48 protein-coding genes, 2 pseudogenes and 1 riboswitch are annotated in these 57,671 nt (G+C 39.9%); of the genes and pseudogenes, 11 read left to right on the forward strand and 39 right to left on the reverse strand.

Going from position 1 to position 57,671, the window contains the following annotated elements; all coding sequences use genetic code 11:
• Positions 1-52 precede the first annotated feature (52 nt).
• From M5121_RS03590 to M5121_RS03640, 11 genes are all read right to left on the reverse strand, one after another.
• Positions 53-4,384 (reverse strand): DEAD/DEAH box helicase, encoded by a 4,332-nt coding sequence (locus M5121_RS03590; protein WP_249570375.1) that lies wholly within the window; start codon positions 4,382-4,384, stop codon positions 53-55.
• A 256-nt stretch (positions 4,385-4,640) separates the two neighbouring features.
• Entirely contained in the window at positions 4,641-4,820 is a 180-nt protein-coding gene (locus M5121_RS03595; RefSeq protein WP_107908890.1) for a hypothetical protein, read from the reverse strand.
• 66 nt (positions 4,821-4,886) lie between these two features.
• Positions 4,887-5,261, reverse strand: a complete 375-nt coding sequence (locus M5121_RS03600) for an antitoxin Xre-like helix-turn-helix domain-containing protein (protein ID WP_017396149.1) — start codon at positions 5,259-5,261, stop codon at positions 4,887-4,889.
• Entirely contained in the window at positions 5,236-5,394 is a 159-nt protein-coding gene (locus M5121_RS03605) for a hypothetical protein (protein ID WP_017396150.1), read from the reverse strand. The genes M5121_RS03600 and M5121_RS03605 overlap by 26 nt, the downstream gene beginning before the upstream one ends.
• Before the next feature lie 135 nt (positions 5,395-5,529).
• Positions 5,530-5,946 (reverse strand): hypothetical protein, encoded by a 417-nt coding sequence (locus M5121_RS03610; protein ID WP_168397430.1) that lies wholly within the window; start codon positions 5,944-5,946, stop codon positions 5,530-5,532.
• A gap of 1 nt (position 5,947) precedes the next feature.
• On the reverse strand, positions 5,948-8,074 hold the full coding sequence (locus M5121_RS03615) for an integrase (RefSeq protein ID WP_249570376.1): 2,127 nt from the start codon (positions 8,072-8,074) through the stop codon (positions 5,948-5,950).
• Positions 8,067-9,623, reverse strand: a complete 1,557-nt coding sequence (locus M5121_RS03620; protein ID WP_249570377.1) for a site-specific integrase — start codon at positions 9,621-9,623, stop codon at positions 8,067-8,069. The genes M5121_RS03615 and M5121_RS03620 overlap by 8 nt, the downstream gene beginning before the upstream one ends.
• On the reverse strand, positions 9,616-10,842 hold the full coding sequence (locus M5121_RS03625) for a site-specific integrase (protein WP_125518672.1): 1,227 nt from the start codon (positions 10,840-10,842) through the stop codon (positions 9,616-9,618). The genes M5121_RS03620 and M5121_RS03625 overlap by 8 nt, the downstream gene beginning before the upstream one ends.
• Before the next feature lie 155 nt (positions 10,843-10,997).
• Positions 10,998-11,582 carry a single-stranded DNA-binding protein gene (gene ssb, locus M5121_RS03630; RefSeq protein WP_005156773.1) on the reverse strand — a complete coding sequence of 195 codons (585 nt, stop codon included), beginning with the start codon at positions 11,580-11,582 and terminating at the stop codon, positions 10,998-11,000.
• Positions 11,583-11,633: 51 nt separating this feature from the next.
• Entirely contained in the window at positions 11,634-12,998 is a 1,365-nt protein-coding gene (locus M5121_RS03635) for an MFS transporter (RefSeq protein ID WP_034602552.1), read from the reverse strand.
• Positions 12,999-13,149: 151 nt separating this feature from the next.
• On the reverse strand, positions 13,150-14,232 hold the full coding sequence (locus tag M5121_RS03640; protein ID WP_087543617.1) for a DUF475 domain-containing protein: 1,083 nt from the start codon (positions 14,230-14,232) through the stop codon (positions 13,150-13,152).
• 171 nt (positions 14,233-14,403) lie between these two features.
• On the opposite strand from M5121_RS03640, the gene tenA reads away from it, so the two are divergent.
• Positions 14,404-15,078 (forward strand): thiaminase II, encoded by a 675-nt coding sequence (gene tenA, locus M5121_RS03645; RefSeq protein ID WP_249570378.1) that lies wholly within the window; start codon positions 14,404-14,406, stop codon positions 15,076-15,078.
• Between the two features lie 156 nt (positions 15,079-15,234).
• On the opposite strand, the pseudogene M5121_RS03650 reads toward tenA, so the two are convergent.
• Both M5121_RS03650 and M5121_RS03655 read right to left on the reverse strand, forming a co-directional pair.
• A pseudogene (locus M5121_RS03650) lies at positions 15,235-15,498 on the reverse strand (DUF1304 domain-containing protein); the annotation flags it as partial.
• A pseudogene (locus tag M5121_RS03655) lies at positions 15,490-15,756 on the reverse strand (TetR/AcrR family transcriptional regulator); the annotation flags it as partial. The pseudogenes M5121_RS03655 and M5121_RS03650, both read right to left, overlap by 9 nt.
• Before the next feature lie 367 nt (positions 15,757-16,123).
• Between M5121_RS03655 and uvrA the strand changes: the two are divergent.
• On the forward strand, positions 16,124-18,955 hold the full coding sequence (gene uvrA, locus M5121_RS03660; protein WP_249570379.1) for an excinuclease ABC subunit UvrA: 2,832 nt from the start codon (positions 16,124-16,126) through the stop codon (positions 18,953-18,955).
• Between the two features lie 711 nt (positions 18,956-19,666).
• Entirely contained in the window at positions 19,667-20,536 is an 870-nt protein-coding gene (omp33-36, locus tag M5121_RS03665) for a porin Omp33-36 (RefSeq protein WP_249570380.1), read from the forward strand.
• Between the two features lie 116 nt (positions 20,537-20,652).
• Here the strand turns inward: omp33-36 and M5121_RS03670 are convergent, their stop codons facing one another.
• Positions 20,653-21,303, reverse strand: a complete 651-nt coding sequence (locus M5121_RS03670; protein ID WP_249570381.1) for a response regulator — start codon at positions 21,301-21,303, stop codon at positions 20,653-20,655.
• 351 nt (positions 21,304-21,654) lie between these two features.
• On the opposite strand from M5121_RS03670, the gene msuE reads away from it, so the two are divergent.
• The gene (msuE, locus tag M5121_RS03675; RefSeq protein ID WP_249570382.1) at positions 21,655-22,395 is read left to right on the forward strand and encodes an FMN reductase; all 741 of its coding nucleotides are present in this window, start codon (positions 21,655-21,657) and stop codon (positions 22,393-22,395) included.
• Between the two features lie 27 nt (positions 22,396-22,422).
• A complete protein-coding gene (sfnG, locus tag M5121_RS03680; protein WP_249570383.1) occupies positions 22,423-23,529 on the forward strand; it encodes a dimethylsulfone monooxygenase SfnG in 1,107 nt (368 codons plus the stop codon).
• A gap of 79 nt (positions 23,530-23,608) precedes the next feature.
• On the opposite strand, the gene M5121_RS03685 is transcribed toward sfnG, so the two are convergent.
• Positions 23,609-24,022, reverse strand: a complete 414-nt coding sequence (locus M5121_RS03685) for a winged helix-turn-helix transcriptional regulator (protein ID WP_249570384.1) — start codon at positions 24,020-24,022, stop codon at positions 23,609-23,611.
• A gap of 105 nt (positions 24,023-24,127) precedes the next feature.
• On the opposite strand from M5121_RS03685, the gene M5121_RS03690 reads away from it, so the two are divergent.
• Entirely contained in the window at positions 24,128-24,670 is a 543-nt protein-coding gene (locus M5121_RS03690) for a cysteine hydrolase family protein (protein WP_249570466.1), read from the forward strand.
• Between the two features lie 55 nt (positions 24,671-24,725).
• Here the strand turns inward: M5121_RS03690 and acs are convergent, their stop codons facing one another.
• On the reverse strand, positions 24,726-26,669 hold the full coding sequence (gene acs / locus M5121_RS03695; RefSeq protein WP_087537034.1) for an acetate--CoA ligase: 1,944 nt from the start codon (positions 26,667-26,669) through the stop codon (positions 24,726-24,728).
• Positions 26,670-26,951: 282 nt separating this feature from the next.
• On the opposite strand from acs, the gene M5121_RS03700 reads away from it, so the two are divergent.
• Complete coding sequence (locus M5121_RS03700; protein ID WP_005156807.1) at positions 26,952-27,521, forward strand: DUF805 domain-containing protein; 570 nt, start codon at positions 26,952-26,954, stop codon at positions 27,519-27,521.
• Positions 27,522-27,655: 134 nt separating this feature from the next.
• Positions 27,656-28,627 carry a mechanosensitive ion channel family protein gene (locus M5121_RS03705; RefSeq protein ID WP_249570385.1) on the forward strand — a complete coding sequence of 324 codons (972 nt, stop codon included), beginning with the start codon at positions 27,656-27,658 and terminating at the stop codon, positions 28,625-28,627.
• Here M5121_RS03705 and M5121_RS03710 read toward each other — a convergent pair.
• Both M5121_RS03710 and M5121_RS03715 read right to left on the reverse strand, forming a co-directional pair.
• Positions 28,616-29,329: a 16S rRNA (uracil(1498)-N(3))-methyltransferase gene (locus M5121_RS03710; RefSeq protein WP_087537037.1), complete on the reverse strand. Its 714-nt coding sequence runs from the start codon at positions 29,327-29,329 to the stop codon at positions 28,616-28,618. The genes M5121_RS03705 and M5121_RS03710 overlap by 12 nt on opposite strands.
• A complete protein-coding gene (locus M5121_RS03715) occupies positions 29,326-30,642 on the reverse strand; it encodes a 3-deoxy-D-manno-octulosonic acid transferase (RefSeq protein WP_249570386.1) in 1,317 nt (438 codons plus the stop codon). Before M5121_RS03715 ends, M5121_RS03710 begins: the two co-directional genes overlap by 4 nt.
• 154 nt (positions 30,643-30,796) lie before the next feature.
• Between M5121_RS03715 and M5121_RS03720 the strand changes: the two genes are divergently transcribed.
• The gene (locus M5121_RS03720) at positions 30,797-31,189 is read left to right on the forward strand and encodes a hypothetical protein (RefSeq protein ID WP_249570387.1); all 393 of its coding nucleotides are present in this window, start codon (positions 30,797-30,799) and stop codon (positions 31,187-31,189) included.
• A gap of 82 nt (positions 31,190-31,271) precedes the next feature.
• On the opposite strand, the gene M5121_RS03725 is transcribed toward M5121_RS03720, so the two are convergent.
• The 3 genes from M5121_RS03725 to prfB all read right to left on the reverse strand — a co-directional run bounded on the left by M5121_RS03725 (position 31,272) and on the right by prfB (position 34,027).
• On the reverse strand, positions 31,272-32,336 hold the full coding sequence (locus M5121_RS03725) for an alkene reductase (protein ID WP_249570388.1): 1,065 nt from the start codon (positions 32,334-32,336) through the stop codon (positions 31,272-31,274).
• A gap of 26 nt (positions 32,337-32,362) precedes the next feature.
• A complete protein-coding gene (locus M5121_RS03730) occupies positions 32,363-32,665 on the reverse strand; it encodes an ArsR/SmtB family transcription factor (RefSeq protein ID WP_035328670.1) in 303 nt (100 codons plus the stop codon).
• A 266-nt stretch (positions 32,666-32,931) separates the two neighbouring features.
• Positions 32,932-34,027 (reverse strand): peptide chain release factor 2 gene (gene prfB / locus M5121_RS03735; RefSeq protein WP_249570389.1). Its coding sequence is split into 2 segments (ribosomal slippage): positions 32,932-33,954 and positions 33,956-34,027, totalling 1,095 coding nucleotides; the frame shifts between segments, so codons are not numbered across the junction.
• A 386-nt stretch (positions 34,028-34,413) separates the two neighbouring features.
• Here prfB and M5121_RS03740 point away from each other — a divergent pair.
• Positions 34,414-35,169 (forward strand): putative porin, encoded by a 756-nt coding sequence (locus tag M5121_RS03740; RefSeq protein ID WP_249570390.1) that lies wholly within the window; start codon positions 34,414-34,416, stop codon positions 35,167-35,169.
• 44 nt (positions 35,170-35,213) lie between these two features.
• On the opposite strand, the gene recJ is transcribed toward M5121_RS03740, so the two are convergent.
• The 11 genes from recJ to M5121_RS03795 form a co-directional block, all read right to left on the reverse strand.
• Positions 35,214-36,914, reverse strand: a complete 1,701-nt coding sequence (recJ, locus tag M5121_RS03745) for a single-stranded-DNA-specific exonuclease RecJ (protein ID WP_249570391.1) — start codon at positions 36,912-36,914, stop codon at positions 35,214-35,216.
• A complete protein-coding gene (pdxH, locus tag M5121_RS03750; protein ID WP_249570392.1) occupies positions 36,915-37,568 on the reverse strand; it encodes a pyridoxamine 5'-phosphate oxidase in 654 nt (217 codons plus the stop codon).
• 12 nt (positions 37,569-37,580) lie between these two features.
• Positions 37,581-38,918: a phosphoglucosamine mutase gene (glmM, locus tag M5121_RS03755; protein WP_004678999.1), complete on the reverse strand. Its 1,338-nt coding sequence runs from the start codon at positions 38,916-38,918 to the stop codon at positions 37,581-37,583.
• 126 nt (positions 38,919-39,044) lie between these two features.
• The gene (gene guaB, locus M5121_RS03760) at positions 39,045-40,511 is read right to left on the reverse strand and encodes an IMP dehydrogenase (RefSeq protein WP_249570393.1); all 1,467 of its coding nucleotides are present in this window, start codon (positions 40,509-40,511) and stop codon (positions 39,045-39,047) included.
• Positions 40,512-40,652: 141 nt separating this feature from the next.
• Positions 40,653-41,018: a YkgJ family cysteine cluster protein gene (locus M5121_RS03765; RefSeq protein WP_004659898.1), complete on the reverse strand. Its 366-nt coding sequence runs from the start codon at positions 41,016-41,018 to the stop codon at positions 40,653-40,655.
• Between the two features lie 104 nt (positions 41,019-41,122).
• Positions 41,123-41,920, reverse strand: coding sequence for an oxygen-binding di-iron domain-containing protein (locus M5121_RS03770; RefSeq protein WP_249570394.1), 798 nt, complete (start codon positions 41,918-41,920; stop codon positions 41,123-41,125).
• A 158-nt stretch (positions 41,921-42,078) separates the two neighbouring features.
• Entirely contained in the window at positions 42,079-42,654 is a 576-nt protein-coding gene (locus tag M5121_RS03775) for a TMEM165/GDT1 family protein (RefSeq protein WP_087537048.1), read from the reverse strand.
• 83 nt (positions 42,655-42,737) lie between these two features.
• A riboswitch (yybP-ykoY riboswitch) is annotated at positions 42,738-42,879 on the reverse strand.
• Between the two features lie 34 nt (positions 42,880-42,913).
• The gene (locus M5121_RS03780) at positions 42,914-43,201 is read right to left on the reverse strand and encodes a hypothetical protein (RefSeq protein WP_046739814.1); all 288 of its coding nucleotides are present in this window, start codon (positions 43,199-43,201) and stop codon (positions 42,914-42,916) included.
• 136 nt (positions 43,202-43,337) lie between these two features.
• Positions 43,338-45,305 (reverse strand): 2-oxo acid dehydrogenase subunit E2, encoded by a 1,968-nt coding sequence (locus M5121_RS03785; protein ID WP_249570395.1) that lies wholly within the window; start codon positions 45,303-45,305, stop codon positions 43,338-43,340.
• Positions 45,306-45,307: 2 nt separating this feature from the next.
• Positions 45,308-48,031, reverse strand: a complete 2,724-nt coding sequence (aceE, locus tag M5121_RS03790; protein ID WP_249570396.1) for a pyruvate dehydrogenase (acetyl-transferring), homodimeric type — start codon at positions 48,029-48,031, stop codon at positions 45,308-45,310.
• Between the two features lie 205 nt (positions 48,032-48,236).
• Positions 48,237-48,941 (reverse strand): M23 family metallopeptidase, encoded by a 705-nt coding sequence (locus M5121_RS03795; protein WP_087537051.1) that lies wholly within the window; start codon positions 48,939-48,941, stop codon positions 48,237-48,239.
• 107 nt (positions 48,942-49,048) lie between these two features.
• On the opposite strand from M5121_RS03795, the gene M5121_RS03800 reads away from it, so the two are divergent.
• Positions 49,049-49,489 carry a DUF721 domain-containing protein gene (locus M5121_RS03800; RefSeq protein ID WP_249570397.1) on the forward strand — a complete coding sequence of 147 codons (441 nt, stop codon included), beginning with the start codon at positions 49,049-49,051 and terminating at the stop codon, positions 49,487-49,489.
• Between the two features lie 98 nt (positions 49,490-49,587).
• On the opposite strand, the gene lpxC is transcribed toward M5121_RS03800, so the two are convergent.
• The 7 genes from lpxC to murG form a co-directional block, all read right to left on the reverse strand.
• A complete protein-coding gene (gene lpxC / locus M5121_RS03805) occupies positions 49,588-50,490 on the reverse strand; it encodes a UDP-3-O-acyl-N-acetylglucosamine deacetylase (RefSeq protein ID WP_249570398.1) in 903 nt (300 codons plus the stop codon).
• Between the two features lie 111 nt (positions 50,491-50,601).
• Positions 50,602-51,783 (reverse strand): cell division protein FtsZ, encoded by a 1,182-nt coding sequence (gene ftsZ / locus M5121_RS03810; RefSeq protein ID WP_249570399.1) that lies wholly within the window; start codon positions 51,781-51,783, stop codon positions 50,602-50,604.
• Positions 51,784-51,949: 166 nt separating this feature from the next.
• The gene (ftsA, locus tag M5121_RS03815) at positions 51,950-53,212 is read right to left on the reverse strand and encodes a cell division protein FtsA (RefSeq protein ID WP_087543588.1); all 1,263 of its coding nucleotides are present in this window, start codon (positions 53,210-53,212) and stop codon (positions 51,950-51,952) included.
• A 65-nt stretch (positions 53,213-53,277) separates the two neighbouring features.
• Positions 53,278-54,135 carry a cell division protein FtsQ/DivIB gene (locus M5121_RS03820; protein WP_249570400.1) on the reverse strand — a complete coding sequence of 286 codons (858 nt, stop codon included), beginning with the start codon at positions 54,133-54,135 and terminating at the stop codon, positions 53,278-53,280.
• Positions 54,136-54,141: 6 nt separating this feature from the next.
• On the reverse strand, positions 54,142-55,068 hold the full coding sequence (locus M5121_RS03825) for a D-alanine--D-alanine ligase (RefSeq protein ID WP_249570401.1): 927 nt from the start codon (positions 55,066-55,068) through the stop codon (positions 54,142-54,144).
• Positions 55,069-55,114: 46 nt separating this feature from the next.
• The gene (gene murC / locus M5121_RS03830) at positions 55,115-56,560 is read right to left on the reverse strand and encodes a UDP-N-acetylmuramate--L-alanine ligase (RefSeq protein ID WP_087547618.1); all 1,446 of its coding nucleotides are present in this window, start codon (positions 56,558-56,560) and stop codon (positions 55,115-55,117) included.
• Positions 56,561-56,573: 13 nt separating this feature from the next.
• Positions 56,574-57,671 carry an undecaprenyldiphospho-muramoylpentapeptide beta-N-acetylglucosaminyltransferase gene (gene murG, locus M5121_RS03835; RefSeq protein WP_249570402.1) on the reverse strand — a complete coding sequence of 366 codons (1,098 nt, stop codon included), beginning with the start codon at positions 57,669-57,671 and terminating at the stop codon, positions 56,574-56,576.

The following is a 57,671-nucleotide window of genomic DNA, read 5'->3' on the forward strand; positions in this document are numbered from 1 at the left end:
TTCTGTTTCTTGCTCATGGTAAACTCCTAATGAGTATGTATAGTTTACCAAGTTAAACCCTCCTGTTTTTTAAGCACACATCAGTTGAATCTTCTTCATAAAGATAAAGTGGGAAGCATTGTGCCCCTGCATCCATTAAATTTAAATCTAAAAGTATATTTGAAATTAAAGCTGAAAAACCTTTTTTCCCACCTAACCCTGATATAGAAATAACTAAATTAGAAAGACTTTTTTCTGGAAAAAGTTTTTTTGTTTGATATAGCATTGCTGTTAAATCTTTGGAAAAATAGCAATTTTGCTTTATAAATGGTCTATAAAGAGCGTAAATAACCTCATTACTTTGAAAAGAAAAACGTTTCAGTTTTTTTATGTCTGAAAGTAAATTACGATTCCAACTAATTTTAGTAGTATCAATTTGAATGAATTTATCTATCTCTATTTTTTTATCACTAGATGAATATCTAGAAACCTCAGAGTTATAAAATTTGATAAATCTTTGTACATTATTTACCAATTTTGATTTAGATGAATTGTATATCCAAGCATCTCTACCTGTTGCTAGTCCGAGTGAAAAAATATCGAATATTTTAATACTCGTTTGATCCTTCTTATTTCCAATTTCAATAAACTTATTAAAGCTATCATCACGCTGATTTACCCAATCATTATGAATATCAGGTATGATTTTTTCCCAACCATCAATTGCTGTAATGCCATTGATACTTACAAGAGCAGATATTTTTTCTAATTTTTCTTTTTTAGATAAATAATCCTCAATTTTTCGGAAATATATCTGACCATTTTGTTGTACATTTGGATTTTTAACTAAAATTGCAATAGAAACAGGTGTTCTTATTTCAAAAATACCTGCACCTTCTTTTTTAGCTAATTCACCAGCACTTCTTCTTGAATTACCTTGTAAGTGGTATAAATAAAGAGAACTAAATTCATCTGCTAAACACCTGCGTAAACCATCTGTTGAGTTTGAATCAATATATCCCGCATTCGTCACGAAGCCAATCACACCACAGTCTTTGATACGGTCACTAGCCCAACGAATTGCTCGAATATATGAATCCATTAGATTTTTTGTTGAAGTCGCCCTTGAATCCACAGCATATGTATCTTGAATCCGTTTATCTAAATATGGATAAGCAACATTCGCATTATTGTCATTGGCTGATTCTTGCCCTGCCGAATAAGGTGGATTACCTATAATTACATGGATATCTAACTCTTTTTGACGTTTACGTCTTTCACTATTATCAATTAGTACCTTACTTACAAGATCATCTTTTTCATACATTTCAAAAGTGTCGGTTAAACAGATACCTTCAAAAGGTGCATATTGTAGATCGGGATTAACCGTTTTCATCTGATCGTGATATACGGTTTCAATATTGATTGATGCAATGTAATACGCCAATAAAACAATCTCATTGGCATGAATTTCATTCTTATACTTATACGTTAAACGATCCGCAGGGATTAAACCTGATTGAAGCAAACGGTTGATAAACGTACCTGTACCCGTAAATGGATCGAGTACATGCACATTATCATCAGCAAAGGTTTTACCAAACTCACTTTTGAGTACATCATTGACACTATGGATAATGAAATCCACGACTTCAACAGGTGTATAAACAATCCCTAGTTTCTCGGTCATACGTGGGAAGGCATTTTTAAAGAATGAATCGTATAGCGTTAAAATAATGCTTTGTTTACCTTCGGCAGTATTAATGCCTTCTGCTCGCATACGGACTGATTCATAGAAGGAATTAAGCGTATCCGCTTCTTTTTCTAAGTGATGCTCATTCAGCGCATCTAGCACCTTTTGCATTGCCAAGCTCATTGGGTTGTGTTCAGCAAAGCTATGGTCTTTAAAGAGTGCATCAAATACAGGTTTAGTAATTAAATGCTGTGCCAACATTTCAATGATTTCAGCATCAGATACGCTATTGTTTAAGTCATCACGTAGTTCATGTGCAAATTCATTAAATGCCGAAATTTCATTCGTATTAGCAGGATTTTCAAGAATGGCTTGAATACGGTCAATATGAGTTTTAGCAATTTTCGCTACATCACTTGCCCAATCTTCCCAATGGTGGCGATTACCGCATTTTTTTACGATCTTGGCATATAAAGCACGTTCAATCTCGCCAACTTCAAATACCATTTCCTCTTGAACTGGAATTGGAGTTGCTGCTGTACCAATAGACGAACCGCCTCTGGCTTGTGCTGTGCCTCTTTGTTTTTTACCTTCACTTAAACCTGTTGTGTTTTTTTCACCCTCACCACCTTTGGGTTTGGCTTTTTTAGCCTTTTTAACAACCTTATCAGCAACCGCAATAACTTCCATGCGAGATACGTCTTTGCCATTAAACTCTAACTTGTTGATCATCGCATCAAAGCGGTCATCATGCGCACGTAGAGCGTTAAGCACTTGCCATACCACACGGTAGGCTTCATTAGAATTTAACGCCTGTTCAGGCTCTACACCCGCAGGAATTACGACTGGTAAAATGACATAACCAAGTTGCTTACCTTCCGCTTTACGCATTACACGTCCAACAGACTGTACTACATCGACTTGTGAGTTACGTGGGGTCAGGAAAAGAACGGCATCAAGTGATGGAACATCCACACCTTCTGATAAACAGCGTACATTAGACAAGATACGACAGGTATTTTCAGGTGCTTGTTCTTTTAGCCAAGTAATTTTTTCTTTCTTTTCGGTTGCATTCATACCACCATCAACATGTTTCACATGGCAATTTAGCTTTAATGAAGGATCAATATAAGGGTCTTCTTCTGTTCTATATAAATGATCCATTTCTGCTTGTTGATATGCTTCAACAACAGCACTAAACATTTCAGTAATTTGCTTAGAACTAACTTTATGTTTTTTACCTTTATATTCTTTTTCAATCACCTGACAAAAGGCAACCGCACGCTCCATTGGCTTTGCTGCTGTACCATCTGGATTAGATAAACCGTGTTTAGCGAGGGCCTTCCAACAGCCAACAATTTTTGCAGCATCATCAACTTTTAGAGAGTTATTTTCGTCTTTTAATAAGCCTTGTAATTGACGATTAATATGACTTTCTTCAACAGCAAGTACAATTACCTTATAGTCACATAAAATGCCCATTTTTACTGCTTGCGAGAATGTGATGACATATAGATCGTCACCATACAGCGATTTATCATCCATTGAGCAAAGTGTCACACCTTCTGTTTCTTTAGCTGTATCACCATAAATACGAGGAGTAGCTGTCATATATAGACGTTTCTTGCCTTGTACATAATCATTATTATGAATACGCACAAACTTGGATTCATCATCTCCCTCAAAAGTTGCACCTGTGGTACGGTGTGCTTCATCACAAATAATTAAATCAAATTCAGGGAATCCTGCTTTTTGAGCTTCTGCAATGACATCAATTGAATGATAGGTTGAGAAAACCACATTCATGTCCTCATTCGCTTCATTCGGTTTAAATAAATCTCTTGCCTTAAATGCCTTAACTAAACTTTGGGGGTTGGTTGTAGCAGGGAATTTTAAGTCACTAATCCCAACTACAATATTGTCATCATCTTTTTTCTTACCAACATCACTATCAGAACAAACTGCAAAACTGCGGATACCTAATGATGTTTGTTGAGTCCACTCATCAAGCGTTTGACTAAGTAATGCAAGACTAGGGACTAGAAACAATACATTTTTACCACGACCTGCCAGTTCCTCAGCAATACGCAAAGAGGTAAAGGTCTTACCCGTACCACAGGCCATAATAAGCTTGCCACGATCTGCCTCAGCTAATCCATATTTGACTGCCGACAATGCGGGACGTTGATGATCTCTTAAACTATTTTTTTTACGAAATATAGGCTTCACATTTGAATCAAAATTAAACTGTGACCAGTCAATTAAACTGCCTTCTAAATCTAATAATGAAATAGTTGCAACAGGTGGATTTGCATCAACTAAAGACGATTTAGCATTATCAGTCCAATCATCCGTTGAGGCTACGATATAGCGATACGCAAAATAAGATTTACCAGAGCCGCCTAAAAAGCTATCAATGTCTTTCTTCTGAATTTTTGTAGTGTTGTAATTTTTACACTGGATTGGATGAAATTCACCACCCATCGTTACCGCAACTAGATCAATACCATAGTCACGTTTATCAGTAATATTTAACTTTTCACCGTACTTTTCCACCCAATCTGCATAAGACAAAACTTCTGTGTAAAGTTCAGCATATTTAGGCTCATTCAAAAAATATTGAACCATCAAATTTTCAAATGAAGTGCCTTTATCTCTATTTGTAAGTGTAATTTTTTCGATAGATTGAAGTAAATTAGTTAAAGCTGACATTCTGAATAAGCTCCAAAAATTTTAAGTGTTTTTTACACTAAAATTTAAAAAATATATTGATGTGAAATTTAACATATTTATAAAAAAGGCATTAGGAAATATAAGGTTTTTGAATTTTTCTACTAATAAAAATAAGAACAGTATGTGAAAAAGAAGAATTATTAAATACACATATTATCTAGGCTTTAGACTGTACATTTTACCGCCTGAGCCATGTATAAGATTACATCATGGGCAGTAACGACAAAAGTTGATGTCATTTGTAGGCAAGCTTTTTAAGTTCAACTAGATGCTTACTTATTACACGATTAGCGGCATGCATCATTACACGCATTGAAGCTTCATCATCTCCAAATTGCATTGGCACAACCTGACTCATCGAAGGAGGACGAGGCTTGCGATTTTCAGTCATAAAGTCTTTAAAACGTTTAACCATGCTGCATCTCTCAGAGTTTCATAACAATAGAATTAAATTCTAATACACATAATCTCTTTATAGAAATCACATTTTCGCTCGAACTGAGTCAACAAAATGTAGCACTGTGGTCAAGCCACTAATAGTTTGAATCTGCTCAATTGGAACTCCTTTGGTCGCTTCATTATAGGAATTCATGAAGTAGTGAATCCATTCTGAATCTCCACCACTGAGTACATATACTGCACGATAAATATCAATGAGCAATATGGCCAGTTCTCCTTGCTTAGTCGCAGGGTCGAGTTCAGGATTGGCTTTAAAACTACTGATAGTGTCACAATGCACCCCAATCACAGATGCAAGCTGTGCCTCTTTCAGGCCAAGCTGATCCGCAGTGTTAAGCAAGGATTTTGCTAACACTACTTTAGACTCTACATTAGATTGGGTAATATTTGTCTTCATAAGCTTCAATAAGATTAACTAAAATTTCCATTTCCTCAGCTTCAGGCGTTCCTTCATCTGCCTGAAAGATATTTTCTAAGCGAATAAAAGCATTCGTAAGATCATCATCACTTCTAATTGGTTTAATATCCATTATTTCCTCATTCTCATCGTGTCTTCCAATTCCTAAAATCCAGAAAGAGGAGCGTAGACATCAATTTTGATTACTTTATTGCTAGTCTGGTTCATCTATTATTACGTTGCCTTTTGCAAAGCAACCTTGACCAATTCAGTCAGAACTTTTTTTACTCATCGGCTCATTTAGTTTAGCAATACTTAGCCCATACTTATAGGCGTTGTATTGCCACACTACGAACTGTTCCAACAACAAAGCGTTCTCTTTTTCCAGTCTGGCATTCTTAACCTCCAAAGCTTCAATTTTAGTTTGAGCAATTTTTAAACTAGCAGGTAGTTTCTGTGTTGTAATGCTTTTAACCTTTGACACTTGTGGTTTTTTGCATTGATCATAGGCAGTCTTAATACGCACATATTTCTGTAAAGTTTGACGAGTTGGTGCAGGCACAAATTCGAGCTGTAGCTCAATGGCCTGACATAGCCGCTCCCAAGTCAATTTCTGATCTAAAGGCCAATAATCAAGAAGCTCAACTATATTCTCAATGTCTTTATCGGTTAAATGCTGTGCCATATCAAATCCATAAATCCATTTGCAATGCAGGACTGAGCAAATGTGGTTCATCCTCTATCTTTTTCCGTTGAGTATTCTCAATAACGGGGATACGTTTACGACCTGCTTTTTGATACGCTAAATCAAGATGTGTAACATCTTCCGAAGGCGGCAAACTTAAAGGCGTTCCATCAAGAATGTTTGGATCATCTAGTAGGGCAATTAACTGTTCACAACGTTTAATCGTAAGCTCTCTAGTCCCCAACCAGACCGTTGCACCAGTTACATTTTTACTAACAGCTTCCTTATCCTTTGCCCATAAGATTTTTTCTTTTCTAAGTCGATCTTGAAGCCGTTTTTTCTTTTCTTCATCCCCCTTAATACAGACATGTTCCGTACAATTAAGACAATTTCTATACTTTAGGCAGGGTTCATCAATATAAGAATGTGTACAAAATCCAAACTCGGTAGTGTGCATAGACAATGTTGTTTTGGTATTTAGCTCTTGTAGAGTTCGAGGTGTAGCTATTTGGAATGTAAATGTACTATCAGTATTTACTGTACCAACCTCATTTTTCTGCATCTCAATTAAGCTAAAATTACGATCTTCAACCGAAGTATGGTCATATACTCGATTTTGCTTCATATCAGCCCGCCCTGACCATTTAGCGAGTAACATGCTATCCATTCCATTGGTATTTGCTATCGTATTGAGAAGATGCCTAAATTGATGTGTAGTCACACTGTAGTCACCATATCCCCATCGTTGGAAAATGGATTGAACATTTCGTAACTCATCACGTCCTTTCTTCTTTTTTTTGGTGGGAGATAAGTCCTCATTTAAAGTATCAATATGTGGTATCCATAATTCTGAGAAAATAGTTGCTTTACCACTATGGAATTGGTTTGCGAAACAACAAAATAAAGCTTCAGACCATTTAACCTGTACGCCATTACCTGTTTTAAAAGGTACGTAAGGAAAGCCATCTGGCAATCTATTTCGCAAGATAATATTTAAATCGTTGAGGCAGACTTTATAATCATCAATAGGTATATCACGAGTTCTTAAAAAACTTATTCCAGAATTATTTGCAGTATATGAATCTTCATAAGATGATAAATCAAAACCCATTGCCGATAAAACTTCACTACGTTTTAACAATTGATCATCAGGCACTTTGGGACAAAGCTCATGTCTTGGAAATTTATCGCTTGTCTCAAGCAAATATGCTAAATGTCTAGACTTTTCTGACATCTTAATCAAACGTTCGATAGCCCGTTTTACCGTTGGGATCATGGCACTTGGAATGTATTTAATGTCATGCCCATAATTTTTCTGAGCATACCACCTGATACCTAATACTTTCTCAATATTAGAATCATCTGCTATAAGCCCTAAACTGCTCTTAGAAAGCGTTTGGACTTCTTCCTCGTGGATACAATTATGCTTTAAGAAAAATAGCTCTGATGCTCGCTCAGGCGCAGCTAGAAGCAAACTCACAGCACTGGTGACAAAAATATCTCTATCTGACAATTCTGAATCTTTGCGTGAAAAAATATCAGCTAATGCAAAAATCGCATCCTCATCAGGAAGTTTAGATGCTCTATGTTCCTCTGACTCCTCATCTAGCACAATCGACTTATCAGCAGGTTTTTTAATTGGATTTTTCCATTCTGGTAAAGCAACTATTTTTAATTGGCGAAGAAAATCCAATAGAATCTTTAGTTGTCTACCTACATGGTAAGCAGAACTCGCTTTATAATTTACTTTTGCATTTTCAGCAGCCAAGTCAAAATCTGCAATAACCAATTTAGTTAAATCAACTTCACCATATCGGTCTAAACATATTTGTTCTATTGTCCGAATTGAAAGAATTGCATCTTGGGTTTTTAACTTACTCTTAATTCTCTGATACTTAACATACGCTTTGGCAAATTCTAAAATTGAATGATGCAAAAGATTTTCAGGTGATCTATCTTTGGATGAAATACCTGTTTTGACAAAGTTTACTTCGCCTTTCCAATAATTCTCATCAAATTTAATATCTTCATTTAATTCAGATAACTGTTTAACAAAATCAATAAACCGCTTAATTTCAGAGTAAGGAGATTGGATTTTTTCAGATGGAAAATATATTAAATTATCCATGGTTGAACTCCTTACAAGCATCAATAACTTGCTGAACGGCAATAATTGTACGGTCATTAACGGCAGCGACTTCAAGACTACAACCCATCTTAATTAGATCATCTCGCTCTTTAATTAATTGCTCTAGAACCAAATGATGAGGTGCTTTTGCCCAAGGCATAAACTTGCTACACAGATAACATGCGATTGGTGCATAATCATTGCAGTATTGATTTGTACCACATGAACCAACGTCACAATCTTGTTCTACAGAAGAAATTCTATTCGCGTCTTTAATTTGTGATTGGGCCTCAATCTCATCCTTTACAACTTTCCCCTGAAAAGCATCTGCATATTTGCGTAAGCTTTCATCCATGATGGATGAGATTTGTTGTGCAATTTCAGGAACACTCTGTACATAACAGTGTGCATTTTGCGTATCATGATGATCTAACAGCTTTGCAATGACATTCACACCTGCTTTTTGCCTAGCCGCATTTGTTCCAAGCGTATAGCGAAACCGATATGCAGTGATATGTATTGGTTTACCGGTTTCTCTTGAACGGACACCAAGTTTTTGAACAGCATCTCTCAATATTTGAGTTAATTTGATAGTAGGTAAATGAATAATTTCTGTTGGCAAAATTTGAGAAATTTCTTTTTCATTGCTCCAATCTAGATTGGCTAACACCTTAATATCATAGAAAATTGGTAACTCTGAAAGCTCCTGTTCAGATACTTCTCGCTTTATTTGCTTTGCTAATTTCTGTTTTAAAATTTGAATATGTTCAAATAAGATTTTCGCAATACTTTCCCGAATTCCCACTTCATTAAAAGCAAATCGGAATCCACTAGCACCTCTAACTTTAGCTCTCGGAATGTTAAGGATATGAACTGCATTTGTATCATTAAAATTATATTTATCCGACACATATAGGTCTTTCACCTTTAATCCTGAAATTTGAATTGGTCGTCTACCAGTCGCACAAAAAACACGAATTAGAGCAGCCTCATAATAGGAAATCTTATTTTCTGCTAAATATTCATTGGTTCTAGTGATAATTGTTTGAAATTCAAATGGGCTAAATGGGCCTTCATCTGGATCAAGGGAAAGGACTGCTGCTCCTTTTTCATTGCCACTCAATCTCCATGAATCCATTAGATCGTAAACTTCATCATCTACTGAGGAATAACCTAAATCATATAGTTTCTTCAAAAAGACTCGTAGCATAGCTACTTTGTATTCATCTTTTTTTGCCGAATAAAAATTTTTATAATTTAAAAGACCTTTAATTGAAAAATGATCCTCTCCTGTAATATCAAAATATTTACCAATATATTCGCACATGTTTGCTGTATGTGAACTTGAACTATACTTAGCAAAATGAACCAAAGTCATGACTACATCAGATTGGACAGAAAACTCAAAATTTCGTATACGAGAGATATCTATAGTTTTATTGATATCTAATACCCATTTCTGATCATCGATACTAAACTCATAACCTTTGAATGAGGTAAAAGTATTTTGCGACTTATCTAAACTATCGATTCGAATTGATTTATTCATTTTCATCCTCAAATTTTTCTTGGATACTTAAGCCAACCTCTACGGCACGCTTATTCTCTGCACGCCTTGAATATCTTCTTGCGCTTTGTGAGTTAGGTATCCATCCCATTAGATAAGCACGATCATTTTCAACTTGAGCTTCAGTCGTTTGACCTGTTGCCACTAAAAGTTGAGATTTCTCAGAAAATTTGTCATTCCAAGTATGTCTAAATGCATGTGCATGTACATTGAATAGAACAACTTTAGAAATTTCAGAAAAGATTTTATCTAGAGCTTTTATTGATAAAGGTTTACCTTTATTTGATAAAATCAAAAAGTCTGTTAGCTCTGCATGCGGTATGGCTGATCTATAATTTAAAATGTAAGTTTCTAATTTTTTCTTTAAGTTTTGATTGACTGCAATTGATCGACTTCTAGTTTTAACCAAAGGTTGATATAGCCTAGAATCACTACCATCATGAGGATTACGCCTAATAGTAAGATATGATGTAACACCTTGAGAGGGAGTTATATCTGTAATTTTTAAATTTAATAATTCACCTTTACGACATCCAAGATATAAAAACAAATAGATAATTAGCTCATTTCTATAAGTAAGGTAATCTGAAGTCCAGATACGATTCTGATTATCAGGATCAACCGCCTTGAAAATTTTATTTAATTGATCACTATCAAAAGATTTGTATTCAGACTGAATATCCATGGACTTACGAGGTCTACGAGATTTTAACAAACGTTTTGTACTTGTTATTGCTGATGAATGAAGATGCGTCTCAAACCATCCAATATATTCAGCAAAATTAGTTAACCGCCTATATATTAATTGTTTAGATACATAGTCCTGCGTAACAACCAATTTTGCTCTAGATCGCTCTTTATTATTACTTTTTGGAAAACTTATGATCTTTTTTTTTGAATCTGCCCCACCTAATCGACTGCGATTGAAACTGGTTAAATTTACTAAAGCTTCGATTTCATTTAATTTTAAAAAATCTTTACTTTTTATCCTTTGTTCCAAGTCAATTCCTAACTTATCCAACAACTGAAAGAGCAACTTAATATCTTCCAAAATAGCAGAAATTGTATTGATTGATTGACCACGATTTCTTAGATGAATGATCGTATATAAATTTGGATAAGTCATAGGAACACCATCACTATTCAAAAGAACAGCGAATCTCTCACCACTACTCATTACAAATCTTTTAACAGACATCATGATTAAATTTAACAAAATATCTAAGTGTTAAATATCATAAAATATAATTAAAAAAATTTACAGAACTATTTCTAGTGTCTGTAAATTTCTTTTGTAACTAACTACTAATAAAGAATAATTTTATAAACTTTACAAAACATGGTCTCTAGTAGGTGTCAAAATGGTAAATCATCATCTAAATCAGCAGGGGCAGTCGCAGGCTGAGGTGCTGATTTTGGTGTATTAAAACCATTTCCTGCTTGTGGACTACCAGCATAATTACCTTGATTACCGCCAGCAAAACCTCCGCCCTGACCATAACCATTTTGGTTGTTGTTATAACCCGTATTTTGGTAACCACCACCTTGGTTATTGTTGTTATTAAAACGTGGTTGATTAAAGTCACCACCGCCTTGTTCGCTTTGTTGACGCGTATCTAACATTTGCATTTGATCGCCACGAATTTCAGTACTGTAACGCTCTTGACCGTTTTGATCTGTCCATTGACGAGTACGTAATGAACCTTCGATATAAACTTTTGAACCTTTACGCAAATATTGCTGTGCAATTTCGCCTAAACGGTTGTGTAACACAATACGATGCCATTCTGTTTGTTCTTTACGCTCGCCTGTATTCTTATCTGTCCAAGACTCACTTGTTGCAATCGAAAATTGAGTCAGGGATCCACCATTTGGAAAAGTTTTGGTTTCAGGATCTTTACCCAAAGTACCTACTAAAATAACTTTATTCACACCACGCATTAGCTGTCTTCATCCTATATATTTCTATGTTTTACTTTATAAGAGTTATGTTTAAATGGCTACCTCTTTGCCAATCAAGTGCGTTAAATCTTGTCGTCCAGCATCATCTATACACTGTTTATCGACTTTAATATAAGCAACTTGTTGTTCAGGCATCACCACGACTTCTTCAATACCACGAATTGCCAACAATTTTGAAGTCCATTCATCCGTTTGTGTCATTTGAGGTAGAGGCAACACAATTGAAGACAAATATCGAGGTTGAGCCAGCCCAAAACTGACCAACAACCAAAGTATAGCAATCCCAGAGAGGACACTCCAGCCAAGTGCAGTATTCTGTAACATCAGAAGCTGTCCACCCAAAGTACCACCAAAAAAAGCACCTAAGAATTGGCTACTGGCATTTATTCCCATCGCAGTTGCTTTAGATTGAATAGGTGCAACTTTCGATAACCAAGATGGCAATAACGCTTCCATGACATTGAAGGCGATAAAGAAAATACCAAGCCCTGCGAGCAATACATATTTCGATTCATAACCAAAAATAAGAATCAGTAAACCCACAATAATTCCAGCAATTGCTGACAAGAAAATACCACGCATTTTGCGATATTTTTCAGCAATAATAATACTTGGGAAAGCAAAGAACAGACTCAGCACCAATAATGGCAAATAAATCAAACCATGTTTTGCCAGTGGAATTTGTGCATATTCAATCAACTGAGAAGGAATATAAATAAACATTGCCGTGAGCAATAAGTGCAGAGAAAAAACAGAGACATGTAAGCGATTCAAATCGCCCATTTGAATGACTTGTTTCAACTGTGATAAATAACCTTGTTGGAAATTGCGATGATGTCGTGTGACTTTAGGCACGAGCAATAACATCAAAATCGCAGCCAATCCCATAATCGTTGTCACGAAAAATAGTCCAGAAATACCGACTAAGCTAGTGAGCCAAGGCCCTAAACTAAATGCCACTACGAAAGACAAGCCAATACTCATCCCCATCGCTGCCATGGCTTTAGTCCGCTGTTCTTCACGGGTCACATCGGCCAGTAAAGCCATGACTACGGCTGAAACTGCACCTGCACCTGCAATCGCACGACCAATAATCACACCATAAATTGTGTCAGATAAACCTGCTATCGCACCACCAATCGCAAATAAGAGCAAACCCAGTACAACCAATGGTTTACGACTAAAACGATCAGCCAACAAGCTAAACGGAATCTGCAAAATTGCTTGTGTTAAACCATAGACCCCTACAGCTAAACCAATGAGGGCAGGCGTGGCATATTGATAAGATTGTCCTGCCACTGAAAAGACAGGAATAATCATGAACAAACCCAACATGCGTAAGGCAAAAATGCTGCTTAAGGCAAAAGTTGAACGGCGTTCTAAAGCATTCATTATTGATAAGACACTATAACTGGCTTAGCGAATTATAAGCGATTCGCTTAACAAGGTTGTAAGTAGATTATGAAAAACACAATCTTTAGGAGAAAAAATAAAGGAGCAAATCGTGCTCCTTTATTTAAAATATATCACTTAGCTGAAAATAAACTTAAGAAGCTTTCTGTTCTCGCTTGCTATATTGAATAGATGCGATCACGGCCCAAACGATAAAGGCAACCCCGATCAGGCCTGTTACAACTTCAGGTACATGTAAACCTGTACCACTTGCGATCATGATAAATGCCAAAGCACCAATCGCATAATGCGCACCATGTTCCAAGAAAATATAAGCATCTAACGTGCCCTTTTCAACAAGATAGATGGTCATTGAACGGACAAAGATTGCGCCAATCGCAAGACCTAACATGATAATGACAACATCACTGGTAATCGCGAATGCACCGATCACACCATCAAAACTGAACGATGCATCTAGGACTTCAAGATATAAAAAACCACCAAAGCCAGCTTTCACGACACCTGAAGCAGCGCCATTTGCATCATGCGTAACCGCATTACCATTTTCATCAATCTCTGGCTCACCACCGAGGAGATGACTAAGCACCTGTACGCCAATATATACGACAATACCCCAGATCCCTGCCATGGTCACAGCCAAACGTACAGACTCTTCAACATTGGCTGCCATAATAATCATGGCAATCAAGGCGAGAAAAACAGACATGGCGGGTACACTGGCTAAATTTGCTAATTTTGCTTCTAACCACTTAAACCAATGGGTTTCTTTACCATCATCAAAGAAGAAGTTTAAAAACACCATTAACAGGAAAGTACCACCAAACGCTGAAATTTCAGCATGATGTGCCATTAAACGCTCTGAATAGGTTTTTGGATCATTCAATGCCATTTTAGCGACTTCAATCATGCCCATATCTGCCGTCACAGCAACAATAACGACAGGGAAAATCAAACGCATTCCAAACACGGCGATTAGAATACCCACCGTTAAAAAAATCATTTTCCAAAAATGATCCCAATTACGTAATACCGAAGCATTTACCACAGCATTATCAAAGGATAGCGAAACTTCCATTACGGCCAAAATCGCAGTAATGGTCAATGCTTTAAGCATCGTAGCTACGCCTGCTTCAGGGCCATGCGTGTAGCCCCAATAGGCAGATAGTGCTAAACACACTACCGTAAAGAATATAGAAAAACGAAAATGCTTCATGATCAGCCTTATGCGAAATCGTTGAGTTATAAAAATGTAGCTATTGTAGGCGAGTTTCGACCCAAAAAGAGAAAAGATTGTTGGACTTGTTTGGCAAAAGAAACCATCCAAACCAGACTCTGTTATAGTGCTGAAAGATTTCTTTTATATGTACTTTAATAGGTTCATTTCATGACGTTTTCTCAAGATGTATGGCAACGTAATCACGATTTATATCAAAAAATATTAGCTCTACCATTCAATCAAGAACTAGCTAAGGGTACTTTAGATCGTAAAGCATTTTGTCATTATGTGATTCAAGATGCTCACTATTTACTCGCTTATGGTCGTGCGCTTGCTGTAGCTGCGGCAAAAGCCTATGAAGCAGATGATGTGATTCAATTTTCGGAAGCAGCAAAAATTGCGATTATTGTAGAACGTAGCCTGCATAGTGATTTTATGCAGGAGTTTAATGTCAGCAAGGCTGAGTTTGAAGGCACACCATTAACACTTGCCTGCCACCATTACACCTCTTTCCTAACCGCAACAGCTTGGTCAGAAAGTTATCCTGTGATTTTGGCAGCATTGCTTCCCTGTTTTTGGATTTATGCTGAGGTTGGTAAAGACATCGTAAACCAATCAGTTCCTAATAATCCATATCAAGCATGGATTGATACCTATGCAGGTGAAGAATTTAATACGGCAGTGCGCAATGTGATTGCAACTGTAGATAAAGTGGCAGCACGTTGTGATCAAGATACCTTAGCAAAAATGCATGCAGCCTATACCATGGGTGCTAAATTAGAATGGTTGTTTTGGGACAGCGCGTATCAGCAACGCCAATGGTTAGGTTTAGATCAAGCTTAATCGTCTATCAGACCTTCATTTACATTTTTCACAGACATAAAAAAGCCCCTCATAGGGGCTTAGTCGTATATCGTATTGTCCGATATACTGTATGAGGCTCATCTCAAACTGGCTGCATTAAAACATAAATCAGATCGAGTGAATACCTTTAATTGCTTAAAAAAAGTTAACCGCAATTAAGGCAAGCAATGCGGGTACAGATTGGATATAAATAATTTTTTTGCTTGCCGTCAAAGCACCATAAATACCTGCAATCAACACACACACTAAAAAGAAATTTGCCAAAGCCACCGCATAGGTTTCAGGTGCAATGAGTGCCCAAAACAAACCTGCTGCAAGAAACCCATTATAAAGACCTTGGTTCTGCGCTAAAACTTTAGTGAGTTGGGCTTTTTCCAAGCTATTACCAAAAGCCTTTAAACGTGCATACGCACTTTGTTCAGTATGCTGCCAAAGCTGTTCGACCCGTACTTTGTAATCCGCCATGTACTGTTCTAATAGGGCACAACCAAATGCCTCTTTAGACGCAAAATACTGGTAGAACGAACCTTTTGGCACGCCACAGGCTTTTAAAATTTCTTGTAAACCAACTTCCACAAAACTTTTACGCAATAACAATTCAAAACTAGTATCCAAGATATGTTGTCGAGTTGCTTCACTCTTGATTGATTGTTTCATAGCCACACCATAAATTAATATTAGACCAGTCATGTAGTAAATTTATGTATTTTTATTCTGCAATAGCTTTACGGTAGTAAAATCAGAAAAGGAATGATAAAAATACAACTCGGTCAGGATGTGATACTCGTTATAAATGTGATTTAACCGTCACAATTTGTCGTTTTAAATATTTTTATACCACTTGAACAATTTTAAGGCGCTATCATATAAGACCCATTCAACAGCAAAATGCTGCTCAGAAATTATTTTAAATTGATTAGTACTGAGCTTTCTTTCAATACATTCAACTTAAATAATGAATGATCTATGAGATTGCTGTTCAATGTATTTTGATCTTCTATTTGCACATTACTGAGATGTTTTCATGAGCCAAAGTCATATCCGTATTCGAGGCGCACGTACCCATAATTTAAAGAATGTGTCACTCGATATTCCACGTGACAAATTTGTGGTGATCACAGGGCTTTCAGGTTCAGGAAAATCATCCCTTGCATTTGACACTTTATATGCTGAAGGTCAGCGTCGCTATGTCGAATCACTTTCAGCTTATGCACGCCAATTCCTTTCGCAAATGGAAAAACCTGAAGTTGACTCAATCGAAGGTTTATCACCTGCAATTGCAATTGAGCAGAAGTCAACCAGCCATAACCCTCGTTCAACTGTCGGGACAATTACCGAAATTTATGACTATTTGCGTTTGCTTTACGCACGTGTTGGAACGCCATATTGCCCTGAACATGACTTGCCGATGGTCGCGCAAACAGTCTCAGAAATGGTTGATGCAGTAAAAGTGCTCGATGAAGGTACAGCGCTGATGCTACTTGCGCCTGTGGTGCGTGAACGCAAAGGCGAATACAGTAATTTATTTGAACAATTACAAGGTCAAGGCTTCGTACGTGCGCGTGTCGATGGTGAGATCATTGATATCGATACGCCACCTGAATTAGATAAAAAGAAAAAACACACCATTGAAGTCGTAATCGATCGCTTCAAAGTCCGTGATGATCTCGGTAATCGTATCGCTGAATCGTTTGAAACAGCATTACGCTTAGGCGGTGATATTGCAATTTTATCGTGGATGAATGGTGAACACCCTGAACGTGTCTTTTCAGCCAAACACTCATGCCCTGAATGTGATCGTGCTGTAGCGGAACTTGAGCCACGTTTATTTTCATTCAATAATCCATTCGGCGCCTGCCCTGTTTGTGATGGTTTAGGGACGCGTAGTCATTTCAGTGCGGAAAAACTGATTCCAAATCCTGAAGTATCCATTAGTCAAGGTGCGATTCGTGGTTGGGACAGACAACGTCCGTATTACTACACCATGCTGCAAAAAGTTGCGGATCATTTCAGTATTGATCTCGATCAGCCTTGGAATAGTTTAGATAAAGACACCCAAAAGAAATTTTTACAAGGCACAGGCAAAGAGAAAATCGACCTCAGTTATATCGATGAACGTGGTCGTAAACACAGTCGTGTGCAAGCCTTTGAAGGAATTCTGCCACATTTAGAACGCCGTTATCGTGAAACTGAATCGAATTATGTGCGTGATGATCTCGCACAATATTTATCCAATGCAGCTTGTGATGCCTGTGATGGTTCACGTCTCAATGAAATTTCACGCCATGTTCGTGTTAAAGATAAGACCATCGCACAAATCACCAAGATGTCGATTGGTGACGCTGAAAACTACTATCAAGACCTCAATCTTGAAGGTGCCAAAGGTGAAATCGCCGATAAAATCTTTAAAGAGATTCGTGAACGTTTACATTTCCTCGTCAGTGTCGGTTTAAATTATCTCAGTCTTGCACGTTCAGCCGAAACATTATCAGGGGGTGAAGCACAACGTATTCGTCTCGCATCGCAAATTGGTGCAGGCCTAATGGGTGTGATGTATGTACTGGATGAGCCATCTATTGGTCTGCATCAACGTGACAATGATCGCCTATTACAAACCTTAATTCGCTTACGTGATTTGGGTAATACGGTGCTTGTGGTTGAGCATGATGAAGACGCGATTCGTGCTGCGGATCATATTATTGATATTGGTCCTGGTGCAGGTATTCATGGTGGTGCAATTATTGCCGAAGGCACTTATGATGAGTTGGCAAGCCATGCTGACTCCCTTACAGGTCAATATCTCTCAGGCAAATTGAAGATTGAAGTACCGAAACAGCGTACCCAATCACCTCGTCCAAATGAAGTGATCAAGCTGTCTGGTGCGAGTGGACATAACCTGCAAAATGTCGATCTGACCATTCCATTGGGTATTATGACCTGTATCACAGGCGTGTCAGGTTCAGGAAAATCAACGCTGATTAACCGTACCTTATTACCTTTGGCTGCGACCCAGCTCAATGGTGCAACCACACTGACCGCAGAAAAGTTTGATTCGATTGATGGTTTACAGCACTTAGATAAAGTGGTTGATATTGACCAAAGTCCGATTGGTCGTACCCCACGTTCGAATCCTGCCACATATACAGGCTTATTTACCCCAATTCGTGAGTTATTTGCACAAACGCCTGAAGCCAAAGCACGTGGTTACAGTGCAGGTCGTTTCTCGTTTAACGTGAAAGGCGGACGTTGTGAAGCCTGTGAAGGCGACGGCATGATCAAGGTCGCAATGCACTTCCTGCCTGATATGTATGTGCCTTGTGATGCCTGCCATGGCAAGCGTTATAACCGTGAAACTTTAGAGGTTGGTTATAAAGGCAAGAACATTTCAGACGTGTTAGAAATGACCGTAGAAGATGCTGCTGAATTCTTTAGTGCCATTCCTGTGATTCACCGCCGTTTAGATACCTTAATTCAAGTAGGTTTAGGCTATATTCGTTTAGGTCAAGCAGCAACCACGCTTTCAGGTGGTGAAGCGCAACGGGTTAAATTAGCGCGTGAGTTAGCAAAACGTGATACAGGTAAAACCTTATATATCTTGGATGAGCCGACAACAGGTCTACATTTCCATGATATTGCTAAGTTACTCGATATTTTGTATGAGCTACGCAATAAGGGAAATACCATTGTGGTGATTGAACATAATCTGGATGTGATCAAGACGGCTGACTGGGTGATTGACCTTGGTCCTGAAGGTGGTTATGGTGGTGGTCAGATCATTGCCGAAGGTACACCTGAGCAAGTCGCGGAGGTTGAGATTTCACATACGGGGCGTTTCTTAAAGCCGATGTTGAAATAAATTTAACTGGTTCTTAAATACTGGCGTAAATTTAGGTTGATTCCGTTTCTCTAGCTTGAATTTACGCCAACTCAAAGGTCATATCTTAAAAAATGGATAAAGAACGGGCAAAAAAAAGCTCAACCTTGGGGAAAGTCGAGCTAGTAAAACACAATATATTGAGAAAATGTTACGAGAGAATAAAATGCAAATTAAATACCTCTCTGCAACCATTATGTGAATTATATCTCAAAAAGTAAAGTCGATTAAATAGATCAAGTTTAAATTTACAATCGTTTTTCCAAATTAAATTAGCTCTTAAAATTGAACTTCCCAAATTTTTTAATTGTCATGCTTCATTTACAAATTAAATTAATCACATAACACAATTTTAATGAGATTAAAATCACATTTTTATTGGTGATTTATTACAGTTTTACGACATATTAAAACGATAAAAACGATAAACTAAATCGAATTAAACAATTAAGATACATCGTTTCAAAACAAAATTACTCGCTTAAATAAACATAAGAAAATATCTTATCTATATGTTAATATTATATTTTTTCTAAAGTTGACAAGCGAAACTCTAGCAGAGCAATTTTTAACCACCATTATTATCTTACATGATCATTTGTCGGAACATGTTATTTATTACATTGACATCATATTTTGTTACAATAGAATGAAATCCAACTTTACTCCTTACTGTAAAAGCTGGAAATTATTATGAAAAAACTCGGTTTAGCCACTGCTTTATTATTAGCCATGACCGGTGCTCAAGCTTACCAATTCGAAATCCAAGGTCAGTCTGAAGCTCTAGATTCTAACGATGAAAACAGAGATTTTAATAATTACACTGTTGGCGGACAAGCAACTTACTACTTCAAAAATGTAGATGCTTCTAAAGGTCCTTTAGCTGAAGCAGCTTTTGTTAACCAAGCTTCTAACGTATCTCTTGGTTATAACTTTGCTAATCTTGACGAAGTTAAATCTCAAAACGTAGGTGTTAAAGCTGAAGCTTATGTACCAACTCCATATACACCAGCGTATGCAAGCTTAAGCTATAGCGCGACTGACAATGACGGTAAATATGGTCTTAATGATGACCGTGGTCAGCGTTGGGCTGTTGAATTTGGTTCGGTAATCGCTCCTAACTTCCTTGTTGCTGTAGGTTATACAAACGTTGTTGAACAAACATCTTTGGATACTTTCAAAATCTTAAATAAAGGTTTTGGTAAAGCAGTTGGTGAAACAGCGACTATCGCTGATGACCAAGATGCAATCACTGCTCGTACTAAATACGTTGGTGCTATCGATGGTACGCCTATGTCAATCGGTTTCGAAACAGGTATCGTTTATGGTGAAGACACTGCATACGAGTTAAAAACTGATTTGTACTTAAACTCTCAACTTAGCGCTGGCGTTTCTTACGCTGAATCTAGCTTTGCTGGTTCACCAGACTCAGCTTGGGGCGTGAACGTAAATTACTTCATCACTCCAGCGATCGCTGTTGGTGCAAGCTACTTAAATGCGAATGCTGTTGGTTCTGATGCAGATATGCAAACTGTTGGCTTAAACGCTAAAGTACGCTTCTAATGCAGTCATAGATGTTCTAATTAAGCATCTATGCATAGAAAACCCAGTTCATATGAACTGGGTTTTTTATTGTCTTTAAACATTTGAATAACCGAATGAGTTATTCAACTTGTTAATTACATCTTTTTATCTTCGATATTTAATGCACTAATCGCAAGTACTGCCTGCGTACGGTTTTGTACGCCTAATTTGCGGAAAATTGCTGTCACATGCGCCTTAATCGTCGCCTCTGATACATCTAGCTCATAAGCAATTTGTTTATTTAACAAGCCTTCAGCAACCATCATCAACACACGGAACTGTTGTGGTGTGAGTGATTGTAAACGTTCTGCCAAAGCCGTTTCATCGGCAGCGCGAGGATCAAAACCTGAATGTGTCGGTAGATTTGGAGGTAACCAAATCTCACCTTCCAAAACGTGTTTAATTGCTTCGCCAATATGACTTGGGTGTGATGATTTCGGGATATACCCCATTGCACCATGTGCAATTGCACGTTGAATAATCGAGACTTCTTCATGTGCTGATACAACAATGATTGGAATCGCTGGGTATTGTGCTCGTACGTATACCAAGGCAGAAAAACCAGATGCGCCGGGTAAATTCAGATCAAGTAATACGAGATCAGGTTCTGCACCATGCTCTAAGCGCTCATAGAATTCATCGACATCCGCAGTTTCCTGAATCTGTGCTTGAGGAAGACTATATCGAACCGCTTGAATTAAAGCATGTCTAAATAAAGGGTGGTCGTCTACAATTAAAATATTCATAAGCGCTGAGCTGTCTGCGAGTACGTCACTGTACGGTGTTTATTCAAATTTAATCTATCTTAGCCTATTTTTGAAATGAACTGTTGGTTAGACATCAAAACTTGTTTATTTCATCATAAATGCAAAACAATACAAACATTGATATAACTCACACAACATAGACCAATCAATACCTACTATACAGAAATAACCAATAGAAACAGAGTATTAAATTCATTTAATTTTTTCTACTGAATCCTTTATAGGTATATATACAAAACAGATAAGCTTGCAGCATTTCCTTATTTTACAACTTGGCATGCGGTGTAGATAAATAAATAGCAATTCGAAATGATCTTTTAGGCCGCTATTATGTCCAATCACAATACTCTCTCTACTCCCCTTAATATTGTTGCAGTATCTGGTGGTTTAAACAGCCCATCAAAAACAGAAAGTTTAGTTCAGGCGATTCTGGATGAGCTTTCGGAAGCGATTAATATTAAAGTACATTTCGTCAAGCTGAGTGAAATTGGGCCTTTACTAGGCGGGGCATTTTATCGCAATCAACTGCCACAACGGGTACAAGATGATTTAGCTGCAGTTGAAGCTGCCGATGCATTGATCGTGGGAACACCTGTTTATCGTGCTTCGTTTACGGGCTTATTTAAGCATTTCTTCGACTTTGTTGAGCAAACAGCTTTGGTTGATGTACCTGTGTTACTCGCCGCTTCAGGTGGCAGTGACCGTCATGCACTGGTGTTAGAACATCAATTACGCCCTTTATTCAGTTTTTTCCAAGCACAAACCTTACCGATTGGGGTCTATGCCACTGATCGTGATTTCACTCCTGAATACACGGTAAAAAGCGAGCAATTGTCTGATCGCGTCACCTTGGCTGCGGCACGTGCTTTACCAATTTTGGAATGGGCACCTGCCAAAGGCCAACGTGCTGCTGCCATCAAAGCCAAAACTGAGCAAGCCAATCAGAATCTCGGCATCAATAAACAAATCGAACAAGCAGAAGTCTTACCATCTGCGGCAGTACCGAATCTGGATGCAGCTGAATCTCGCTTACACCCGAAGTCAGCCAAGAAGTTAACCCACGTCGCATAAACCATATCTTTTATGGAGGATACAACGATGACAATAACAACATCAGCAATTAAATTTGCCTACTGGGTTCCTAATGTGAGTGGTGGTCTCGTTGTAAGCAATATTGAACAACGTACTGACTGGAGCTATGACTACAATGTGCGCCTCGCACAAGCAGCGGAACGAAGCGGCTTTGAATATGCCCTTACACAAATCCGTTTTACCGCTGGCTATGGCGCAGAAAACCAACATGAATCCGTGAGTTTCAGCCATGCTTTATTGGCAAAAACCGAAAAACTCAAAGTAATTGCAGCGATCCTACCAGGCCCTTGGAAACCTGTACTCGCCGCTAAACAACTAGCGACCATTGACTACCTCACCCAAGGGCGTATTGCGATTAATGTGGTCAGCGGCTGGTTCCGTGGCGAATTTGATGCGATTGGCGAACCTTGGCCTGAGCATGATGAACGTTATGTTCGTTCGGAGGAATTTATTCGTACCCTCAAAGGTATCTGGACAGCTGACAATTACAGCTTTGATGGCAAATATTACCAATTCCAAAATTACACGCTTAAACCGAAACCTTTGCAAAAACCTTATATCGAAGTGTTTCAAGGTGGCAGTTCCCGTGCAGCACGTGATATGGCCGCGCGTGTATCAGACTGGTATTTTACCAACGGCAATAGCGTTGAAGAAATCAAGAAGCAAGTTGATGATGTCCGCAGCAAAGCAAAGTTAGCCAACAGACAAGTCCAGATTGGGGTTAATGCCTTTATCATTGCCCGTGATACTGAGGAAGAAGCTAAAGCTGTACTGAATGAAATCATAGGTCAAGCCAATGTCGAAGCGGTGAATGCCTTCGGTGATGCCACCCGTGAAGCAGGTGCAGCAGCCCCTGAGCGTGAGGGCAATTGGGCAAAATCGACCTTTGATGATTTGGTTCAATACAATGATGGTTTTAAAACAAATCTGATCGGTACGCCGCAACAAATTGCGGAACGGATTGTGGCCTTAAAGAATGTTGGCGTTGATTTGGTTCTTTCAGGCTTTCTACATTTTATTGAAGAAGTAGAATATTTTGGAGCAAAAGTTCTACCGTTAGTCCGTCAACTTGAGCAACAACAGGAACAGCGTCTCGCAGCAAAATCAGCTTAGTTTTCAGTGCTGAATAAGAAGAAAAACAAAAGAAATGGCAAATCTTCCCCCCAAGGCTCGGCTTGGGGCTTTTTTTATTTTAACGGGTCTCAATTTCCCGCATGACCGTTTCAACCGAATATCGGCACCACTGCGACAGTTGCTCAATAAACTCATTTAATTGTGATGGATTAAAATGGCTAACAATCATATAGCAGGCGTTGCCGAGAATTTTAAAACATTCATCCACCTGCTCATATTGTTTGACCAAACGCTCAACCTCAATAAAAGCCTGCTGATCATTCATAAACAGTTGGATGAATTGTTTATGTTCATATTTTATCGCGATGGTGTAATTTTTGATAAAGCCTGCATCCATTAACTGTGCAATACGAGCGCCAACGGCCTGCCCAGTCCGATGCACTCGCTGTCCTATTTCTTTATGGCTTAAACGCGAATCTTGTTTTAGCAATTCAATAATTTTCAGATCAATCAGATCAAGTTCAATATTCATTTTTCATTACGAAAGAAAACTAGCAACAATGCTTTCATCTGAATATAGCGGATTTTTCACACTTCCCCTACTCTTGTTTTATCTTAACGTTGGAAGAAAAAAATGATGAAACAAGCCTTACTGATTATTGATGTCCAAAACGATTATTTTAAAAATGGCAAAATGGAATTGGTCAATCCAGACCTTGCTCTAGCGCAAACCAATCTATTGGAAGACCATTTTATTCAAAACAATTTACCGATTATTTATATTCAGCATATTAACCCTGCCTCTGCCAGTTTCTTTCAGGAAAATACTGTGGGTGTTGAATTACATCCTCAACTTAAAGTCACAGATCAATCAGTGATTGTCGAAAAGCATTTTCCCAATAGCTTTTTGGAAACCAATCTTCAAACCATCCTTAAACAGCATCAAGTTGAACAGTTAGTGATCACAGGTATGATGACCCATGTCTGTATTGACTCAGGGACACGTGCAGCCAAAGAACTTGGATACCAACCCATTGTGATCGCAGATGCCACTGCAACCCGTGATCTTGAACATGATGCTAAGATCGTCAAAGCAGCCGATGTACAAACGGCATTTTTATCTGCACTCGGTTTCTTTGCCACAGTACAAAACACGGCTGATTTTTTAGCACAGAATTAAATCATGCAGAAAAAAAGAGCGTTCCATCGAACGCTCTTTTTAAATTTGAATAGGTTTATCGGTTTGGATAAACCGTGGCAATCAGATGTTCAACCACAGCCGGCTCGGCCAATGTTGAGGTATCGCCTAAGCTATCCAACTCATTGGCAGCAATCTTTCTTAGGATACGACGCATGATTTTACCTGAACGAGTTTTCGGCAAAGCAGGCGCCCAATGCAGTGCATCAGGGGTAGCCACTGGCCCAAGCACTTTACGCACCCAGCTCACCAACTCCTTGCGTAGCTCCTCAGATTCCGCCACATCGGCTTGCAAGGTGACAAAAGTACAAATCCCTTGACCTTTAATGTCATGTGGCATACCAACAACTGCCGCTTCAGCCACTGCTTCATGTGCAACCAATGCACTTTCAATCTCGGCTGTCCCTAAACGATGACCTGAAATGTTCAGTACATCATCAACACGCCCAGTGATCCAGTAATAGCCATCGGCATCACGGCGTGCACCATCACCAGTAAAATAATAGCCTTTAAAAGTTGAGAAATAAGCTTCAATAAAGCGCTCTGGATCGCCCCAAATGGTTCTCATTTGGCCCGGCCATGAGTCTTTAATGACCAAATTACCTTCTGTTGCTCCGTCCAATTCATTTCCTTCGCCATCGACTAACGCAGGTTGTACTCCAAAGAATGGACGTGTTGCTGAACCCGGTTTGAGTGCAGTTGCACCCGGCAATGGTGAAATTAAAATGCCACCTGTTTCTGTTTGCCACCATGTGTCGACAATTGGACAACGGCCTTCACCTACGACCTCGTGATACCAATTCCATGCTTCAGGGTTAATTGGTTCACCGACTGAACCCAGCAAACGTAAACTACTCCGATCACTTTCACGCACGTAGGCATCGCCTTCACGCATCATGGCGCGAATTGCAGTTGGTGCAGTATATAAAATCGTGATGTTATGTTTATCAATCACATGACCAATACGTGCCCAAGTTGGATATTGTGGAATTCCCTCGAACATGACCGTAGTAGTGGCATTACTCAACGGACCATAAAGTAAATAACTATGTCCCGTAATCCAGCCTACATCTGCAGTACACCAATACACATCATCTTCTTTGAGATCAAAGACTTCTCTAAAAGTAGTGTTGACATAAACCAGATAACCACCTGTGGTATGTAACACGCCTTTCGGTTTTCCTGTTGAGCCAGAGGTGTACAGAATGAAGAGCGGATCTTCTGCTTTCATCGGTTCTGGTGGACAGTGTTCATTTACTTCCATAATCGCAAGGTGATACCAAACGTCACGCTCAGCATTGAACTGAATCGGATTCCCTGTACGATGCACCACAATCACATTTTCGACACTACTGGTGCCATCAATTTCTAAGGCTGCATCTACATTTTCTTTCAGTGGAATAAGCTTACCGCCGCGCATGCCCGCATCCGCAGTAATCACTAATTTTGCTTGACTATCTTCGATACGGCTAGCCAATGAGTCTGGTGAGAACCCACCAAACACCACACAATGCACAGCACCAATTCGTGCACAGGCCAACATGGCAATCGCTGCCTCAGGCACCATTGGCATATATAGCACCACACGATCACCCTTGCGAATGCCTTGTTTTTTTAGCACATTGGCAAAACGACAGACTTCATCGTGTAGTTCAGAAAATGAGATGATTTTATGACGTGAAGGATGATCACCTTCCCAGATAATCGCAGGCTTTAAAGGATTATCTTTAAGATGACGATCTAAACAGTTGGCTGAAACATTCAGTTCACCATCGGCGAACCACTCAATTTTGAAATTATCTGCGTTAAAACTTGTATTTTTAACCTGTGTGAATGGTTTGATCCAATCAATATTTTTTGCTTCCTGTGCCCAAAATACTTCGGGTTGCTCAATTGAATCCTGATAACGTTTGAAATAGTCTGCTTCCGAGATTCTTGCCATTTCTTTGAATTTATCAGGCACTGGGTAGATTTCTTTCATAGCTCACTTCCTTTGTTTTTTATTTCATACCTTAGATATACACATCTATTTTTCGGGTATATTTTGTTTTCTCTTACAGTATGGTCATCATTTACAAGAGCAAACAATGCGGCTTTGGTCGTAAGAATGTTATGCTTTAGCAACCAAATTTTTTTCAAAAATTTACTCAAAATAATTTAAATTTGAACTGCTTGTCTATGCTTTTTACTTTTAAAATAAGTGATTATTTTGATCATTGCTAAGACCTTAAAAGATTTAAAAATCAAAAAATAGGAATTCATCATGTTCGATCAAACACTATCTGCCCCAATTCAGCCTCAATACGATCATCCTTTATCTGCTAAAGGACGTTTTAATCGCTTAAGCTATCTAGGTTGGTATGGTTTGTTGAGTGTCAGTTGGACGGTTCTTTTCATTCTTATTGCCACAATTTCGGCGAGTCTAAGTGTAAATGATGTACAGATTCATGAACCAATCTTATCTGCATTTTCAGGAATCGGAGGAATTGCGCTGATTGCACTATGGTTTGCTGGTTTTTATTTTCAGATCATTTTTTTAATCCGACGTTTACATGATCTGAATAAAACAGGGTGGCTATGTCTATTATTACTGGTGCCAATCCTTCAATTCTTTTTTACACTTTATGTCTTATTTGCAGCAGGCACACCTCATCGCAATGATTATGGCGATGTCCGCCCATCCACCATATGGGAAAAACTATTTGCATGGATCATGATTATATTCAGTTTAATGATGATATTTGGCATGTTTATCTTTAGCTATTATTTTGCTAGCCCTGACTTTTGGGGTACACCAACCCAGATCTTACAAAATACAACTGAGTATTTTTAATACTTTATCGAACAGCCAAATTTGAACTACTCAATAAATAAAACCGTTACGGAATTTATCATGCATGATCAGCATAAATTCATTATGATAGCTCCCCTAATAAATTCCTTACGTTGCGAAATAGAGATTTTCCCGTGGCAAATGAGCAAACGACATTAACTGAGGTCGCTAAAGATACTGGTGAATTGATTCATCAAGCAGGTGCAAAAACCACGCAAACGGTATTGGCACATACTGAAAAATATCATGATGCCTATACAACAATCGATAAAATTATGGATAGCTTTTGGGAGCGTGTGCCCTATATCTGTATTGCGATCACAGTATTTGTCATTTTTTGGCTACTGACTAAGTTATTTAAATTCTTTATTCGCAAAACTTTGGAAAACCGTAGCTATACCCGACAAAACTTAGTATTGGTTCTCAACCGTGTCGGAAGCACTTTTATTCTATTCTTTGGTTTTTTAATTGCATTGGTCATCGCTATTCCAGGTTTCACCCCAAGCCAGTTAATCGGAGCATTGGGAATCGGTTCTGTTGCGATCGGTTTTGCTTTTAAAGATATTTTCCAAAACTTGCTATCAGGTATCTTAATTTTACTCAGTGAACCTTTCCGCATCGGCGATGATATTGTTGTGAATGGTTTTGAAGGCAATGTTGAAGATATCCAAATTCGCGCAACCTTTTTACGCTCACCTGATGGTCGCCGTATCGTGATTCCAAATGCCACGGTGTATACCAGTGCCGTGACAGTGAACAATGCCTACCAGCGCCGCCGTTGTGAGTTTGTCGTTGGTATTGGGTATGAAGATGATATGCAGAAAGCAAAAAAAATCATTATGGATATTTTAGACCGTAATCTCAATGTACTGAGCCAACCCAGTTTCTCGGTCAATGTCACCGCACTTGCAGATTTCTCGATTAATTTAACCGTCCGTTGGTGGGTAAATACCACAGAAACCAGCACATCTGCATCAATTAGTGAAATTCAAGAACTGGTTGTAACAGCCTTCGATGAAAAAGGAATTTCGATTCCTTACCCAGTACAAGAAGTCAAAGTGTATCGTGGTGATCAATCTGATAATACAGAGAACTTAGATAAATAATCGCCCTAAAATATGTGATACTGCCGTTTCAGTTCGTAAAATTCGGTTGCCTAAGCTCATCGCTTGGCAGCCGTTTTTTATGAGCAGATCGACCTCATACGGAATAAATCCACCTTCTGGGCCAACAATTAAGTGACATGAATGTTGAATCGCATAAGGCATCTGCTGTTCTGCATAAGGGTGTGCGACATAAGCAGGTTTCTGATCCGAAATAAATGTAGGCAAAACATCTTCAACAAAAGGTTTAAAGCGTTTATACAATTGAATTTCAGGTGCAATCGTGTCGCCTGCTTGCTCTAAACCTAAAGTCACATAATCATCGAGTTGCTGTAAAAATGGGCTTTGCCAATAGCTTTTATCCACTCGATAACTATGAATCAAACTGATGCGTTCCACACCTAAAGTCACCGCATCCATGATGATACGGCGTAACACTTTAGGACGTGGCAAAGCAAGAATCAAATGCACAGGTAACTTTGCTGGGATTGCTTCAACCTGAATTGGTCTTATGCGAATCTGTTGCTCAGAAACAGATATTACTTCCGTAAGATAGCGTTGACCATTACGCACACCGACTTTTAAAGTATCACCACAATTCAACTGAATATGCTGTTGTAAATGTTGTAGTTGACGTTGATTTTCAATCTGCCAGATATTATCTGTTGTCGTGATTTGATTAGGTTCAAGTAAAACAATATTCATGACAAAGCTTTAAATTCTAAATAATGATCAATCAATTGAATATGCTTTTGGAGTGAGCCTTTATTTCGTTGCAGAACCAATTCGGCCTGTTCAATCAATTGCTGAGTCTGTATTCGGTCATCTAAACAACTCAAAAGTTGCTGTACCACTTGTACAGCATCTGTTCCAATCAAAATTCCGTGTTCCGCTACAAACTCATCCACGATACTTTGGAAATTAAAATAGCGTGGGCCTATCACAGTCGGTACATCTAAAACCATCGGTTCTAAAATATTATGTCCGCCACCTGGCTCATTCAATGAACCACCCACAAAACAAGCTTGGCTGAGTGCATACCATAACCACATTTCACCCATACTATCGGCTAGAAAAACCTGTGTATCAGTTTGAATTGGCTGTTTAAGACTACGGCGTTGCGTATTTAAATTTAAACTTTGACAAATTTTATACACCTCATCAAAACGCTCAGGATGACGTGGTACCACAATACAGAGCAAATTTGGATTTGAATTTAAATGTGGTTGTAATTGTCTTAATAAATTTTCTTCTTCAGGTGAATGGGTGCTAGCTAAGGTAATCACCTGACGATTTAGCAATTGCCAATGTTGTTTTAACTGTTCAGCTTTTTCTACATAAGATTGCGGTGCTGTAATATCAAATTTAATATTACCAACCACCTGACTCTTGGCTTGATCTAGCCCCAAATCCATATAACGCTGTTGTGTCGCGATGTCCTGAGCCAACAACCATGTGAGTTGCTGCAACATCGGTTGTGTTAAACGACGAACTTTGCCATAACCTTTCGCTGATTTTGCTGAAAGACGAGCATTCAATAAGATACATGGGATTTGTTGCTGTTTCGCTTGGGCAATTAAGTTTGGCCAAATTTCAGTTTCAACTAGAGCAAGAAGTTTCGGTTGATACAACTCAAAAAATTGTTTCAGTAATGGTTTTTGATCAACAGGCAAATAGACCGCCTGAAAAAGTGTCGGATATTTTTCGGAAAATAAACTCTTGGCTCTGGCTTGTCCTGTCTTGGTGGTATTGGTCACTAAAACTGAATGTCCAAGTTTTAGATAGTGCTCAATCAAAGGTTGAGCAGCATTCGTTTCTCCAACCGATACCACATGAAACCAAATCGTATTTAAATTTTTAGGGGGTTGAAATGGTCCAAAACGCTCTAGACACTCTTGCTGAAATAGTGCATCACTTTCAGCCCGTTGTTTAATTTTCCAACGGTATAAAGGCTTGAGACATATCAGTAAAAAGTTATACCAAAATGGTGTTTGCTGTACTGCGTTTTGCTGCGCCATCCTAGACCATAATTTAGAATTTGATTTCAGCTCATTATGCGGAAGTTTCATATGCATTGACAATTGATTATTGTATGTTGCACTTTGATTAAATATTTCTTTATAAAGAAAAATGATATCTTAGAACAAAGAATAATCCATTTTGAGAAAAACAATGCAACCTGATTGGTTCAAACAAATAAAGCAACCTTCTGATGAAACGACACAAGAATATCTACCCCGTCATCCATTTAAAATTATTCTCCCTTTTTTAATTCTAGCGTTACTGTGCTGCTTATGGGCGCTTCTAGCCAGTCACTTAGGCGCGCTAGATGATCATGTCAGCATTGGAGGGAAATATTTTGATCTTCGATATACCTCGTTTGAATTGACACCAATCAATGATCAGCAAACTAAGCTCACACTAAAAATTGATTATAGAATTAGCACCGAAGTGAATTTCTATGCCAATCGTGTTGCACAACTGATGGTGCATGATTTTTCCAATGTGATTCTGGATTTTTATAAGAATCGAAGTGAACAGGCAGTACAGCAAAGTAAGTCTTAAAAGTAAAAAATCAAGCGGCTAATGATCCGCTTGATCTTTCATCTGAGTTCAGTTCAGATTATTTTTATCCAGCACAGGTTGCTTAGGCTTCCAACTGTTCAAAGGTAGGATAATCGGTATAACCTTCTGCACCTGCACCATATAAAGTATCAAATTGAACCTGATTTAAAGGCAAATCATGTTCCAAACGTTCTAATAAATCTGGATTGGCAATATAAGCTAATCCAAAAGCCACAGCATCTGCTTGCTTAGTTTCTAAAATCTGTTTTGCTGAAGCTGGTGTTAATTTCTCGTTAGCAATCCACACCCCTTTGAATTTAGGGCGGAGTTGCGGCTGTAAACTATCTTCCGCTTCATATTCACGGGTAAAGATAAAGGCCACATTGCGCTGATCCAGTTGTTCAACCACATAACCAAAAGTCGCGAGTGGATTATCATCACCCATGTCATGTGAATCACCACGCGGTGCCAAATGCACACCCACCCGACCTGCACCCCATACCTCAATAAAGGCATCCACAATTTGCAACAACAAGCGCGCGCGGTTTTCAATTGAACCACCATACTCATCATCACGAATATTGGTGCTACTTTGCAGGAACTGATCGATCAGGTAACCATTGGCTGCATGCAACTCAACACCATCAAAACCTGCTGCTTTCGCTAACTCAGCCGCATGTTTATATTGTGCGACGATTTCTTGGATTTCTTCATGCGATAAAGCACGAGGTGTAACGAAAGGACGTTTTGGACGCAGTAAACTCACTTCACCCGCAGGTTGAATCGCACTTGGTGCAACTGGAATATCACCATCTAATAAGTCAGGATGTGAAATACGACCGACATGCCATAGCTGAACCACAATCTTTGAACCTTGCGCATGCACTGCTTCAACAATTTTGTTCCACGCCTGAGCTTGTTCTTGTGACCATAAGCCTGGCGTATTGGCGTAGCCAGCAGCTTTCGGACTAATCACCGTCGCTTCAGTAATAATTAAGCCCGCATTGGCACGTTGTTGATAGTATTCCACCATTAAATCGTTTGGAATACGCTCAACACCACTACGAGCTCTCGTCAAAGGTGATAAAACCAAACGGTTTTTAATCGTAAAATCACCCACTTGTAACGCAGAATTTAGTTCAGCCATGATCGCCTCAATTTACACTTATTCAGTTAAAGTGCTTGTTTTAAATGTTCGATATATTGCTGAATCAAAGCTTCATTTCTGGTGAAATAGGACCACTGCCCATATTTCTCAACCTGAATCAAACCTGCCTGCTGTAACACAGACAAATGATTTGACATGGTTGATTGTGCAACTTTGCCTAAACGTTCAATGTGCCCTGCACAGACACCACGTTCAAAACTGCCACCACATTCCTGCACTGGTAAAAATTGCTCAGGCTGTTTCAGCCACTGCAAAATCTGTCGGCGTAATGGATTGGCTAAGGCTTTGCTAATGATATCAATATCCATAGACTCACCATGTTGATCAAGCGGCAAAACTTTGTTCAGCACCTAAACCGAGTATATCGTATTTTTTAAATATTAATATCTGTTTTTTTCGATATTAATATCCTATTTTTTCGATTAACCAAACAATGCTGAACCAAGCCACTTTGATATACTTGTTTTCATTGAATAAAGTCTCCATCCGCTCAGGAATAGGAGACTTTTTCTCACACTTTAAATTCGAGTATTCCCTCTCCTGACAGGAGAAGACCAGGGAGAGGGCAAGAGATTTATAGACCTTGCTTTAAACTTGCTTCAATGAACTTATCCAAATCACCATCAAGCACGGCTTTAGTATTTGAATTTTCAATCCCTGTACGCAAATCTTTAATACGTGAATCATCTAGGACATAAGAACGAATCTGACTGCCCCAACCAATATCTGACTTCGAGTCTTCCAATGCTTGAGCTGCTTCATTACGTTTGCTCATCTCTAACTCATAGAGTTTGGCACGTAATTGCTTCCATGCATGGTCACGGTTCGCATGCTGTGAACGTTGGTTCTGACATGCCACCACGATACCTGTTGGTGCGTGAGTGAGACGAACTGCCGAATCGGTTTTGTTAATGTGCTGACCACCCGCACCCGAAGCACGGTAGGTATCTGTACGCACATCGGATGGATTAATATCAATTTCGATGTTGTCATCAATCTCTGGCGATACGAATACAGCCGAGAATGAGGTATGACGGTTGTTATTACTGTCAAATGGTGACTTACGCACTAAACGGTGTACGCCACTTTCGGTACGTAACCAGCCATACGCAAACTCGCCATCAACACGAATGGTTGCGGATTTAATGCCTGCCACGTCACCATCAGACACTTCCATCAATTCAGCTTTAAAGCCATGACGTTCGATCCAACGCAGATACATCCGCAGTAACATCGATGCCCAGTCTTGTGCTTCCGTACCACCAGAACCTGATTGGATTTCAAGGAAACATGGATTTGGATCCATTGGATTACTAAACATGCGGCGGAATTCTAAGTTACCTAAAGCCTGTTCAGCACTATCAAGTTCAGCCTGAACATCTTCTAGTAAAGTTTCATCATCTGCTTCTACAGCCAGATCAAGCATGGCTTTAGCATCATCTAGCTGCTCTGCAAGACGATCAAATACACCTAAAGTATTTTCTAAACTGCCCTTTTCTTTCGCAATGGCTTGCGCACGACTCTGATCATTCCAAATCGTTGGGTCTTCTAGTTCTCTTAAAACTTCTTCTAAACGCTCAGCCTTTAGATCGTAGTCAAAGATACCCCCGTAGTGTTTGGCTACGATCAGATAAATCTTTCAATTGGTTTAAATACGGATTAATTTCCACGCGAATTTTCTCACAGCCTTTTTTAATCAATTTGCCATTTTAACATAACTATTTTCAGGACACAGCCGTGTCTTTTTTGTGAGAATATAAGGCAAAAATGCCCTTCAACTTGCTTTCTGATAGACACATTTGCTGATAAAAATTTGCAAAAAACACACCAAAGCCATCTAGATAAACAATTTATCTAGCCGTTTCAACAAAAGCTCACATTTACATTAAACAATAAATATCAAATAGATATGACCAATAACTTACAAAAAAACCACATTACTACAGTTTTGTTACGTTCTCAAGATTGACTCGCGGTTTTTTTCTACTAAACTGAAAATGTAACAAAAAATGTAATCACTTATAAATTGGTACATTATCTCAAAAAGGGGTTAACCATGAAAAAATTAGCAATTACATCTGCACTGTTATCTGCATTGGCAATCACAGGCACTGCGCACGCATACCAAGCTGAAGTAGGCGGCACCTATGCATATACTGATATTGATAATGGTGATTCAGCAAATACTTTCGCTGTTGATGGTGCCTATTATTTCAAACCAGTACAAGTTCGCAATTCACCATTAAATGAAGCTGCATTTTTAGATCGTGCTAGCAATATCAATGCAGACCTAAGTAATACAGATTTTGATGATGTTGATGTTACGACTTTTAATGTCGGTGTTGAGTACTTTGTTCCAAACTCAGATTTTTATTTAAATGGTCGTGTTGGCTTAGTTGATGCTGATGCTGGCGATGCAACCACTTATGCCGCAGAAGTTGGTTACTTGCCTGTGACTGGCTTTTTAATTGCTGCTGGTTTAGCAGGTGAAGACGTGGATGGCGGTGATAACGAAGTTGATCCGACCCTACGTGCAAAATACGTTACTCAAGTAGGCCAATATGACATCAACCTTGAAGCGAACGCTCGTTTTGGTGATGACAATTTCTATGGTCTTGGCGGTGACTTGTACCTAGACAAAACATTCAGCGTTGGTGTTGGTTACACAGGTAGTGATGCTGATGGCGTTGATGACGACGTTTTTGATATTCGTGCGAAAAAGTTCTTCAATCAACAAGTGAGCCTAGAAGGTTCTATCGGTTTTGCTGATGAAGCCAATATATATGGCGTACGTGCTGCATACCGCTTCTAAGCAATTATGCTAGATAAAAAAATCCGCTCTACTGAGCGGATTTTTTATTGTGTGAGATGTGATATTTGCAATTGCAGACTCGTATTGCCATTAAAAACGTTACGTTCCAATGTATAAACGAGATCAACATAACCCAGCATCGGATTGAACTCAAAACGGTCTGCCGCATTAAAAGCGATTGCATCGATAATTTGCTGTCCTAAAGATACTTTCAGTTTTAAATGCTGATCTTTAAGCCAGCGATAATCCATCACTTTAAATCTTCCCTCAAATTGAGGAATTGGAAATTTTTGTCCCCAAGGACCTAGCCGATCAATCCAGTCTAGCGTTTCAAGATGTAAACTAGCATCAGTTAACTCACCATCTGTCCATAGAGTCGCTTGGAATAAATTTTCATCCATTTCAGCAATTGATTGAATAAAAACTGTTTTAAATTCATCAAAATTATCTTTTTTTAAGGTCAAACCTGCTGCTGCTGCATGACCACCAAAATGGCTAACTAAATGTGGGTATTGTTCTGCGACTTGCTCAATAGTATCGCGAATATGAACACCTTCAATCGAACGCGCAGAGCCTTTAATATGTATCCCATCTTCATCAGGAGCAAATACTAAACTTGGTCGGTGAAACTGTTCCTTTAGACGCCCAGCTACAATCCCTATTACCCCTTGATGCCACTGCTCATCAAACATCACCAGTGCAGCAGGTAAAAAATCTGCCTGTAGCTGCACATGCTGTAATGCACTGATCGCTTGCTGTTTCATCTCAGCTTCAACTTGACGACGTTCTACATTCAGTTGATTGAGCTGCTGTGCAATTGGATAGGCTGTTTCTAGATCTGGAGCCAATAAACACTCAATACCTATTCGCATGCTCTCCATACGACCGGCCGCATTAATTCGAGGGCCGATCACGAAACCTAAATCTTGAGCGCGTAAACTTGCGGCGTCTCGTTTTGCAATATCCAATAATGCTAAAATTCCTGCACGACATTGATATTGCTGAATTCGTTTTAAGCCAGCATCCACTAAAATACGGTTATTATAATCAAGCGATGCAACATCAGCATAAGTTCCCAACGCAACCAAATCCAGATATTGCGTGACCTTACTGCTACTTTTTCCCTGCTGAGCGCGGTAACTGGCTAATTTCGCTAGTACATAAAAGGCAACACCAACACCTGCCAGTGCTTTACTTGGAAAAATGCAACCCAGTTGATTCGGATTGACCACTGCTTCAGCATTTGGCGTAGGTTTTGTCGTCAAATGATGATCGGTAATAATGACCTGCATCCCCAACGCCTGTGCGGTTTCAACACCTGCATGACTCGATATACCATTATCTACAGTAATCAAAAGATCTGGCTGATAGCTTTGCTTTGCCAACTCAGCAATTTTAGGGGTTAAGCCATAACCATACTTAAAGCGATCAGGCACTAAATATTCAACGTTCGCCCCCATTTCTTTAAGAACTAAGATCATCAATGCAGTACTGGTCGCACCATCGGCATCATAATCGCCAATAATGACAATCTTCTGCTGCTGATCAATCGCCTGATAGATCAGTTCAACCGCCGTATCCAGTCCCTTGAGACTGGGTGGAAGCAGATGCTTGAGTTTAAGCTCAAGTTCCTGTTCAGACTGAACGCCACGTCGTGCCAATATTTCAGCAATAAACGTAGGCACGCCCTGAAATTGTTCAGGGCGTGTCAAAAATGGTCTTTGTTGAATTTGAATCATGGTCATTTATGGCATCAAGCGTTGAATAATCCAAAGTCCATTTTGTTTTTCATAACTTAAACGGTCATGTAAACGGTTTGGTCGTCCTTGCCAAAATTCATAATAATCTGCATCTAAGCGATAACCACCCCAAAATTCGGGTTTATCCAACTCCGCTTCATGTATTTGGTTTTGTAAGTTTTGAAAACGCTGTTGTAGTAATTCACGACTTTCAATGACACCACTTTGTGGCGTACTAATATGTGCTGCAATCTGACTATCACGTGGACGCTTATGGTAATAATCCGTCGATTCCTGTTCTGAAATCTTGGAAACCTGACCACCAATACGTACCTGACGTTCTAAACTCGGCCAGTAAAATAAAAGTTCAGCATAAGGATTTTCCGCAAGGTCTAATCCTTTCTGACTATCATAATTGGTGTAAAAATCATAACCAGCTTCTGTCGCACCACGTAACAAAACGGTGCGGACGTGTGGGCGACCTTGAGTATTTGCTGTCGCCAAAGACATCGCATAGGGCTCATGTAATTGAGCAGTGAGTGCATGATTGAACCAACTCAAGAATTGCTCATGGGGATTTACACTGATCTGGGATTCGTGTAACTCACCTTGTTCATAACTTAAACGAAGTTCACTCAGGTCTTTAATGACATCATTCATTATTACTCTCCTTTAAGCAGCTTGAGCATGAGCTCTGACTGCATCGGCTAAATGATTTGCGATGGCATCCACTTCCTGCTGTTGATCTCCTTCTACCATAACTCGAATCACAGGTTCAGTACCTGATTTACGAATCAAAATACGTCCACGCCCAGTCAATTGTTGTTCAGCTTTTTCAAATTCAGCAACAAGAGCAGGAACAGCATATGGATCAATCATATGCTGTAAACGAACATTGATTAACACCTGTGGAAATAATTCAAAGTCTGCAACTAATTCATGTAATGCTTTCTCTTGCTCAACCATCACCGTGAGCACTTGTAAGGCAGCAATAATCGCATCGCCTGTGGTGCTCTTATCCAACGTTAAGATATGACCTGAAGGCTCACCACCTGTGACCCAACCATTTTCTTCTAATGCCTGTAATACATAGCGGTCACCGACTTTTGCACGTACAAAACCGACATCCGCTTTCTGTAATGCTAACTCAAGTGCCATATTACTCATAACTGTTCCAACAATACCTGCTGGTTTATTTTTAGCCTGAGTTGCAAGGATATACAGAATATGATCACCATCTACCAGCTGACCATTTTTATCCACCATCACGACACGATCTGCATCACCATCAAACGCAATACCTAAATCGGCTTGGTGATCAACTACAGCCTTTTGTAGAAATTCAGGATGGGTTGATCCACAATTTTCATTGATATTTAAACCATCTGGTTCATTAAAAAGCGGGATTACTTTTGCACCTAGCTCTCTAAAAACTGAAGGACCAACGCTATATGCTGCGCCGTTAGCACAATCCACTACAATTTTGAGATTACTAAGATCGAAGTGGTATGGAAATGTTGATTTACAGAATTCGATGTATCGACCATTTGCATCTTTTACACGAACACTTTTACCTAGATTAGCCGTATCATCAATCACCAAATCTTTTTCTAATTCTTGATTGATCTCATTTTGTAAGGCATCTGGGAGTTTTTTACCTTCACCTGAGAAAAATTTAATCCCATTATCAAAGTAAGGGTTATGTGATGCTGAAATCACAATACCTGCATGTGCATGCAAAGCACGTGTTAAATGCGCTATAGCAGGCGTTGGTAATGGTCCCAACAAATGCACATATACACCTGCTGCGTTTAAACCTGCTTGGAGAGCTGCTTCTAGAATATAACCTGATAAACGCGTATCTTTACCCATAACCACAATTGGTTTGTTTTTAGGACTATTTCTTTTTAATACTTTTCCTGCTGCAAATCCTAATTTTAATGCAAATTCAGGGGTAATCGGCATTTGTCCAAATTTGCCACGAATTCCATCAGTTCCAAAATAGCTCATTCTTTACTCGCTTTCTTATCTTTATATGACGTATCGTCATATCATTTTTCATCTGTTTTACTTTACACCAAAACAAAAAAACCGTCAGTGGACTGACGGTTTTTTTATTGCCAAAATTACTAAAGATCAACCTACACGATAGTTTGGTGCTTCTTTAGTAATCGTCACATCATGAACATGTGATTCAGACATGCCTGCCGAAGTAATTTTCACAAATTTTGCATTTTGACGAAGATCTTCAATCACAGATGAACCTGTATAGCCCATAGAAGAACGTAAACCACCCATCATTTGATGGATGATATTGCCCATTGGACCTTTATATGGAACACGACCTTCGATGCCTTCTGGGACCAACTTTTCAGCACCTGCTTTAGAGTCTTGGAAATAACGGTCAGCAGAACCTGTTGCTCCCGCCATTGCACCCAATGAACCCATACCACGATACGCTTTATAGTAGCGACCTTGGAAGAATTCAACTTCACCTGGCGCTTCTTCAGTACCAGCAAGGAGTGAACCGACCATGATCGTGCTCGCACCTGCGCCAATCGCTTTCGCCATATCGCCAGAGAAACGAATACCACCATCTGCGATCAATGGAATTTGATCTTTTAGTGCATTGGCAACACTATCAATTGCCGAAATCTGCGGCATACCAATACCTGCCACAATACGTGTCGTACAGATCGAACCAGGGCCAATACCCACTTTAACGGCATCTGCACCTGCATCTAACAATGCTAAAGCTGCATCACCTGTTGCGATGTTTCCACCAATCACTTGAACTTGTGGATAATTTGTTTTTACCCAACGTACACGTTCAATTACGCCCGCTGAGTGACCATGTGCTGTATCTACGACAATCACATCCACACCCGCATCGACTAATGCTTCCACACGGCTTGGTGTTTCTACACCTGTACCGACCGCAGCACCCACACGTAAACGACCAAGGTCATCTTTACAGCTGCTTGGATAGCTTTCCGCTTTACGGAAGTCAGTGACTGTAATTAAACCTTTGAGTTCATTGTGTTCACCAACAACTAGAACTTTTTCAATACGATGCTTTTGTAGCAATGCTTGAATATTTTCTTTCGACTCACCTTCACAAACAGTCACTAAACGGTCTTGACCTGTCATGATATTGCTTACTGGTTGTTCAAGATTGGTTTCAAAACGAGTATCACGACCTGTGACAATACCCACAACTTTGCCATCTTTTACAACAGGTACACCACTAATATTATTCGCTTGGGTAATTGCAATAAGTTCACGTACTGTCGTTTCAGGCGTTACTGTGATTGGGTCTTTCACCATTCCAGCTTCGAATTTTTTTACACGGCGTACTTCCGCAGCTTGTGCAGCGATATCCATGTTTTTATGCAAAATACCAATACCACCATTTTGCGCCATTGCAATCGCCATACGAGACTCAGTCACCGTATCCATTGCAGCAGAAACGAGAGGGATATTCAGTTGAATTCCGCGAGTTAAACGTGTCTTTAAGGAGACATCTTTTGGGAGAACAGTTGAGTAGGCAGGAAGTAATAAGACATCATCGAAGGTTAACGCTTCTTGAACGATGGTCAGCATAACAATCTCACTGGTAATTTCCGTGAGCTATTATAAACAAATTTCGATGTGATTTTCATTTTCTATGATGAAAATAATTTGATAAGCGCGTAGAAACGCTTCACTACGACGCCTTATGTCATTTAAGCAACATCGATACAGTTAACAAACTTGATCATAATTCTCATTATTTTCTGAATCTTGTTGTTCAATATTAATCAATGGGATGAGATTGTGCGCAAGTCGTGCTTTATTACAATGATCATCCGCAATCTGAACCTCTTTACACGTTGAGCTTCGAATGGCGTAGATCGAACAACTGACTTGCTGTCCTACTTCTCCTTGTAATGCGATACATTTGACTTGAGCTTGGTTGGTACCTTTCATACAAGAATAAACGGCTGTGAGCGGTTCGACCATGTTTGCAGGCATCCGTTCTGCTTCAGCCCAATAAAAAGAAACACGATAATTTGCACAGCATGCACCACAACTCACGCATGCATCTGAGCTTGCAACTTGAGACAACATTTTTCTTAAAATTCTCGTTATCAAATTAATTTTTTGTAACTTGAATCCTAAGAAAAGTTGTTGATGAACACAATAGATTTATAGAAAAAATATTATGAATTCATTTAGGTAGGACAACTAAACACATACTCATTCATTAAATCTACGCCACATTCCAGACCCTCAATCCAGTCCAGAAACTGGTTGATCATCTCTTTTCCAACAAATGCGGTGCCATGCTGCGGCACAATCATGTCGAGGTCCATCTGGCGAACCATATTCACCCATAAACGGATGACCTTGTTGGAACACATATAACGCTGGTGGAAGCCTTTCATCTTCTTGATGTGAGCTTCAAAATCGGCAATCGGCTGGCTGGCATCATCAACAATTGAGGCACCCATATCCCCTGAAAAAAGAATTTTGGCGACTGGATCATAAAACTGGAAGTTGCCCACCGAATGCAAAAAGTGAGCAGGAATCGCTACGATTGCTGATTCACCTAAAGGAATCACTTGTCCAGTATCGGCAAGCTCAATTAAGCGATCTTCCCAATTCCCTTTCATTCGATCACTCATAAATGCTGAGTTTAGGTGCGGTAAAAAGCGTGCCCATAATTTAGACGCCACTACTTTCGCATCGGTATAAACTAACCAACGTGGCATCGAAGTAATAATATCGGGGTCTTGATGGGATGCCATCACATAATCCAAATTTTTCAATTTGGTATAGCGGTTTAACTCCATGGTTAAAGGAACATAGGTGAGATCACCACCTGGATCTAGAACCGCTGCACGATCGTGATCAATAATTAAAAATTGATTGGCTTGAATGCCTTCGCCCTTGACCAAACTGGTAAAACTAATGCATTTATGCGTACCATTATCAAATAGTATTTGCGATGTAGTCCGCTCAAAACTCATATCAACCCCATAAAAATTTTTTAAATATGAAATATTTTAATTCCTTAATAAAATAATGGGATTTTATTATTGTTTCAATCAAATATTGTACTTTTATCATAATTTATAAAAAAAGATCCATGCATAAATGATGGATCTTTTTTGCGATTTAAATTTAATTAGAAGAAATAATGCTGTACCAAGGTTGAAATACCAACGACTAAGAAAATCGCAGCACCAATTTTATGAATAAGTGAAATTGGTAACTTATCTGCTAACTTATCGCCGATAAATACTGCTGGCGCATTCGCCAACATCATGCCAAGCGTTGTACCACACATGACCCAAAAAATACTGTCAAAACGTGCAGCTAAAGCAACTGTAGCAATTTGGGTTTTATCACCAATTTCAGCCAAGAAAAATAGAATAAAAGTTGCACCAAATACGCCGAATTTTTGCCATTTATTAATACTTTCAGTTTCATCCCCTAATTCATCAGGAATGAGCATCCAAATCGCCATACCAATAAAACCAAGTGCCAAAATCCATAATAGAATTTCAGGACTTAGGACAGTCGTAATCCATTGACCTAATACCGCAGAGATACCATGATTAATCGTGGTAGCCAGTAAAATTGCAATTAAAATCGGAACGGGTTTACGGAAACGTGCCGCGAGTAATAATGCCAGCAATTGCGTTTTATCGCCCATTTCAGCAAGGGCAACAATTGATGTGGAGATGAGGAATTCATACATAGTTGAATGCTCTGGCTAGCAAAATATACCGATGACCTACCCCTCCTGCTAGCCAAAATCAAATAGATTGATGCAGAGTGGTAAATCAAAGGTCTTGCCAACAAAAGCACAGCTAAACAGCTGTTCTTGGTTCTTTGCTATGATGACCATGTTCTGTGGAACAATTATGTTGACCATCACCTCTTTACTTTGCGTAAAGAGCGGCTACTCCCCAATGAAGTGATATTAGTTTATCAAACTCTTTAAATTTTTTAAATCACTATGCCCAAAATTTTTGGTAACCCCAAATTAGCAAACGGGCAATCCCCAATAACAAAGCTAAATTCACACTCAAGCCAAAAAAACCAAAAATCCCCCAACCACTTGCACCACCAACATTTTGAGCTTGATATTCCATGCTAACCACAATTGTTGCAGCTAACACTTCCAAACCCATGACGATGTACATCACCCAATCTGATGCAAAATGTAGAAAATTGACCCACAAGCCCATTAATACAAAAATAATCAGTAATATCGGTAATACAACTCGATAAATGATTAACATCCTTGCTCCTTATTCCGAATAAATACTTCTTTCAACTATATTAATTTTAGACAAAAGCTTGCACAAATAAAGTCGATTTTTTAATGCTATAAAATAGAAAACCTCGCATATGCGAGGTTTCCATCGTTAAAAAGTACTAGAGCAATAGGCTACGAATATCTTTTAAAAGCTTGGTCAACTTATTGGTAAAACGTGCTGCGTCAGCACCATTAATCACACGGTGGTCATAAGACAATGACAACGGCAACATTAAGCGCGGATCAAAGTCTTTACCATTCCACACAGGTTGCATGGTTGCAGGAGATATACCTAAAATCGCGACTTGCGGCCAATTGACCAACGGGGTAAATGCAGTACCACCAATACTGCCTAAGCTGGTGATGGTAAAGTTAGCACCTTGTAGATCTTTCGGTGACAATTTACGATCACGGGCTTTTTGGCTGAGTTCAGCCAATTCTGCTGCAATTTGCTTAATTGATTTTTGATCAGGATTGCGCAATACAGGCACTGTTAAACCATCTGGGGTTGCAACCGCAATACCCATATGAATTTCGTTACGCAATAATACTGACTTCTGATCATCAGCCAAATGCCCCGCAAAATACGGCTCTTCTTTTAACAAGTGCGCAACCGCTTTGGCAATAAAAGCCAAGATGGTTAAGCTCAAGCCTTGTTTTTTAAAGCCATCTTTCAGTTCGCCACGCCATGCTTCAAGCTCGGTAATATCCGCCAAGTCAAACTGCGTCACTTGCGGAATAAAGTTATTCAATGACAGCTGTGGCACAGACACTTGCTGTAAACGCGTCATCGCTTTCACTTCACCGCCACCAAATGAACTAAAGTCTGGTAACTTCGGTAAGCCTGAAGCCACTGGAGCGGCTTGCGTTGCAGCAGTCGGTTGTGGTGCGGTCAGACGTGTTTTCACATAAGCAAAGACATCGTCCTTCATCACACGACCGTGCTCACCTGATGCTTTGACCTGCCCAAGAACAACACCTAACTCACGTGCCAGTTTACGCACGGCTGGACCCGCATACACCTTGGCATTGTCAGCTTCTTGCGCTTTGGTCAGTTTCTCAGCTTGTGCAGGTGCACTTGGGGCTGCTGTCGCTGCCGTCTGTGGTTTTGCTGGTACTGCTTGAGTCGCAGGCGTAGCGGCTGGTTGAGCTTTTGGCGCTGCTGTTGGTGCAGCGGTCGAGCCACTCACTTCAATCGTTGCTAATGCCATGCCTTGACGAACTTCTTGATTCGCAGACACATGGATTGCTTTCACAATCCCTGCAACCGAGCTTGGTACTTCAACCGATGCCTTATCTGATTCAACCACGCATAGGCTCTGTTGAGCTTCAACACGATCACCAACATTGACCAGAATTTCTGAAACAAGAGCTTTTTCTACACCTAGATCAGGTATTTCAATTTCAACATGACCCGTTGAGGTATTCGTTGCAACTGGTGCCTCAGTCGTTGCGACTGGCGCTTCTGTTTGAGTTGGAGTTGCTTGTGGTTCTGGTGCAGCAGCCAAACTTGCAGTCTTGACCTGAATCAAGACCACACCTTCCTTAATGCTATCGCCTTCTTTAATCTGGATCGCTTCCACAATCCCCGCTACCGAGCTTGGGACTTCTACAGTCGCTTTGTCCGATTCAACCACCACAATACTTTGTTCAGGTTCAATCTGATCACCCACTTTGACCAATACTTCTGCAACCAGCGCTTTTTCCACACCGATATCGGGAACTTTTACATCCACAATCTGGCTTGCTGTCGCTGCTAGAGCGGCAACTGGTTGTGCTTTTGTTTCAGCTTCGACAGGTTTTACTTCTGCTTTTGGCTCTTCTGACTTCGGTGCATCGTTTGCAGGTGCTTCAGCGGCAGACTCAGACTCTAACTCAATCAATGCGATGCCTTCAGTCACTTCATCGCCCTGTTGAACCAGAATACTTTTAATGATCCCTGCCGCAGTGCTTGGTACTTCTACCGTTGCTTTATCTGACTCTAAAACCAGAAGGCTATCGTCAACTGCAACTTGGTCGCCGACTTTGACCAAGATTTCTACAACAAGTGCTTTATCTACGCCAATATCAGGTGCTTGGATTTGCATAATTATTTCCCCTCACCTGTTTGTGTTTCATTGTATTCAGCAACTGCCTGAACTTCTGGATGCGCTTGTGGCGCCCATGCCACTGGACGATCCGTATCTAACTCAAAGTTAGAAATTGCATCTTTCACTAAACGTGCATCCACTTCACCTTCGTCCGCTAGTTTTTTCAAAGTCGCAACCACGATATGTGCAGCGTCAACACCAAAGAAACTACGTAAGTTAGCACGAGTATCTGAACGACCATAACCATCTGTACCTAATGCAACAAATGGACGACCATCTGGTAAATATGCACGGATTTGTTCACTGTACGCACGCATATGATCTGTCGCAGAAACAACAATACCTTCAGTACCACGTAACTGTTTAGATACCCAAGATTCTTTCACTTCTTCAGCAAGCGCAAGCGGGTGTAAGCGGTTATATTCTTCACATGCCATCCCATCACGTGACAACTCATTGAAGCTGGTTACACTCCAAACGTTTGAATGGATTTGGTATTCATCACGTAAGATTTTCGCAGCTTTGATCACCTCACGAAGAATGACACCTGAACCCAATAATTGAACTGTTGCTTTTTCATCTTTTTCGAACAAGTACATACCACGTTTAATGCCTTCCTCAGCGCCTTCTGGCATTGCAGGATGCTCGTAGTTTTCGTTCATTACGGTTAAGTAATAGAACACTCGCTCTTGGTTCACATACATGCGTTGTAAACCATCGTGTACGATCACAGCCAATTCATAACCAAAACATGGATCATAAGATACACAGTTTGGAATGGTGTTCACCAAGATATGTGAATGACCATCTTGGTGCTGTAAACCTTCACCATTCAATGTGGTACGGCCAGCAGTCGCACCAAGTAAGAAACCTTGTGCCTGTGCATCACCCGCAGCCCATGCAATATCCCCAATACGTTGGAAACCAAACATTGAGTAGTACATGTACATTGGAATCATCGGCAAGTTATTGGTTGAATAACTGGTTGCCAATGCAGCCCACGCACTCATCGCACCTGCTTCGTTAATCCCCTCTTGCAGCATGTGACCGTCACTTGCTTCACGATAATGCATCAACTGTTCTTGATCTTCAGGCGTATATTTTTGACCGTGAGCAGCATAAATACCAAGCTGACGGAACATCCCTTCTAAACCAAAAGTACGTGCTTCATCTGGAACGATTGGAACGACACGGTCTTTAATTGCTTTTTCTTTCAATAATGCAGCAATTAAACGAACCATCAGCATCGTGGTCGATTGCTCTTTACCGCCAGAGCCATTTAATACAGCATCAAATACTGATAATTCAGGAATCGCTAAAGTTTCACTCTCTTTACGACGTGCAGGTAGATAACCGCCTAACGCTTCACGACGCGCCTTCATATATTTCAATTCAGGCGAGTTTTCGCTTGGACGATAGAAAGGTACTTCTTCTAATTGCTCATCGTTAAATGGCAAATTGAAGCGATCACGTACATATTTTAAAGATTCGATTTGCATCTTTTTGATTTGATGCGTTTTGTTTACTGCTTCAATTTCATCAGACAAGCCATAACCTTTAACAGTTTTCGCTAAGATTACAGTTGGTTGACCTTTGGCTGTACATGCTTCTGCATAGGCTGCAAAAACTTTGTACGGGTCATGACCACCACGATTTAGATTATCAATATCTTCATCGCTTAAGTCTTTAATCAACTCAGCCGCTTCTGGGTATTTACCAAAGAATTTTTCGCGTGCATATGCACCGCCCTTCACTTGTAAGCGTTGGTATTCGCCATCCAGTGTTTCTTCCATAACCGCTTTTAAAGCACCAGTGCTGTCTTTAGCCAGTAGTGGGTCCCAATGACGGCCCCACACCACTTTAATGACACGCCAGCCCGCACCACGGAATAAAGATTCTAATTCTTGAATAATTTTACCGTTACCACGTACAGGACCATCGAGACGCTGTAAGTTACAGTTTACAACCCAAATGAGATTGTCTAATTTTTCACGACCCGCAAGTGAAATTGCACCTGTGCTTTCTGGCTCATCCATCTCACCATCGCCCAGATATGCCCAGACTTTACGATTTTCTTCTTTGATCAAACCACGATTCATCAAGTACTTTTGAATGTGTGCTTGGTAAATCGACATAATTGGACCCAAACCCATGGATACAGTTGGGAATTGCCAATAGTCCGGCATTAAATACGGATGTGGATAACTCGGAAGACCATTACCACCCACTTCACGGCGGAAATTATTCAATTGATCTTCAGTTAAACGCCCTTCCAAAAATGAACGTGCGTAAATACCAGGGGCACAATGACCCTGATAATAAATCATGTCACCGCCGAAATTGTCCGAGGCAGCACGAAAGAAATGGTTAAAGCCCACATCGTACAAAGTGGCGGAAGATGCGAAGCTGGCAAGATGCCCACCAAGGTCATCGCCTGTTTTATTGGCACGTAATACCATCGCCAAGGCATTCCAACGAATTAAAGCACGAATACGACGCTCCATATCTTGGTCGCCTGGCATCGCTGGTTGTTCTTCAACAGAAATCGTATTGAGATAAGGTGTATTTAAGCGTTGGATCGGAACATGTTTTGCAATAGCCTGTTGATAAAGTTTTTCTAATAAGAATGCGGCGCGTTCCGTGCCCATATGTTGTAATACTGAATCAAATGCTTCTTGCCATTCCTGGGTTTCCTGCGCGTCTGAGTCGCCATAAAACGCCATACAATTCACCTTTTCCCTTAAGTTATTTTGACCTTATATATTTATCATGTTTTGGTGCTATGCAGGTATCGCCCCAAATGAATACAAAATTCCTTAATATTTTCTTGCTAAATAGTCATTGACTCAAATGAAACAAAAAACATAAAAAAACGCCAATTAAGGCGCTTTCTTTTTAAATTTAATATACAACTGTTAACAAATTAGCTTAAGGCAACATGGCAAGATAAGTTGTTGGATTTTTACGTTGACCATCTTTGACAACTTCAAAATGCAAATGTGGTCCCGTACAACGTCCAGTACAGCCTACATTGGCAATATGTTCGCCTGCACTAACGCGATCACCCGCATTCACCATTAAGCGTGAAGCGTGAGCATAACGAGTGATATAACCGTTGCCATGATCGATTTCAACATATTGACCATAACCTGACCCCCAACCTGATTTGGTTACAACACCAGAACCTGTTGAATAAATAGCTGTACCTGATGGTGCCGCTAAATCAACACCCGAATGATGACGTGTCGTTCCTAATAAGGTACGGTTACCCCATGTTGAACTTACCCGCCCTTCTTGAAGTGGGTGATTAACTAACCACGAATAACGTGTATTTGCTGAAAAAGATGGTGCATTATCTTCGGCAGTCGATGAAATCGCTGAACGACCATATTTTCTTTCGATCGTAGCATTATTCAATTCAATGGTTTTTTCGCGCAATTTAACTGATACATTCGATACGGCAGGCAAATCAATATCATCAGGATGGCTATAAGAACCTTGTGCTAAGGTTTTAGATAATTGCTCTAGGCGGTCACCATCTGTTGCTTGACCAATATTTTGATAATCTGCAAAAGCAACTGAAGCGGCTGAAGCAGCGAGTGAGAATGCAAGTAAAATACGACGCATATGCATAAAAAAACCTCTTGAAACAGTCCTTAAATAGTTCCTTTATCATCTCTTCCTTGATAACAGTTAAAATGAACGCTTAAGATGAGCCGATAACCTCGAAGGAAGTTAACATGTCTGAACCTAGCAACGTTTTTCAACAGAAAGGACAACACATAAAAACTGGAAACTTAACGTTTCTGACTACGCAAGTGACTCGATGGAAACAACTTACGAAAATTATTCAACCTATACTGCCCCAACCAGAGCAATGGCAGGTTGTTTGTTATCAACATGGCGTTCTGATCATAACTGGTGAAAATCAAGCGATGATTAGTCAACTCAGCTATTTACAAAGCAACTATGTTGCGCAGTTAGCTCAATTAGAAGGACTCGAAGACTTACGAAAAATCCAAGTTCGCCTAAGAAACAAAATGAATGTTCCTCGTGAACCTTCTCCCCCATCTAAAACACTTTCTTCAGAAACCCAAGAGCAGTTACGCAGCGCCGCTGAATATGTGAGCGACCCTAAGCTTAGCCAAGCTTTACTACGTTTGGCAAGCAATAAAAAGTAAACTACTTATCTTAGGTATTGAAATATACACTTATTTTATGTGAACTAAATCTCAACTTTTATTGTTATAATATAACACAACCAATAAAAGACAATGACTTATATCACACTCACATAAGAAATTGGACAATCATTATCGTTATTAAATGTTACAATTTCATAACTGCTCGGATCATTTTGAACATTGCGTAACAGCTGATTATTGAGTGCATGCCCTGATTTATAGCCATCAAACTTAGCAATTACCTGATGACCCAATAAATATAAATCACCAACAGCATCTAAAATCTTATGACGCACGAACTCATCAGCAAAGCGTAATCCCTCTTCATTGACCACACCTGTATCATCAACACCAATCGCGTTCTCTAAACTCGCCCCTAAAGCCAAATTATTCGCCTTTAAATAATCAAGATCTTTCATAAAGCCAAAAGTTCGCGCTTCACTGACTTCGTATACAAAAGTTTCCGTTGAAAAATCAATCGACACGGATTGGTATTCTTTAGCAAATGCGGGATGATCAAAATCAATCGTAAAATTGAGTTGAAAACCTGAATGCGGGGTGAAAATAGCACGCTTATCTTCAATAAGTGCTTCAACAGGTTTTAGAATTCTAATAAATTTCTTTGGTGCATCTTGCTCTGCTAACTCACCTTGCATGAGTAAATAGATAAATGGACCTGCACTGCCATCCATAATAGGTACTTCAGAAGCAGAGACCTCGATGATTAAATTATCAATGCCTAATCCCGCTATAGCACTCATCACATGCTCAATCGTACCGACTTTTATATCTTCTCGCACAAGATTGGAACACATAAATGCTTCTTGAATGAGTAAAGCATTCGCAGGAATTTCTACAGGAGGATTGAGGTCAATACGGCGAAAGATAATACCTCCATCAACATGGTGAGGAACAAAATTAATCAGCACCTTTTGACCACTATGCAGACCAATACCGCTCGCTTTCACCACACGCTTGAGAGTACGTTGTTTCACCATACCATGACAACTTCATTTGCAAAAACCGATATAACTTAGCATATTTTGCCATTTTAAAAAAATAAAAAAGGGAGCAATTACTTACCCCCTTTCTCTAAACATATGATTTTATTATTTACGCTGCTGATTTTTCAGATAGTCTTGAATACTCATTGGCGATGAACGTGGTGTAGAACTTGGCGCTGCTGTAGCAGGTGCGTCTACATTTGCACGTTTACTGATCGCTGGAACATCATCTTCATCTACAGGTTGTTGGGTTTTAGCGATTGCTGTTGGCGTATGAGTTACTGTACGTTTTTTGGGTTCGGTATCATTGGCATTACGTGTCAAACCTGTTGCAATTACAGTCACACGCAGCTCATCACGCGAATCTGGGTCAAATACCGTACCATAGAAAATTTCACCTTCATCCAAATCAACAATCTGGTTGACTACTTCTGAAATAATGTCAATTTCGCGTCCAGTAATATCTTCGCCACCTGTGATATTCACCAATGCACCTTTTGCATTAGTGAGATTCACATTATCAAGCAACGGGCTACGGATAGCCTGTTCAGCCGCCTGACGAGCACGATCTTCACCACGCCCTGTACCCGATCCCATCATTGCGTAACCGCGAGTACTCATAGCTGTTTTCAGATCAGCGAAGTCGAGATTCATATGACCATGGTTCACTACAAGATCAAAAATACTCCGTACCGCATTAAGTAATACATCATCTGCCTTTTTATAAGCATCTTTCATTGAAATATCACCATAAACGCTGAGTAAGCGTTGGTTTGGAATAATAATCAATGAATCAACATGCTCTTCTAAAGCTTCAATACCTTTTTCTGCTAACTTTTGGCGGCGGCGACCTTCAAAATTAAACGGAGTCGTTACCACACCCACGGTCAAGATGCCCATTTCTTTGGCGACCTCTGCAACCACTGGAGCGGCACCTGTACCAGTACCACCACCCATACCCGCGGTGACAAAGACCATATCTGTGCCTTCAAGGTGCTGGCGAATCACCTCACGACTCTCTTCACCAGAAATTTGCCCCATCTCTGGTTTACCACCACAACCTAAACCACGCGTACTTTGTTCACCAATCTGAATTTTAAAAGGCGCATTCATGCTATCGAGTGCCTGTTTATCAGTATTGGCACAAATAAATTTTACACCTTGGATATCTGATTGCACCATATGTTGGACGGCATTACCACCACCACCACCGACACCAAATACTGTGAAACGGGCTTGACCGTTGCCATCGTCTAGTTCATCTTCTACCAATTCAAATGAGGTCATGACCTTTAGATTTCCTAATATATAAAATGGCAGTCACTTCAGCCCGTTACTGCCCTGATTTTTAAAACAACCGATGTTAAGATGCTGTTCAATAATAGCTAGCTTGTCAAGTACAACGGCTCACTATTACAACTTCCTAACAAATTTTCCCCAAAATACGTACAACTTAAAATATAGCTTTTAATTTGCTATTTAATGCATTCCAACCATTGGTCACTCGATCCATAAAACTTCGATCATTCGATTCTTCTGGTTCTTCTACTGCATCCTGCAAATCACTTTGGCTAAACATCAATAATCCTGACGCTGTCGCATACATCGAACGACGTAATGCAGCAAGATGTTGGTCTTCAGCATAGACCTGTAAAGGTGGATTACCTAAATGTGCAGATACTCCAAGCATACGACGTGCCAAATTCACCATACCTTCAATTTGACAAGCATCACCTGTGAGTACTACACCATGATATAAACCATATATTGCCCCGCTATGCTCTAACTCTTCACGAATTAATGTAAAGATTTCTTCATAACGCGCAATAATAATTTCTGCAAGCTCAATACGACTAATGGTCTGCTGTCCATCAATCGCTTGCACTTGAATCATATGGTCAGGTTTCACTACACTGAGATCAACACAACCATGTAAAATTTTAATACGTTCAGCTTCTTCAGTGGTCGTTTGTAAAACCGCTGCAATATCGCGGGTCACATTTTCACCACCACGTTGCAAGGTACGTACTAATGCTAAACGACCATCTAAATATACTGCGATATTGGTAATCCCTGCACCAATATCAACTAAACATACGCCATATTCTTTTTCATCTTTGAGCAAACTAGCTTCAGCCGTAGCTAAACTAGATACCACCATTTTCTCTACCCCGATATTTGCACCTTTCATGGCACGATCAAGGTTTTGCATGGTATTAATCGGCATCATCATCAATTGATAATGCCCGGTCATGCTATGAGCCGACATATTGACTGGGTTCTGCACCCATTCAGCCGAATCGCCCAACTCGAAGCCTAATGGAACAGCACTTGCAAAATAATAATCTGGCGATACATGGCTCGCTTTGGCTAACTCTAATGCTCTAACCACTTCATTTGTCGTAATAATATGATCATGATTAGCTACTGGTGTACGGCCTGATGCGTAAAAACTTTGCAATTCAGTACTTGGAATTGACACCCATGCGCTATGGATACGACACTCCGCCATATCTTCGGCTTCAGAAACTGCATTTTTAATCGCAGCAATCACCTTATCCAAGCTTACAATTTTGCCTTTAACCATGCCTCGGTTGCGAGCAGTTGCCATGCCAATCACTTGGATCTTATCCGGTGCATGGACCTTACCAATCAAAACTGAGACTTTATGCGTCCCAATATCAATCGCAACAACTGAGGAAACAGCTTCACTCATTACTTCATTACCATATCTTTTGTTGTTTAGTACGGGCAAACTGCCTGTTATTTTCAAGCCACGTATTATGGCTTTGCCTCAATTGCCCCTGCAAGGCTTGTGTCATCAATCGTTACAACTAACTGACCATTGACAATCTTTGGCGGGATTGCGTTTTTCCATTGAATAGCAAGGCCATTTCGATAACGCAAATCAATTGCTGAGATTTTCGACCATACAGGTTTGAGATCCGTTTGTGCCAAATGGCTTAAGCGTTGAAGCTTATTCATGGTTTGATCTTGATCAACAATAATCCGTAGACCTGAATCAAACTGCATAAACCACGTCATTCGCTCTGTTAAATACAATTCTTTTAATCTTAAATTCGCTGGATGAAACAGTTGATTAATTTCATTATAGCGACGCATCATCATTTTGGATTGGCTGACTGGCCCATGTAAAAGTGGCAAGTTTGGATGTACTTTTAATACAGCTTCACTATAGACATCACCATTGTCACTGAGCAAACGCCCTGTTCCCCAGCGCGCAATTGCGTGACGCGGCATAACTCTTACACGAATCCCATTCGGCCAAGCTCGTGATACCACGACACGGTCAACCCAAGACACTTTTAACGCCTGATCTCGAATTTGCTCTAAATCGGAAGTGAAATAGTTATCTTTGATTATTGGACTTAGATATTGTACTAACTGCTGATTTTCAATATCCGAATTAGTCCCAACCACCTGTAATTGTGCGACTTTTGCATCAGTCATCACTTTATATAAGCCATATAGACCAATTGCCAATACAATAAAAGCAATGATCAACAACGCCCAGCCACCCGCGTTCACCATTTTTTGTTTAGGCGAAGGCGGTTTCTCATGAATAGAGCTGATGGCAGGTCGTGTTTTACGACGCATTGATGCAGGAAGTTGAGCCATGAATAATTAAGCCGACTTTGCTAAAGTTTGCTCTAAAATTGCTAGGCAAAGCTCATCAAAACTATAACCGACCGCTTGTGCGGCTTTAGGTACAAGCGAGTGGCTGGTCATTCCCGGTACGGTATTGACTTCTAACAACCAGAAATTGCCTTGCTCATCCTGCATTGCATCAATACGCCCCCAACCTTCTGCACCGACTGCTTGGAAAGCACGTAGACACAATGCTTGTAAGCTTTTCTCTTCGTCTTCGCTTAAACCACAAGGAATGCCATATTCCACGTCATTGCGTTGATACTTTGCCTCATAGTCATAGAAAGCAACGTCTGCGGGTGGCTGTAAACGAATCACAGGCAACGGCTGACCATTCAAGAATGAAATGGTGAATTCACGACCCGTAATCCACTTTTCAGCCATTACCACAGCATCATGCTGTGTCGCTTTTTCAATTGCAGCCGCAAAATCTTCTGCTTTCTCAACCTTGCTCATCCCGACACTCGAACCTTCGTGCACAGGTTTGATAATCACAGGCAAACCTAAATCTGCAATGACTGCATCCAGATCTGAGTCTTTCGTAATGATGCGGTATGGTGCGGTTGGTAAATCACTGCCCTGCCAAATTTGTTTGGTTTTGACTTTGTCCATCCCAATCGCAGAACCCTGCACGCCCGTACCTGTGTATGCAAGGTTTAACCACTCTAACACACCTTGGATCTGACCATCTTCACCACCACGACCATGCAATACGATAAAAGCACGATCATAACCGACCAACTCAGTCACGCTTCGCTCTTGTGGATCAAATGCTTCTGCTTGCACACCTGAGCGCAACAAAGCCTCTAAAACGGCTTGACCACTATCTAATGACACAGCACGTTCAGCTGACTTCCCACCAAACAACACAGCAACTTTGCCGAATTTTGCAGCATTTGACACGTTTATATCCTTAAAACTGTAAAACTTTTATATTCACGAAAATAAATTATTTGGCATACAAACGATGCTGAGCCAATTCTACCGAAATTGCGCCCACGTTACCCGCGCCTTGTGTTAATAACAAGTCATTTGCTTGTAACACTTTTTGTAAAACATTCGGCAAATTGCCATCAACTGGATCAACTAGAATCGGTTCAACTTGACCACGTAGACGAATACTCCGTGCCAAAGCTCGACTATCCGCCCCCACAATCGGTTTTTCACCCGCTGGATAGACTTCCAGTAATAACAGTTGATCCACTTGCGATAACACATCGACAAAATCATCAAAACAATCACGAGTACGACTAAAACGGTGTGGTTGAAACAACATCACCAAACGGCGATCTGGATGACTGGCACGCGCTGCTTTAATCGTTGCTTCAACTTCTTTTGGATGATGACCATAATCATCAACGAGTTTAACAGTGCCTTCACCAACCTCAAATTCACCTTGAACTTGGAAGCGACGACCCACTCCACTGAAGCCTTCTAAAGCACGGCAAATCGCACCATCAGAAACACCTTCATCAGTTGCCACACCAATCGCAGCCAATGCATTCAAGACATTATGCAAACCTGGCTGATTGATGGTGACACGTAATGGCTCACGATCTTTACGCAGTACAGTAAAGTGCGATTGCATACCTTCTTGTAACACATCCACAGCACGAATATCGTTATCTTCACCAAAACCATAGGTCAGCGTTGGACGACCAATACGAGGAAGAATTTCACGGATATTGGCATCATCACCACAAACGACTGCCAAACCATAGAATGGTAAATTATGTAAGAACTGAATAAAGGTATCTTTTAACTTATCAAAGCTACCTTCATAGGTGTCCATATGATCTGCATCAATATTGGTCACGATCGCAGCCATCGGTTGCAAATACAAGAAAGATGCATCTGACTCATCAGCTTCTGCTACGATAAAACGGCTTTCACCCAGTGCGGCATTGACACCTGTGCTATTCAGCAAACCACCAATCACGTAAGTTGGATCTAGATTTTCTTCTGCCAACATCGTCGTTAATAAACTAGTCGTTGTGGTTTTACCATGCGTTCCAGCGACTGCAATACCGTGACGATAACGCATCAACTCACCCAGCATTTCTGCACGACGTACAATCGGTGTGCGTTGTTCAATCGCAGCTTTAATTTCTGGATTTTCAGGATCAATCGCAGTTGATACCACGAGTACATTGGCATTTTTAATATTTTCAGCCGAATGCCCAATATAAACTTTAATACCATTGCTTTCGAGTTGCGCTGTGGTCTTTGAGGCTTTGATGTCTGAACCAGAAATTTTATAACCTTGATTGGCCAATACCTCGGCGATACCACACATCCCCGCACCACCAATCCCAACAAAGTGGATATGTTTAATACGGCGCATTTCTGGCACTTTGATGAGCTTTTTGGCTTGGTTTGGATTTGTTGGAGACATAAATAAACTCGAATTACAATTTTTTAATCAGATCAACCACATGCTGAGTTGCATTCGGTTGTGCTTGTTGACGTGCTTTAATTGCCATTTCAGACAGTAGTTGGCGATTTAATAATGTGGCTAACAACGCATCTAAAACAGTGGGTGTCATGTCTGCTTGTTGACAAATTTTCGCAGCGCCGACATTTGCTAAAAATTTCGCATTTGCAGTCTGGTGATCATCCACTGCGATAGGCAGCGGAACAAACACTGCAGCAAGACCCGCAGTTGCGACTTCTGTAACCGTTAATGCACCAGCACGGCAAATAATTAAATCAGCGTCACTGTAGGCTCTTGCCATATCATGAATAAAAGGCTCAACTTGAATATTCAAACTCGAAGGTGCGCCTTGGTAACGCTCACGCGTAATCTCTTGCTGATTTTGGCCGCATTGATGAAACACATTCAATGGAACATTGACCTTTTTCAAAGCTTCAGGCAAACGCTCATTCAGTGCTTGTGCACCCAGTGAACCACCAACAATCAAAATATTCAGTGGTAATTGTGCTTGCTCACGGGTTTGATAACGCCATGATGGGTTCAAAATCGCAGTAATCTCAGCACGTACAGGATTACCTGTGGTCACGACTTTATCACTGTTTGCAAATGTATTTGGAAAAGCCTGACACACGGTCTTGGCTATACGCGCCAATTGGGTGTTGGTAAATCCTGCAATCGCATTCTGTTCATGGATTAACACAGGAATACCGAGTAAACGTGCTGCTAAGCCACCTGGTCCAGCGACATAACCACCGAAACCCGCCACAGCATCAATGTTTAATTGCTTCATATAGCGCATCGCGCTTAATGTTGCTTTTAGAATTTTAAATGGCGCACTCAGTTTACGTAAAATACCATTACCGCGTACGCCTTGAATATCAATTTGATAAATCGGAATATTTTGATCTTTGAGTAACCGATTTTCCATTCCCGTAGGCGTTGCTAGCCAAGAGACTTGGCAGCCATCCTGTTGCAGTTGTTTGGCAACAGCAAGCGCAGGGAAAACATGTCCACCTGTGCCAGCGGCCATCATCATGACATGTTTAGGTTTATTCTGTAGCGAATTGGTCAC

Source organism: Acinetobacter sp. ANC5681 (assembly GCF_023488045.1).
Lineage (GTDB): Bacteria > Pseudomonadota > Gammaproteobacteria > Pseudomonadales > Moraxellaceae > Acinetobacter.

Coding starts and splice junctions, on each gene's coding strand:
- M5121_RS03590 (WP_249570375.1), bottom strand. CDS start 4,384: ATGTCAGCTTTAACTAATTTACTTCAATCTATCGAAAAAATTACACTT.
- M5121_RS03595 (WP_107908890.1), bottom strand. CDS start 4,820: ATGGTTAAACGTTTTAAAGACTTTATGACTGAAAATCGCAAGCCTCGT.
- M5121_RS03600 (WP_017396149.1), bottom strand. CDS start 5,261: ATGAAGACAAATATTACCCAATCTAATGTAGAGTCTAAAGTAGTGTTA.
- M5121_RS03605 (WP_017396150.1), bottom strand. CDS start 5,394: ATGGATATTAAACCAATTAGAAGTGATGATGATCTTACGAATGCTTTT.
- M5121_RS03610 (WP_168397430.1), bottom strand. CDS start 5,946: ATGGCACAGCATTTAACCGATAAAGACATTGAGAATATAGTTGAGCTT.
- M5121_RS03615 (WP_249570376.1), bottom strand. CDS start 8,074: ATGGATAATTTAATATATTTTCCATCTGAAAAAATCCAATCTCCTTAC.
- M5121_RS03620 (WP_249570377.1), bottom strand. CDS start 9,623: ATGAATAAATCAATTCGAATCGATAGTTTAGATAAGTCGCAAAATACT.
- M5121_RS03625 (WP_125518672.1), bottom strand. CDS start 10,842: ATGATGTCTGTTAAAAGATTTGTAATGAGTAGTGGTGAGAGATTCGCT.
- ssb (WP_005156773.1), bottom strand. CDS start 11,582: ATGCGTGGTGTGAATAAAGTTATTTTAGTAGGTACTTTGGGTAAAGAT.
- M5121_RS03640 (WP_087543617.1), bottom strand. CDS start 14,232: ATGAAGCATTTTCGTTTTTCTATATTCTTTACGGTAGTGTGTTTAGCA.
- tenA (WP_249570378.1), top strand. CDS start 14,404: ATGACGTTTTCTCAAGATGTATGGCAACGTAATCACGATTTATATCAA.
- uvrA (WP_249570379.1), top strand. CDS start 16,124: ATGAGCCAAAGTCATATCCGTATTCGAGGCGCACGTACCCATAATTTA.
- omp33-36 (WP_249570380.1), top strand. CDS start 19,667: ATGAAAAAACTCGGTTTAGCCACTGCTTTATTATTAGCCATGACCGGT.
- M5121_RS03670 (WP_249570381.1), bottom strand. CDS start 21,303: ATGAATATTTTAATTGTAGACGACCACCCTTTATTTAGACATGCTTTA.
- msuE (WP_249570382.1), top strand. CDS start 21,655: ATGTCCAATCACAATACTCTCTCTACTCCCCTTAATATTGTTGCAGTA.
- sfnG (WP_249570383.1), top strand. CDS start 22,423: ATGACAATAACAACATCAGCAATTAAATTTGCCTACTGGGTTCCTAAT.
- M5121_RS03685 (WP_249570384.1), bottom strand. CDS start 24,022: ATGAATATTGAACTTGATCTGATTGATCTGAAAATTATTGAATTGCTA.
- M5121_RS03690 (WP_249570466.1), top strand. CDS start 24,128: ATGAAACAAGCCTTACTGATTATTGATGTCCAAAACGATTATTTTAAA.
- acs (WP_087537034.1), bottom strand. CDS start 26,669: ATGAAAGAAATCTACCCAGTGCCTGATAAATTCAAAGAAATGGCAAGA.
- M5121_RS03700 (WP_005156807.1), top strand. CDS start 26,952: ATGTTCGATCAAACACTATCTGCCCCAATTCAGCCTCAATACGATCAT.
- M5121_RS03710 (WP_087537037.1), bottom strand. CDS start 29,329: ATGAATATTGTTTTACTTGAACCTAATCAAATCACGACAACAGATAAT.
- M5121_RS03715 (WP_249570386.1), bottom strand. CDS start 30,642: ATGGCGCAGCAAAACGCAGTACAGCAAACACCATTTTGGTATAACTTT.
- M5121_RS03720 (WP_249570387.1), top strand. CDS start 30,797: ATGCAACCTGATTGGTTCAAACAAATAAAGCAACCTTCTGATGAAACG.
- M5121_RS03725 (WP_249570388.1), bottom strand. CDS start 32,336: ATGGCTGAACTAAATTCTGCGTTACAAGTGGGTGATTTTACGATTAAA.
- M5121_RS03730 (WP_035328670.1), bottom strand. CDS start 32,665: ATGGATATTGATATCATTAGCAAAGCCTTAGCCAATCCATTACGCCGA.
- M5121_RS03740 (WP_249570390.1), top strand. CDS start 34,414: ATGAAAAAATTAGCAATTACATCTGCACTGTTATCTGCATTGGCAATC.
- recJ (WP_249570391.1), bottom strand. CDS start 36,914: ATGACCATGATTCAAATTCAACAAAGACCATTTTTGACACGCCCTGAA.
- pdxH (WP_249570392.1), bottom strand. CDS start 37,568: ATGAATGATGTCATTAAAGACCTGAGTGAACTTCGTTTAAGTTATGAA.
- glmM (WP_004678999.1), bottom strand. CDS start 38,918: ATGAGCTATTTTGGAACTGATGGAATTCGTGGCAAATTTGGACAAATG.
- guaB (WP_249570393.1), bottom strand. CDS start 40,511: ATGCTGACCATCGTTCAAGAAGCGTTAACCTTCGATGATGTCTTATTA.
- M5121_RS03765 (WP_004659898.1), bottom strand. CDS start 41,018: ATGTTGTCTCAAGTTGCAAGCTCAGATGCATGCGTGAGTTGTGGTGCA.
- M5121_RS03770 (WP_249570394.1), bottom strand. CDS start 41,920: ATGAGTTTTGAGCGGACTACATCGCAAATACTATTTGATAATGGTACG.
- M5121_RS03775 (WP_087537048.1), bottom strand. CDS start 42,654: ATGTATGAATTCCTCATCTCCACATCAATTGTTGCCCTTGCTGAAATG.
- M5121_RS03780 (WP_046739814.1), bottom strand. CDS start 43,201: ATGTTAATCATTTATCGAGTTGTATTACCGATATTACTGATTATTTTT.
- M5121_RS03785 (WP_249570395.1), bottom strand. CDS start 45,305: ATGCAAATCCAAGCACCTGATATTGGCGTAGATAAAGCACTTGTTGTA.
- aceE (WP_249570396.1), bottom strand. CDS start 48,031: ATGGCGTTTTATGGCGACTCAGACGCGCAGGAAACCCAGGAATGGCAA.
- M5121_RS03795 (WP_087537051.1), bottom strand. CDS start 48,941: ATGCATATGCGTCGTATTTTACTTGCATTCTCACTCGCTGCTTCAGCC.
- M5121_RS03800 (WP_249570397.1), top strand. CDS start 49,049: ATGTCTGAACCTAGCAACGTTTTTCAACAGAAAGGACAACACATAAAA.
- lpxC (WP_249570398.1), bottom strand. CDS start 50,490: ATGGTGAAACAACGTACTCTCAAGCGTGTGGTGAAAGCGAGCGGTATT.
- ftsZ (WP_249570399.1), bottom strand. CDS start 51,783: ATGACCTCATTTGAATTGGTAGAAGATGAACTAGACGATGGCAACGGT.
- ftsA (WP_087543588.1), bottom strand. CDS start 53,212: ATGAGTGAAGCTGTTTCCTCAGTTGTTGCGATTGATATTGGGACGCAT.
- M5121_RS03820 (WP_249570400.1), bottom strand. CDS start 54,135: ATGGCTCAACTTCCTGCATCAATGCGTCGTAAAACACGACCTGCCATC.
- murC (WP_087547618.1), bottom strand. CDS start 56,560: ATGTCTCCAACAAATCCAAACCAAGCCAAAAAGCTCATCAAAGTGCCA.